Source organism: Streptomyces sp. WI03-4A (genome assembly GCF_033792105.1).
GTDB classification, from domain to species: Bacteria; Actinomycetota; Actinomycetes; order Streptomycetales; family Streptomycetaceae; genus Streptomyces; species Streptomyces collinus_A.
This window is the reverse complement of sequence record NZ_JARAUO010000054.1, coordinates 1-49094: the sequence shown is the minus strand read 5'-3', so window position 1 is coordinate 49094 and position 49094 is coordinate 1. Positions and strand designations below refer to the sequence as shown.

35 protein-coding genes and 1 pseudogene are annotated in these 49094 nt (G+C 73.1%); 17 read left to right on the top strand and 19 right to left on the bottom strand.

Annotated features, from left to right (window positions below; all coding sequences use genetic code 11):
• On the bottom strand, positions 1-2487 hold a 2487-nt coding region (locus PV343_RS36070), incomplete at its 3' end, for a SpoIIE family protein phosphatase (RefSeq protein ID WP_319151260.1).
• Between the two features lie 509 nt (positions 2488-2996).
• Between PV343_RS36070 and PV343_RS36065 the strand changes: the two genes are divergently transcribed.
• Complete coding sequence (locus PV343_RS36065; RefSeq protein ID WP_319151259.1) at positions 2997-4157, top strand: hypothetical protein; 1161 nt, start codon at positions 2997-2999, stop codon at positions 4155-4157.
• 78 nt (positions 4158-4235) lie between these two features.
• Here the strand turns inward: PV343_RS36065 and PV343_RS36060 are convergent, their stop codons facing one another.
• From PV343_RS36060 to PV343_RS36050, 3 genes are all read right to left on the bottom strand, one after another.
• The gene (locus tag PV343_RS36060; protein ID WP_319151258.1) at positions 4236-4562 is read right to left on the bottom strand and encodes a YkvA family protein; all 327 of its coding nucleotides are present in this window, start codon (positions 4560-4562) and stop codon (positions 4236-4238) included.
• 88 nt (positions 4563-4650) lie between these two features.
• Complete coding sequence (locus PV343_RS36055; protein WP_319151257.1) at positions 4651-5844, bottom strand: hypothetical protein; 1194 nt, start codon at positions 5842-5844, stop codon at positions 4651-4653.
• Between the two features lie 372 nt (positions 5845-6216).
• On the bottom strand, positions 6217-7581 hold the full coding sequence (locus tag PV343_RS36050; RefSeq protein ID WP_319151256.1) for an FAD-dependent oxidoreductase: 1365 nt from the start codon (positions 7579-7581) through the stop codon (positions 6217-6219).
• 277 nt (positions 7582-7858) lie between these two features.
• Between PV343_RS36050 and PV343_RS36045 the strand changes: the two genes are divergently transcribed.
• The 3 genes from PV343_RS36045 to PV343_RS36035 all read left to right on the top strand — a co-directional run bounded on the left by PV343_RS36045 (position 7859) and on the right by PV343_RS36035 (position 10100).
• Positions 7859-8431, top strand: a complete 573-nt coding sequence (locus PV343_RS36045; protein ID WP_319151262.1) for a hypothetical protein — start codon at positions 7859-7861, stop codon at positions 8429-8431.
• A 163-nt stretch (positions 8432-8594) separates the two neighbouring features.
• Positions 8595-8948, top strand: a complete 354-nt coding sequence (locus tag PV343_RS36040) for a hypothetical protein (RefSeq protein ID WP_319151255.1) — start codon at positions 8595-8597, stop codon at positions 8946-8948.
• Positions 8949-9038: 90 nt separating this feature from the next.
• Complete coding sequence (locus tag PV343_RS36035) at positions 9039-10100, top strand: NAD-dependent epimerase/dehydratase family protein (RefSeq protein WP_319151254.1); 1062 nt, start codon at positions 9039-9041, stop codon at positions 10098-10100.
• Between the two features lie 24 nt (positions 10101-10124).
• Here PV343_RS36035 and PV343_RS40505 read toward each other — a convergent pair whose 3' ends face one another.
• On the bottom strand, positions 10125-11018 hold the full coding sequence (locus PV343_RS40505) for a C40 family peptidase (RefSeq protein WP_415923537.1): 894 nt from the start codon (positions 11016-11018) through the stop codon (positions 10125-10127).
• A gap of 1596 nt (positions 11019-12614) precedes the next feature.
• Here PV343_RS40505 and PV343_RS36025 point away from each other — a divergent pair.
• Both PV343_RS36025 and PV343_RS36020 read left to right on the top strand, forming a co-directional pair.
• Entirely contained in the window at positions 12615-14669 is a 2055-nt protein-coding gene (locus tag PV343_RS36025; protein WP_319151261.1) for a DUF1996 domain-containing protein, read from the top strand.
• Positions 14670-14785: 116 nt separating this feature from the next.
• Complete coding sequence (locus PV343_RS36020; RefSeq protein ID WP_319151253.1) at positions 14786-15421, top strand: GNAT family N-acetyltransferase; 636 nt, start codon at positions 14786-14788, stop codon at positions 15419-15421.
• 26 nt (positions 15422-15447) lie between these two features.
• On the opposite strand, the gene PV343_RS36015 is transcribed toward PV343_RS36020, so the two are convergent.
• A complete protein-coding gene (locus PV343_RS36015) occupies positions 15448-16140 on the bottom strand; it encodes a lipoprotein (RefSeq protein WP_319151252.1) in 693 nt (230 codons plus the stop codon).
• A gap of 163 nt (positions 16141-16303) precedes the next feature.
• The gene (locus PV343_RS36010) at positions 16304-16981 is read right to left on the bottom strand and encodes a class I SAM-dependent methyltransferase (protein ID WP_401700364.1); all 678 of its coding nucleotides are present in this window, start codon (positions 16979-16981) and stop codon (positions 16304-16306) included.
• Between the two features lie 92 nt (positions 16982-17073).
• Between PV343_RS36010 and PV343_RS36005 the strand changes: the two genes are divergently transcribed.
• A complete protein-coding gene (locus PV343_RS36005; RefSeq protein ID WP_319151250.1) occupies positions 17074-17532 on the top strand; it encodes a flavodoxin family protein in 459 nt (152 codons plus the stop codon).
• Positions 17533-17602: 70 nt separating this feature from the next.
• Here PV343_RS36005 and helR read toward each other — a convergent pair whose 3' ends face one another.
• Positions 17603-19777, bottom strand: a complete 2175-nt coding sequence (gene helR / locus PV343_RS36000) for an RNA polymerase recycling motor ATPase HelR (protein WP_319151249.1) — start codon at positions 19775-19777, stop codon at positions 17603-17605.
• A 356-nt stretch (positions 19778-20133) separates the two neighbouring features.
• Complete coding sequence (locus PV343_RS35995; protein ID WP_319151248.1) at positions 20134-21369, bottom strand: glycosyltransferase; 1236 nt, start codon at positions 21367-21369, stop codon at positions 20134-20136.
• A 277-nt stretch (positions 21370-21646) separates the two neighbouring features.
• Between PV343_RS35995 and PV343_RS35990 the strand changes: the two genes are divergently transcribed.
• The 3 genes from PV343_RS35990 to PV343_RS35980 are packed head-to-tail and all read left to right on the top strand — an operon-like array spanning position 21647 to position 24954.
• The gene (locus PV343_RS35990) at positions 21647-24337 is read left to right on the top strand and encodes an acetoacetate decarboxylase family protein (RefSeq protein WP_319151247.1); all 2691 of its coding nucleotides are present in this window, start codon (positions 21647-21649) and stop codon (positions 24335-24337) included.
• 34 nt (positions 24338-24371) lie between these two features.
• The gene (locus PV343_RS35985) at positions 24372-24632 is read left to right on the top strand and encodes a hypothetical protein (RefSeq protein ID WP_319151246.1); all 261 of its coding nucleotides are present in this window, start codon (positions 24372-24374) and stop codon (positions 24630-24632) included.
• 28 nt (positions 24633-24660) lie between these two features.
• Positions 24661-24954 (top strand): acylphosphatase, encoded by a 294-nt coding sequence (locus PV343_RS35980; protein WP_319151245.1) that lies wholly within the window; start codon positions 24661-24663, stop codon positions 24952-24954.
• A gap of 538 nt (positions 24955-25492) precedes the next feature.
• On the opposite strand, the gene PV343_RS35975 is transcribed toward PV343_RS35980, so the two are convergent.
• Positions 25493-26485, bottom strand: coding sequence for an ATP-binding protein (locus PV343_RS35975; RefSeq protein WP_319151244.1), 993 nt, complete (start codon positions 26483-26485; stop codon positions 25493-25495).
• Positions 26486-27045: 560 nt separating this feature from the next.
• Positions 27046-28218, bottom strand: a complete 1173-nt coding sequence (locus PV343_RS35970) for a PP2C family protein-serine/threonine phosphatase (RefSeq protein ID WP_319151243.1) — start codon at positions 28216-28218, stop codon at positions 27046-27048.
• A gap of 162 nt (positions 28219-28380) precedes the next feature.
• On the opposite strand from PV343_RS35970, the gene PV343_RS35965 reads away from it, so the two are divergent.
• From PV343_RS35965 to PV343_RS35955, 3 genes are read left to right on the top strand one after another with little or no spacing between them, the layout of a single operon-like run.
• On the top strand, positions 28381-29067 hold the full coding sequence (locus PV343_RS35965) for a nucleotidyltransferase family protein (protein WP_319151242.1): 687 nt from the start codon (positions 28381-28383) through the stop codon (positions 29065-29067).
• Positions 29064-29348: a hypothetical protein gene (locus PV343_RS35960; RefSeq protein ID WP_319151241.1), complete on the top strand. Its 285-nt coding sequence runs from the start codon at positions 29064-29066 to the stop codon at positions 29346-29348. The genes PV343_RS35965 and PV343_RS35960 overlap by 4 nt, the downstream gene beginning before the upstream one ends.
• Positions 29345-30106 (top strand): metallophosphoesterase family protein, encoded by a 762-nt coding sequence (locus PV343_RS35955; RefSeq protein WP_319151240.1) that lies wholly within the window; start codon positions 29345-29347, stop codon positions 30104-30106. Before PV343_RS35960 ends, PV343_RS35955 begins: the two co-directional genes overlap by 4 nt.
• Positions 30107-30495: 389 nt before the next feature.
• Here PV343_RS35955 and PV343_RS35950 read toward each other — a convergent pair whose 3' ends face one another.
• Both PV343_RS35950 and PV343_RS35945 read right to left on the bottom strand, forming a co-directional pair.
• Complete coding sequence (locus tag PV343_RS35950) at positions 30496-31743, bottom strand: MFS transporter (RefSeq protein WP_387953258.1); 1248 nt, start codon at positions 31741-31743, stop codon at positions 30496-30498.
• A 340-nt stretch (positions 31744-32083) separates the two neighbouring features.
• Entirely contained in the window at positions 32084-33073 is a 990-nt protein-coding gene (locus tag PV343_RS35945) for an aldo/keto reductase (protein ID WP_319151238.1), read from the bottom strand.
• Positions 33074-33424: 351 nt separating this feature from the next.
• Between PV343_RS35945 and PV343_RS35940 the strand changes: the two genes are divergently transcribed.
• The gene (locus tag PV343_RS35940) at positions 33425-36799 is read left to right on the top strand and encodes a pyruvate carboxylase (protein ID WP_319151237.1); all 3375 of its coding nucleotides are present in this window, start codon (positions 33425-33427) and stop codon (positions 36797-36799) included.
• A gap of 54 nt (positions 36800-36853) precedes the next feature.
• Here PV343_RS35940 and PV343_RS35935 read toward each other — a convergent pair whose 3' ends face one another.
• The 5 genes and pseudogenes from PV343_RS35935 to PV343_RS35915 form a co-directional block, all read right to left on the bottom strand.
• Entirely contained in the window at positions 36854-37306 is a 453-nt protein-coding gene (locus tag PV343_RS35935) for a hypothetical protein (protein WP_319151236.1), read from the bottom strand.
• A gap of 102 nt (positions 37307-37408) precedes the next feature.
• Positions 37409-38185 carry a polysaccharide lyase family 7 protein gene (locus tag PV343_RS35930; RefSeq protein WP_319151235.1) on the bottom strand — a complete coding sequence of 259 codons (777 nt, stop codon included), beginning with the start codon at positions 38183-38185 and terminating at the stop codon, positions 37409-37411.
• A 120-nt stretch (positions 38186-38305) separates the two neighbouring features.
• Positions 38306-39526, bottom strand: coding sequence for a carbohydrate-binding protein (locus PV343_RS35925; RefSeq protein ID WP_319151234.1), 1221 nt, complete (start codon positions 39524-39526; stop codon positions 38306-38308).
• A 146-nt stretch (positions 39527-39672) separates the two neighbouring features.
• Positions 39673-41829, bottom strand: a pseudogene (locus tag PV343_RS35920) (TIM-barrel domain-containing protein); the annotation flags it as partial.
• A gap of 664 nt (positions 41830-42493) precedes the next feature.
• On the bottom strand, positions 42494-42940 hold the full coding sequence (locus PV343_RS35915) for a PaaI family thioesterase (protein WP_319151233.1): 447 nt from the start codon (positions 42938-42940) through the stop codon (positions 42494-42496).
• A gap of 330 nt (positions 42941-43270) precedes the next feature.
• On the opposite strand from PV343_RS35915, the gene PV343_RS35910 reads away from it, so the two are divergent.
• From PV343_RS35910 to PV343_RS35900, 3 genes are all read left to right on the top strand, one after another.
• Entirely contained in the window at positions 43271-44485 is a 1215-nt protein-coding gene (locus tag PV343_RS35910) for a hypothetical protein (RefSeq protein ID WP_319151232.1), read from the top strand.
• Between the two features lie 292 nt (positions 44486-44777).
• Positions 44778-45878 carry a GNAT family N-acetyltransferase gene (locus PV343_RS35905; protein WP_319151231.1) on the top strand — a complete coding sequence of 367 codons (1101 nt, stop codon included), beginning with the start codon at positions 44778-44780 and terminating at the stop codon, positions 45876-45878.
• Between the two features lie 182 nt (positions 45879-46060).
• On the top strand, positions 46061-48712 hold the full coding sequence (locus PV343_RS35900; protein WP_319151230.1) for a glycosyl hydrolase: 2652 nt from the start codon (positions 46061-46063) through the stop codon (positions 48710-48712).
• Positions 48713-48756: 44 nt separating this feature from the next.
• On the opposite strand, the gene PV343_RS35895 is transcribed toward PV343_RS35900, so the two are convergent.
• Positions 48757-49094 (bottom strand): hypothetical protein (locus PV343_RS35895; RefSeq protein ID WP_319151229.1); only part of this gene is annotated, 338 nt, incomplete at its 5' end.

Sequence of the window (49094 nt, the reverse complement as noted above, 5' to 3'; positions counted from 1 at the left end):
GGCCAGAGGGCGAGTACGCCGCCGGGGCGGAGTACGCGGAGGGCTTCCGGGACCGAGCGGGAGGGGTCGGTGCGACCGCCCGCCGCGCCGCCCGGCGGCCGCGCCGGCCTTGGCCAGCGCCTGCCCGAGCGCGGTGATGCCCTCGTCGATGTCGGCGCCGGGCCGCTCCACCAGGCCGTCGGTGTAGAGGGCGAGGATCGCGTCCGGTTCCAGCGAGAGCTCCGTCACCGGGTACTGGGCGCGCGGGTCCACCCCGAGGACGACACCGCCCGGTATGTCCAGCACCCGGGTGCGCCCGTCGGGGCAGCGCAGCAGCGGCGGCAGATGACCGGCCCGGGCGACCAGCGCCCGCCCGGTGGCCGGGTCGAGGCGCAGGTAGCAGCAGCTCGCGAACTGCCCCGGGTCCAGGTCGATGAGCAGCCGGTTGGTGCCGCTCAGCACCTCGTCGGGCGGCCGGTCGCCGAGCGCGAAGGCCCGCACGGCGCTGCGCAGCTGGCCCATGGTGGCCGCCGCCTGCACCCCGTGCCCCTGCACGTCGCCGATGACCAGGGCCAGCCCGTCGCCCGCCTCGACGACGTCGTACCAGTCACCGCCCACGTCCAGGCCCTGGGTGCCCGGCAGGTAACGGCCCGCCGTCTCCACCCCCGGGTGCGCCGACAGCCGCCGGGGCAGCAGGGCCTGCTGGAGGCCGCGGGCGAGCGCCGCCTCGGTGTCGTAACGCTGCGCCCGCTCCATGGCGTGCGCGATCAGCCCGGCGAGCGCGGTGAGGACCGTGCGCTCCTCCGTGCTGAAGCCGCGCGACCGGTCGAAGCCGAGGATGCAGGAGCCCACCGGCCGCCCTGAGGCGATCAGCGGCAGGAAGGCGCGGGCGCCCTCCTCGGCGTCCAGCGGAATGCCCGGGTAGGTCGCCGCGAGCTGCCGCATCGACTCGAAGAACAGCGGCCGCCCGCTGGTCAGGGTCTCCACCCCGGGCAGGCGCGCGTGCAGGCCGACGCCCTCGAAGGGGGAGAGGAAGTCCCGCGGGAAGCCGGTCTCCCAGGCCAGGTAGAGGTGCCGCTCCTGGAGCAGGTAGATGGCCAGGCGGCGGCCCCCGAACGCGGGCAGCAGCTCCTGCGTGACGACCGCCGACACCTGACGGGCGGTCACCGCGTCCGTCAGTGCGATGGCGAGCGCGATCGGCCGGTACAGCGGCGTCAGCGGCGGGTCCCCGGCGTCCACGCCCTCGGGCAGGTGCAGCGCGGCCACGGCCGGACTGTCGGGTGCGGCCTCCTCCCCGGGCGCGTCCATCCGGCCGGCCGGGACGAGCGTGCAGGCCAGGATGTCCGCGCCGGGGTGCACGGACACCGCGAGCCAGTCGCCCTCGCCGGGCCCCGCCCCGTCCGTGTGCGGCCGCCGGACGTGCACGTGCACCGGCTCGTGGGACAGCAGCACACCGCGCAGATGGTCGTCGTACGGCGGTCCGGTCAGCCACGGCATCCCCTCCCACAGCGGCCGGCCCAGCAGCCGGGCCCGCTCCACGCCCGCCATACGTGCCGCGGCCTCGTTGACGTACACGATCGTGCCGAGCCGGTCCAGGCAGAACACCCCCTGCGGCAGCAGGTCGGCCGCGCCGTCGGCGGAGGCGGCCGGACCAGGGTCGAAGACGATTCCGGAGACCGGGGCCGCCGCGTCGCCCGCCGGGCCCGGGCACACGTCCAACAGCAGGGGAGCGCCGTCCCCGGACCGCAGGTGCAGCGGTGTCGCCGGTGGCTTCCCGTCGGCGGTCTCGCGCAGCACGGCCAGGATCCGGTGGGCGTCGGCCGGGGACACGGCGTCCGCGAACGCCGGGACGGTGCCCGCGAACTCGCCGGGCCGCAGCCCCAGCAGCGCGTGCAGCCGGTCGTCCGCGCGCACCGCGGAGGTCGCCGGGTCCCAGGTGAACCGGCCCACACGGGTCTCTGCGGGACGCACGGCGGGCGGCCGCACGCACAGCGGGTCCCCGTCCCAGGCGACCGCGGTCTCGTCGCCGTCGGCGAGCCCCAGCAGCTCGGCGCCCAGCCCCTCGGCCAGCCGCGCGAGGAGTTCCCGGTCGAGCAGTTCGTCCACGGTGTCGGAGGTGGCGGCGCGCAGCACCGTCAGGACACCCAGGGGTTCGGGGCCGCCCGGCACGGGCACGTGCACCGAGCCGAACGGGAAGGGCAGCCCCGCCGCGAACTGCGGGTAGCGGCGCACCGTCTCCGTGGCGTTCGGCAGCACCACCTGGACCCCGAGCCGGTAGGCGTCGGCCACCGGGAAGGGGCGGTCCACGTGCAGCCGCCACCAGGGCCGGAACAGCGGGCCCGGGAGCCCGACGAGCACCGCGAGGCGCAGCAGCCCCGGGGTGCCGGAGCGCAGGTACACACCCGCGACGCGTCCCCCGGCCGCGCCGAGCGCGCCGGTCGAGGCGTCGACCAGCAGCGCGGCAAGGCGGGCCCGAGTCCGGCCCCTCGGCTCTCCGCTCCCAGCCATGGGCCCTACCTCGTCCCGCAACGCCGGGTGGCTGACACAGCAAGAATGCGCCACCAGAGTGGCAGAACGCACCTGGGCGGGTGAAGACCCCGGACACGGACTTCCGCACCGGCGAGCCGGCCCGTACGGGCCGCACCCGCGGGTACGAGGCCGCACCCGCGGGTTTCCCGCCTCCGGCGGTCACGCCCCGGGGCCTCACACCTTCGCCGCAGCCGGGTGGCGGGAGCCCCCGCGCACTTCTAGTAATGAAGTCCGTACTGCCGCGCGCCGCATCCGGGGGCGCTGGTGCGGCCGCATCCCCTCCTGGAGCCGAGATGACCACGCCCACTCCGCCCTCCCGACCCGACGACCACGGCGTCATAGCGCCCGCACCGCCTGTGCCGCCCGCACCGTCTGTGCCGTTCGTGGCCGAAACCGGCCCCTCGTCACCCGGTCCCGGGACCCGGCCCGAGCCGCCTCCGCCGTCCACGAGTGGCGGGGTCCCAGACACCGATCTTCTGAGCGCCGGGATGGTGGGCGCCGAGGCCGCGGGCGCCCAGGTGGTGAGCGCCGAAAGGGTGGGCGCCGGGGCACCGGACCCGGACGGCCGCCACGGCGATCCGCTGCACGGCCTGGTCCACACGGCGGTGGCCGACCGCCCCCTGGAGGACGTCGCCCGGCTGATCACCCTGCTGGAACGCTCGCCCGAACACGCCCGGACCACGGCCGACGCGCTGCGCGCGGCCGGGGTGGACCGCCCCGTCGAGGACGTCTCGCGGCTGGTCGACCTCCTCACCCGGCCGCCCCGGGACTCCCGCAGCGCTGACGTCGTGATCCGCGCCGCCGCGGAGTGCCGCCCGCTGGACGAGGTCACCCGGCTGATGGAACTGCTGCACCGTACCCGTGTGGAGCCGCACTGCGTGCGCGCCGCGGTCGAGGCGGTGGCCGTCAACCGTCCCGTCGAGGAGCTCGCCGAGCTGATCGCCCGCCTGGCCGCCGACGGCGCGCCACCGGCGCACGCGCCGCTGCCCGCGCCGCCCGAGGAGGCGGCCGCGCATGCCGTCGAACCGCCGCCCGCCCCGGGCCCCGCCGCCGTCGTGGAACCGGACGACACCCCGCGGCCGAGGCGCCGGCACGGTGCCGAGCGGGTCAAGCAGGCGAAGTCGGCGAAGGACCCCAGGACGGCCACGGACTCCCGGGACCCCAAGACCGGCAAGGGCAAAGCCGACAAGACCGAGAGGAGCGGCAGGAGCGGCAGGAGCGACAAGGCCGCGGGGGCCGCCAAGACGTCCAAGGCTCCGTTGCTGCTCGCCCGTGGAGCCGGCCTGCTGGCCTTCGTCTGCGGGGTGGCGCACGCGCCGCGCTACGGGGTCGCTCTGCCGCAGAACGTCCTGCAGACCACGCTGCTCGTCTCGGGGCTCTGCGTCGTACTCGCCCTCGCCATGCCGTCGCGGACCGTGCGCGGGCGGCTGGCCGCGGCGACCGCGACCCTGGTGGTCACGGCGGCGTTCGCCCTGGGCCCGGTCATCGGCGGCCGGTTCGGCCTGCCGGACCCGGCCCAGCTCCAGGCCGCGATGGTCGCCCCGCCGTGGATCGCCGGCACGGCGGCGGCGGCGGCCGCGCTCGCCGCCCTGGCGCTGCTGCTCGCCAGCCTGTGGGCGGTCGGCGCACGCCGCGAAAGCGAGCGTTGAGCCGTCGGGGTGTCGGGCTGTTCAGCTGTGGGGCTGTTCAGCTGTGGGGCTACGGCGCGGTCGGAGTGAAGGCCCTCCTCACCGGGACGACCAGGGCGACTTGAGCCGTTCCGCGCCGGCGGGTTCGCCCGGCCCGGGCGGCAGCGCCCGGCCGGCGCGCATGCTGCGCAGGGCCAGGAGCAGTACGGCGATGTCGTCCAGGTAGACAGGATCGGGCAGCAGGTCGGTCGGCAGCACCAGGTACGCGACCGCGCCCCAGAACACCCACCGGGGCCCCGTGGGCAGCCCGGCCCGCCGCAGGGTCCGCCGGGTGCGCACCAGCCGCACCAGCAGCACGACGGCGACGGCGAGCAGTACCACCGCGACGACGGCGGCGATCACCAGCAGGGTCGCGGTGGAATCCATGCGGGCTCCTGTCCCTCGTGGCTCGGGGCGGGGCCGGGACGGCTTCCCGGGCTTCCCCTTCCTTCTCCCTTTCCCTCTCCGGACGGGTCTACGGCCTTGCGTCCGCCCGGCCCGCGGAGTCCGTGGCGTCGCCCTCCGGGGCGGGGAGCGGCTGCGCGGCTCTGGAGGCGAACTTCAGCCGCTCGAAGGTACGCGTGAGCTGCTGGAGCGGAGAGGGCGTCCGGCCGCCGGCCCGCTGCCGGGGATGCGGCAGCTCGGGACCGGCCGGGGCGGGCGTGTCGCGGTAGGCGGCCAGGGCCTGGTGGGCCTGCTCGGCCGCGTCCCGCCACAGGTCCCGGGACTTCGTCATGGCCTCCAGCGCGTCCGCGTACATGGTGACCAGCCCCCGTGCGCGCTCCAGCTGCTCCTGGAGCGTCATCAGGGTCCAGTTCTCGCGCAGGTCCGTCAGCGCCTCCTCGGCACCCTGCGGGAAGGGTCGCGAGAGGGCGGCGAAGTCCCGTAGCAGGGTGAGGAGTTCGACCGGCTCGGAGCCGTCGAGGAAGACCGACCGCACGCGGTACCGCGCGGCGTCGTAGCCGTCCGGCGCCGGGTCCGGGGGCAGCAGCACGGCGCCGCCGCGCGGCACCTCCACGCCGAGATCCTTCAGCGCCCAGTTCACCGCGCGCAGTTGCTGCGGCGCGGCCCGGTGCTCGATCACGCGGTGCCGCAGTCCCGGCGGCAGCAGCCGGGCCAGCGGCAGCCGGCCCTGCTCGTCCGGGGTCATGGCCTCGTGCACGACCAGGTTGACGCACCAGGAGTCCCGGGCCGCGTCCCGCAGCCGGCGCCGCATCTCCCTGTCGTCCTCGGGCAGCGCGTTGACCTGCCGGAAGCGCAGGCCCGCGACGGTGGGGTGATGGTCCCAGGCGCCGTCGGCGGCGTCGGTCGCCCCGGCCTCGGGCCAGAAGAGCGTCGCGGGCGAGGGCCACGCGTGCTCCCACGGGGCCTCCGCCTCCGCGACCAGCGTCCACTCGTGCGCGTCCGGCCGGTCCCCGCACGGTACGAGGGTGAGCCGGGCGCGCACGGTCACCGCGCCGTGGGGCCGCCAGCGCGCCTCGAAGACGTGATCGGGATCGGGTGGGTCGTCGGGTGCCGGGGGCTCGGTGAAGTCGTCGAGGTCACCGCTCTCCTTGTGCCTGCGCAGGGTGCGGCGGACGACGTCGGGGGCGTCGGGACCGGTGTGGCGGCCGCGGGCCGCCCAGAGGGTCTGCGGGACGGGGGCGAGGTCGGTGGCGGAGTTCGACATGAGCCAATCTGCCGATGGGGGCGGGGGGTGTCCCCCAGTATCACCACACGTGGCCCCGGCGGGCCGAGCGGGGGCCGGGCGGCGGGTCGTGTCGGGCACTGCGCGTACGGGACGCGCGCCGTGCGCGCGGGGTGTGCGCCGCGCACTTCGGACGACCGCGGTTCACACGTCCCCGCGCCGTCACGCGGTGCCCACAATGGTCGATCGAACGGGGCCGGCTCACCCATCCGCTTAGGGGCAGGCCCCGTTCACCACGCCCGCGCGCCCCTCGAAAGCACGGCAGGGCCTGGCGAGACCCGTCTTCCGAGGTCCCACGAGGCCCTGCAACGGCGGCGGCCCCCACCTGGAGGACCGCCCCGCGGCACTGACGACTTACGCCCCGCTCTCGCGCAGCATGTCCTCGCGCTCGACGATCTTCACGCGCTCGCGGCCCTGGGGCTCGCCCAGCGCGCGCTCGGCGGCGTCCAGCTCGTACCAGCCCTGCCAGGTGGTGAAGCGGACGTCGCGCTCGGCGAGGTAGGCGTCGACGGCCTCCGGCTCGGGCGAGGCGGGGGTGTGCAGGCGGCCGTTGGCGTGGTCGTCCAGGAGGTTGGCCACGGTCTCGTTGGCGTCGCCCTTGGTGTGCCCGATGAGGCCGACGGGGCCGCGCCGGATCCAGCCGGTGACGTACGTCGACTGCAGGTGGGCGCCGCTCTCCTCGACGACGCGGCCTCCCTCGTCCGGAACCGTGCCGGACTCCAGGTCCCAGGGCAGCTTCGGGAGCTTGTCCGAGAGGTAGCCGACGGCGCGGTAGACCGCGGTGACGTCCCAGTCCTTGAACTCGCCGGTGCCCTTGACGTTTCCGGTGCCGTCCAGGGCGGTGCGCTCGGTGCGCAGGCCGACGACCTTCCCGTCCTCGCCGAGGATCTCGGTGGGCGACTCGAAGAAGTGCAGGAACAGCTTGTGCGGCCGGTTGCCGACGTCCCGGATCGCCCAGTTCTCCAGGGTCTTGGCGACCATGTCGGCCTGCTTGTTGCCGCGCCGGGTCTCGATCGAGCCGGCGTCGTAGTCGATGTCCTCGGGGTCGACGATGACCTCGATGTTCGGCGAGTGGTCGAGCTCGCGCAGCTCCATCGGGCTGAACTTGGCCTGCGCGGGACCGCGGCGGCCGAAGACGTGGATCTCCTTGGCCCGGTTCGCCTTCAGACCGTCGTGGACGTTCGGGGGTATCTCGGTCGGCAGCAGCTCGTCCGCCGTCTTGGCGAGGATGCGGGCGACGTCGAGCGCGACGTTGCCCACGCCGAGCACCGCCACCTTCTCCGCCTCCAGCGGCCAGGTGCGCGGCACGTCCGGGTGGCCGTCGTACCAGAGGACGAAGTCGGCGGCGCCGTAGGAGCCGTCCAGGTCGATGCCGGGGATGGACAGCTCACGGTCGGCCGTCGCGCCCGTGGAGAAGATCACCGCGTCGTAGAAGGCGCGCAGGTCGTCCAGGCTGATGTCGGTCGGGTAGTCGACGTTGCCGAACAGCCGGATCTGGGGCTTGTCGAGCACCTGGTGCAGGGCGGTGATGATGCCCTTGATGCGCGGGTGGTCGGGCGCCACGCCGTACCGGATCAGGCCGAACGGGGCGGGCATCCGCTCGAAGAGATCGATGGACACGCCGGGTTCGGCGGCCACCCCGGACTTGAGCAGGGCGTCGGCGGCGTAGATCCCGGCGGGACCGGCTCCGACGATGGCTACCCGCAGGGGGCGCGGCATGATCAGTTCCCTTCGAGCGTGAACAGGCGACTCGATCGGGAAGCCTAGACTAAGGCAGACCTAAGTTAGTACGCGGGTCGGGCCTATGACGTCATAAGCCGATCTTATGACTCATCCAGGTGATGCTTATCGGAGCGTGCTCCGTCGCTTGCCTGCGCGGGGGCCGAGGGTTGGGCGGAACCTCCGGAGTGTGGATCATGGCTGCGTGACGAAGCTGACCAAGAACGCACGTCCGGTCGAGCGGCGAGCCCCTGAGCTTTCCCCTTACCAGCGTGAGATGCGGCGACGGCTCATCGCGGCCCCGGAGGTTCCGGCGCCCGAGCCCTGGCAGCGCATCGCCTACGCCCCGGTCGGCGGACTGCTCGGGATCGGCTTCGTCTCGCACCCCGGCACCGGTCACGACCTGGTGATGGTCGTCTCGAACGACGGACACGGTCTCTTCGACGGCGTCACAGGAGAGAAGATCGCGCGGGTCCGTGACCCCGACCTCGACTCCGAGGACGGCGGCCGGGAGGCGGATCCCGCTCTGTGGTGTCTCGGGTTGGGACCGGCCGCCGGAAGCAGGGTGCGCATCGCAGGACTCTTCGGAGGAGACCTTCACGCCACCAGCGCAGACGGCTGGAAGCTGGAGGTCGTCACCCCGGTCTGGCCGAACGAGCGTGTCCTGCTCTCCCGAGACGGTGGACTGCCGCACTCCGGCCCGCACGGGGAGCACTGGTGGCACATCTTCCACTCCCACTGCTCCGAGCTTCGCGCCGCTGGATTCTCGCCCTCCGGGCAGACCCTCGCCGTGGCGACGAGCAGCGACCTGTCCCTGTGGACTCGCGAGCGCCGGCCGCAGCCGCAGTAGTCGCGGCCGGTGATCAGACGAAGGCCAGGGCAGGACATCGCACTCCCCGTCGAAATCCCTCCCACGCGGAAATGGCGTGGCTGCCGAGGTCGTGGTGTCGGTATCGTCCGGTACTCCGCACCGCCGTACCGTACCGGCGGGCCACGTCCGGAAAGCGATGCAGATGACCAGCCGCCAGGTGACGACGACCCTGTGGCGCCCCACCGGTCCCAAGGAGCTGGACCTGGTCCGGGAGCTGAACTGGCGTGCCTGGCCGCCCCGGTTGGCCGAGCAGCCGATCTTCTACCCGGTCCTCGACGAGGACTACGCGGTCAGGATCGCGCGGGACTGGAACGTGAAGCACGACGGCGCCGGCTTCGTCACCCGTTTCGAGGTCGAGTCGGAGTTCCTGAGCCGGTATCCCGTCCAGCAGGCCGGCGGGCAGACGATCCTCGAGCTCTGGGTCCCGGCCGAGGAGCTGGACGACTTCAACGCCCACATCGTCGGCGAGATCCAGGTGGTCCACGAGTTCCGCTGAGACGCGGGATGCCGGGGGACGAGTGGTTCCGGGCCGGCGCTGTCGGGCAGGTTCACCCCGTCGGTGACGGGCAGCCGGGGGTGAGGGTGCGTGGGTGGACGTGAGGAGACCGTCGTCGCGGTGACCGGGGGCGGCGGGTTCGTCGGCGGGCATCTCGTGCGGCGGCTGCTTCAGCGGGGTTACCGGGTGCGCGCCACCGTGCGCCGACTCGCGAACGCGGACAAGGTGCGGCCGCTCTGGGAGATGCAGGAGGCGTTCCCCGGGCGGCTTGCGCTGTTCGAGGCGGACCTGCTCGACGAAGGGTCCTTCGACGAGGCCTTCCGCGGCTGCTCGACCGTCTTCCATGTCGCCTCGCCGTTCCTCGTGCCCGAGCAGATCACCGACGGCCGACGCGACGTCGTCGAACCGGCTCTGCTCGGCACCCGCAACGTCCTGGCGGGCATCGAGCGGACCCCCGAGGTCCGCACCCTGGTGTTCACCTCGACCGTCGGCGCCGTCTTCGGTGACTACGCGGACGTGCGCCACATGGACGGCGGGGTGCTCTCCGAGCGGTACTTCAACACCACCAGCACCCTGGAGAACAACCCCTACCACTACGCCAAGACTCTCGCGGAGCGCGCCGCCTGGGACGCCGAGGCGGCACAGGACCGGTGGCGCATGGTGTCCGTCAACCCCGGCCTGATCCTCGGCCCTTCACTCACCCCGGCGTCCGAGTCCGGCAGCCTCTTCCTCCTCGACGAGCTGTTCAAGGGCTGCTTCTGCTACGGCGCCCCCGACTTCAGCTTCACCACGGCAGACGTACGGGACGTGGCCGACGCGCACATCGCCGCCGCCGAGAACCCCGGCGCGCACGGCCGGTACATCGTGGCGGCCGAGACCATGACGTCGTTCCACGAGATGTCCCGCATCGTCCGCGCCCGCCGCCCCTACGACCCACGCCTGCCCCGCACCGCGCTCCCGCACTGGCCCGTCCGGATCCTGGGCCCTGCCTTCGGCCTCACCCAGGACTACATCCGCAAACACCTCGGCATCCGCTTCCGCGTCGACAACAGTCGCGGCATCCGCGAACTCGGGCTCACCTACCGGCCGGTGGAACAGACCCTGCTCGACCACTACGAGAGCAGACGCGCCCGGCGTGCGGTCAGGCGCTGAGGGGGCCCGGCGTCCTTGCGGGTGTCACGCCGGCCGGATCACCCGGTGGATCGCCGCCTCCCCGGCGCCGTAGATCGACTCCTCCCGTATGGACGCCCCCGGGCCCGGCGCGTGCACCATCACACCGTCCCCGATGTGCAGGCCCACGTGCCGGTCGTCGTCGAAGAAGAGGACGAGGTCGCCCGGTTCGAGACCGGCGAGCGTGACCGGGGTCCCGGCCAGCGCCTGCTCGTGCGCGGCCCGGGGCAGCGTGACCCCGGCCGCCCGCCATGCCGCCTGGGTGAGGCTGGAGCAGTCGTACGAGCCCGGCCCCATGGCACCCCACACGCACGGCTTGCCGACCTGCGCCCGCGCGAACGCGATGGCCTTGGCGACGCGCACGGCGTCCGTGGTCTGCGGGACGGTGCCGAGCGGCGCTGGGGTCGGGGCCCAGGCCGGTGCAGGTGCAGGTGTCGGCGTGGGTGCGACTGCGGCTGCCCCGGCAGCGTAGGAGCCCGTGTCGGCCACGGCGTTGGCGGTGGCTGCGGGGGGAGTGGTCAGGTTGGCGAAGGATCCCGTCCCGGGCCAAGGGCTGTTGGTGACCGGTGCGTAGGAGCCGGTGTCCGTCACGGGATCGATGACGACCGGCGCGTACGAGCCCGTGGACGTCAACGGGTCAGGCATGACAGCCGCGTAGGAGCCAGTGTCCGTGACCGGGCCTACGGTGACCTGGGGGTAGGAGCCTGTGTCCGTGACCGGGCCTACGGTGACCTGGGGGTAGGAGCCCGTGTCCGTGAGCGGGCCCGCGGCGACCCGGGGGTACGAGCCCGTGTCCGTGACCGGCGCGAACCGGCCGGTCTGAGGGACGGAGGCGAACGCACCCGTGTCGGTCCCGGGAGTCGCCGTGGGGAGAGACGCGGCCGGGTCCTGGGGCGTCATCGCGGTGGACGCGCCCCACTGCGGCTGCGTCCACTGCCCGGTGGCCGACCGGGCCGGCTGCTGCCACTGGCCCGACTGCTCCACCGCGGACGGCAGCGCCTGCCGCGCCCCCGTGTTCCACGCCTCCTGGGCCCCGGTGTCCCAGAGGTCCTGCACCCCTGTGCCCCAGGCGTCCGGCGCCGCCGGCACGGCCGTAGGAGCCGCACCGAGCGTGGCGATGTGGCGGGACAGCACATCCCGGGCCAGGGCCAGCTTGCGCCGGTTGGTCGCCTTGAAGTCTCCGGGGGAGGGGCGCCCGGGCGCGCCGGATGGAACGGGGAGTTGCCTGGGCTCGCGTACCGGAGTGGGGGGCAGCGGGCCGGCGGGCAGTACAGCCGTCTCGCCCAGGGCCCCGCCCGAGCCCGGCCTCGGCCCCGCCCCAGGCGGCGAGAACTCGGCGGCGATCAGCCCGGGTTCGGCAAGGCGGGCCGGCCCGCCGAGCTCCGGAGAGACGGTCGTACCGAGCGCACCGAGGGCGAGCGGTGCCACCACGCCAGGGCCGGTGAGCTGGGGCAGGCCGGGCCCGGTGACCGTCCCCAGGTCGGCCACGGGTGCGCCTCGGTCTGCGGCGGGCGCTGCCGTCCATCCGGACGGTCCGGGCAACTCCAGCGCGTGGCCCGGACGTTCGGTGGACCGGCCGGCGGGCAGGGCCGCGGTTCCCGCTTCCAGTGCGGGGCGCGGGCGCCCGGCCGGGGCCGCCGAGGGGCCGGGCGGCAGCTCGGCCAAAGGGCGGTCGGCCGAGCGGGCCGACGGCAGTTCGGGCAGGCCGAGACTGGCGGCGAGGGATTCCCTGGCGTCACTGTCCGCCCAGTCCCGGGAGCGGGCGGGGGCCGCCGGGCGGGCGGGCTGCCGGTCGGCGGGGAGCGCGGCGGGCACGGTCGGCCCGAGCTTGGCGCGCGCACCGTCGAACCACTGCCGGGACACCGCGTCGAGCTCGGGATCCGTGCGTCTGCCGGAGCGCTTGGCCAGCGGGACGCCTCTGGAACGGGTCGCCGCCGCCATGGCCCGGGTCGCGTTGTAGTTCCCGGTCGCGTTCTCCGCCCGCGAGTAGAGGGAGTCGATCCGCTGCCGTACTTCGTCGGGGCTCTCCGGCGCCATGGAAGACGTACTCCTTCCTCGCCCCGCAGGGCAGTTGGGCCGATCCCGGAGTCGGACGAGCCCCGGCCCCGGGCGCCACGGCGGATTCGCAGGGGGCAGCCGGGCGGCCTGGCGTCAACCTAGCCAACTTGTGTCCCTCGTGTGAAGGTTGAAGGGCGGTATGTCCGATACATATTCGTGATGTTCGCCGCGCTGTTCGACTGGGCAGGCTTTTCGGCCTTCCCCGGGACCGCTTCGGCCGCCGATCCGCCGTACCCGCCCGGTGGCGGTGTGGTTGCGCTTTTCTGTGAGGTCCCTGTTAATTTCCGATCCGGTTGAACACCAGGGCGCCCCCGGCCGTATGGGGGCTGGGGAACTCATGCCCGACCGACCGTTTCACACAAGGGGACGACCTTGGTACGCAACAGGCGCAGACGCCAGACCGGCGCACGACGCGCGACCTTCGCAGCGGTCGCCCTGATGCTGGGCGGAGGCGGTCTCGTCGCCGTCAACGTCTACGCCTCCGCGAGCGAGGGCGCCTGGGGCGGCCAGGACGGCACCGAGGCGACCGGCCAGGTCAAGTCGGCGGGCATGGCCACGATCGACTGCCCGGACGTCGGCACCCGGCTGACCGACGTGCCGGACGGGGCGCGTGAGGAGGTCGACCGTCAACTCGCCGAACTGGACCAGCAGACGACCGCCGCCTACCAGCAGCTCCAGGCCTCGGCGGAGGCCGTCAGGCGGGACCCCGGCTCGGCGGACTCCTCGATCATGAACCCGCTGAAGGAGAAGCGGGCCGCGACCATCGAGCGCATATCCGTCGCCATCGACCAGGTGGGGGACCGGCCGGAAGGTCTCGAGTCCCTGGCCGCCTGCACCCTGCGGCCCGGTCAGGAGAGCACGGGTGGCGAGACGGCCGGCGCGGGCCAGAGCACCGCGTCCCCGAGCGGCGGCTCCCAGCAGGGCGGCGGCGGTCAGGGCCAGAACGGCGGCGGGCAGGCGGGGGCCGGGCAGGGCGGCAACGGGCCCGTCGTCTCCGACTACACGGACATCACCTCCGTCCAGCCCAACGTGCCCAACCCGCCCCAGCAGGCCGACGCCTCGCGCGGCAGCTTCACCTCCGACTGCGGTGTCAACGCGGGCGGCCTGTTCAACTCCGACAACGTGATCGTCGCCCCCGGCGTCTCCAACGGTGCCCACCACTTCCACGACTACGTGGGCAACCAGTCCAACAACGCCTTCGCCAGTGACGACGACCTGGCCAAGGCCGACACCAGTTGCGTGGACCGGGGCGACAAGTCGACGTACTACTGGCCGGTGCTGCGTCTGCAGAACGGCAAGCAGGAACGGGACGCCGGTTCCCCCGGCGGCGGCACCGAGGGCAACGCGGGCCAGATCGTCACCCCCAAGCAGGTCACGCTGACCTTCGTGGGCAGCCCGCGGGGCAAGGTCACCGAGATGCCGCGCCTGCTGCGCATCATCACCGGCGACGCCAAGGCCTTCGTCAACGGCCCCGCCAACGCCAACGCCTCCTGGAGCTGCACCGGTTACGAGAACCGCCAGCTCAAGGACAAGTACCCGCTGTGCCCGCCCGGCAGCGACGTGGTGCGCACCTTCCACTTCCAGAGCTGCTGGGACGGCCGCAACATCGACAGCGCCAACCACCGTACGCACGTGGCCTTCGCCACCCCCGACGGTGCCTGCCCCGACGGCTTCGAGGCGATTCCCCAGCTGGTGCAGCGCATCGTCTACGACGTCGCCGCGCCGAGCCTGAACGACGGCGGGCGCACGGTCCCGCTCTTCGCGGTGGACTCCTTCCCCGAGCAGCTGCACAAGCCGGTCACCGACCACGGCGACTTCATCAACGTCTTCGACGAGGGCCTGATGCGTCAGATGGTCGACTGCATCAACTCCGGCCGGACCTGTGGAGCGCGCGGCGGCGACGACTCCGGCGCCACGGCCGACCCGAGCCCGAGCCAGGGCGACGGCGCCACGGCGGCGCCCGGCGACGGTGCCACGGCCGACCCGGGTGCGACCGCCACGACGGCGCCGCCGGCCCCGGCCACCTCCGCACCGGCCCAGGAGCCGGGGACCGGGGCGGCGACGACCGCACCGGCGAACACCACCAAGCACGACCGGCCGGCCAAGCACCACCAGCCCTCGCGTCACGACCAGTCCACCACGCACGACAAGCCGGCCGGCCAGGACGAGTCCACGGACCGGAGCAACTCCGGTGACGCGGGCAAGCCGACCGGGTCCACGACGGACCAGAGCGACAAGGTCGACAAGGCAGACAAGGCCGGCGATGCCGGTGCTTCGGCCACGCCCGCCGGGTCCGGCGCCGGCGAGGTCGGCCAGGCCACCCAGACCCCCGCCGGCGCTCAGCCCCAGGCGCCGGCCGCCCAGCAGGAAGCCCAGGGGAACCAGGGCAGCCTCGCCGAGACCGGCACGCACCTGTGGCCCGCGGCGATCGGTGTGCTGCTGGCCATCTCCGGACTCGTCATGCTGCTGAGGGCCCGCAGGCTGAGCTACTGACGGAGCCCGCGGCCGAGTCGGACGGCGGCCCCACCGCACCGCGGTGGGGCCGCCGTCGTTGTCCATCGGCTCGCGACCCCTTGTGGGAGCGCTCCCAAGCGTATGAGGATGAGCCCATGTCACCCTCGTCCACGGACCTGAGCCCCGCCGTCCGCCCCTACCGCCCGGGCGACCGTGAGGCGGTCGCCGACATCTGCGTCCGCACCGCGCACAACGGCGGTGACTCCCGGGCCCTCTACCCGGACCCGCGGCTGATGCCGGCGCTCTTCGCCGAGCCGTACTGCCACTTCGACCCGGACCTCGCCTTCGTGCTGGACGACGGAACGGGCCGGGCGGTCGGCTACGTCGTCGCCACCGCGGACACCGAGCGGTTCGTGTCGCAGTTCCGACGGCGGTGGATCCCCCGGCTGGCCGGCCGGTACCCGGCCCCCACGGCGCCGCCACGCACGCCCACCGAGGAGATGATCGCGCTCCTGCACCACCCGGAGCGCATGATCCTGCCCGAACTCATCGCCTACCCGGCCCACTTGCACATCGACCTGCTGCCGCCCTGGCAAGGGCGCGGCCACGGCCGCCGGTTGATGCGCACGCTGCTCGACGCCCTGCACGGACAGGGCGTTCCGGCCGTCCACCTGGGCATGGTCACCGCCAACACGGGCGCCCGCGGGTTCTACGACCGGCTCGGCTTCCATGTGATCCCGGTCGCGGACCCCGGCCCGCTCACATATCTGGGCCGGGCCACGACGCCTTGAGCGAGCGGACGTGTCACGGTCGTCCGTCAGGCGGCCCGCAGGGTCCGCTTGGCGAGTTCGTACGCGGGCAGCATCGCCTCGTGTTCCTCGGTGTCCATCCCGCCGAGGTGCAGGACGACCGGACCGTCGGGAGTGTCGACGGCGAGGGCGCGCTCCTTCTTGGTCTCGTCCAGGAGCTTGCTCGTGTAGAGGTACTCCACCTCGACGCCGTGGAGGCCGCCGCCCGTGCTGACGCTGCGGTACTTCTCCTTGCTCACGTTGTCCTCCGCGGCGACGAACCGCCGCAGCACCGACCGCGCGTCGGCGTCCTGCGCCCTGCCGGTCCACACCCGCAGGAAGCCGATGTGTCCGGCGGGCTTGGCGTCGATCTCGCAGGCGGCGGTGACCGGGCCCTGGCGCAGCAGGCTGTCGGCGAGCGCTCCGGACAGATCGCCGTCCGAGCCCTTCGACGCCTTCGACAGCTCCTTCTCGGCCGCGATGCCCTTGGCCTTCCAGTGCTTGGCGATGTCGAAGCTGACCGGCAGTTCGCAGGCCGACCCGGCCGTGCCGATCGTCCCACCGCTCGCCGCGGCGGCGCTCTCCGCTCCCGCCCCCTTGGCCGACGCGCTCCCCGACGGCTTCGCCGCGCCGTCGTCGTGCCGGCCGCAACCGCCCAGCACGGCCGCCAGCACCAACGCCTGGACCACGCGCGCCCGCACCGACCCCACCCTGACCTGCACCGCTGTCTCCCCTCCCGCTAGGAGGGGCCACTGTAACCGAGCACGCCGACAGAGCCGTACGGGTATTGGCGTACAGGTATCGGCGTACAGGTGTCGGAGTACGGATAGGGGCGTACGGCTGTGCGGGCGGCGGGCGGCGGGCGGCGGGCGGCGGGCGGCGGGCTCAGTCCGCGTCGCGCCGGCAGTGCAGGAACAGGTGCGGCTCGGGCACGGCGTCGGGGTGGGCGGGGGAGAAGGTGGCGTGCTCGGCGGCCAGGACCGTCAGACCCGCCTCGGTGGCCACCGCCGTGAAGTCCTCGGCGGAGTAGCTCGTCAGCCGCACCGGCTGCCCCATGAAGACCCCGTCGACGGCCTCCACGTCCAGCGGGACGGTGGCCAGCACCGCGAATCCGCCGGGCCGGAGGGCACGCGCCAGCGCGCTCACGAGTGACGACTGCTCGGCACGGGACATCTGCAACAGCGAGAAGTAGACGCACACGGCGTCGAAGTCGGCGTCCTTCAAGGCCAGTTCGCGGATGTCGGCGAGGCGGAACTCGGCCTCCGGCACCTGGCGGGAGGCGAGCTCGACCATGACGGGGGAGACGTCGACGCCGAGCACCCGGTGCCCGGACTCCGTGAGCGTCCGCGCGGTCGGCCGTCCCGTCCCGCTGCCCACGTCCAGCACCCGGCTGCCCGGTTCGAGCCGGTCCAGCAGCCACCGGAGCGAGGCCCGGTGCCCCTCGGAGGAGACGAACGCCTTCTCGTAGTCGAGACCCAGCGCGTCGAACACCACGGCGGCCGGGGCCCGGCGGTCTCCCTCGGTCACGTCCACTCCTCCCGTCGCCCTGCAGGTGCCGGGCATCGTCGCACCCCGGCCCCGGGGCCCACAACGCCGCGCGCCGGGCACCCGGCGCGTTTGCGGGCGGCGGCACCGGCAGGGCAGGGTTCCGGGCTGTGCCTACTCTGCTGATCGTGCATCACACGCCCTCGCCGAACTGCCAGGCCCTGTTCGAGGCCGTCGTCGCCGGGGCGACCACCCCGGAGATCGAAGGCGTCCGGGTCGTACGCCGCGCGGCGCTGTCCGCCACCGCCTCCGACGTCCTGGAGGCCGACGGCTACCTCCTCGGCACCCCCGCGAACCTCGGCTACATGTCCGGTGCCCTCAAGCACTTCTTCGACCAGGTCTACTACCCGTGCCTGGACGAGACCCGGGGCCGGCCCTTCGGCTACTACGTCCACGGCGGCAACGACGTCACGGGCGCCGTCCGCGCCGTCGAGGCCGTCACCACCGGGCTCGGCTGGCGCCGGGCGGCCGAGCCGGTCACCGTCACCGGCGAACCGGGCAAGGCGGATGTGCAGGCGTGCTGGGAACTGGGTGCGACGGTCGCCGCGGGGCTCATGGCCGACGCCTGAGCGACGAGGCCGCCCGCCGGGCCGGCGGCCTCGTGCCAGGCCGGCGGTCGGCGGCCTCGCGCGCCCGGTGTCAGGCGCTCGTGAGGACGACGAGTCGCTGGGTCGCCCGGGTCATCGCCACATAGCGGTCGACCGCGCCCTCGACACCCTGGCCGAAGCGCTCCGGGTCGACGAGGACGACCAGGTCGAACTCGAGCCCCTTCGCCAGCTCCGGGGTGAGCGAGCGCACGCGGGCCGTCGGGCGGAACGTCGGATCGCCGATGACGCACGCGGTCCCCTCGGCATGCGTGCCGAGCCAGGTGCCGATGACGGAGTCCCGCTCCGCGGCGGACCCGTGCGTGACGGGGACGCCGCCCGCGCGGATGGATGTCGGCACGTTGGCGTCCGGGAGCACGGCCCGGATGACCGGCTCCGCCTCCGTCATGATCTCCTGCGGGGTGCGGTAGTTGACGCTCAGCGAGGCCAACTCGATCCGGTCCAGGCCGATCCGCTCCAGCCGTTCCCGCCACGACTCGGTGAACCCGTGCCTGGCCTGCGCCCGGTCCCCGACGACGGTGAAGCTCCGGGAAGGACAGCGCAGCAGCAGCATCTGCCATTCGGCGTCGGTCAGTTCCTGGGCCTCGTCGACGACGATGTGCGCGAACGGGCCCGCGAGTTCGTCCGGGTCGACCGGGTGCAGCTCCGCCTCGTCGACCAGGCTGACCTTCGCGTCCTCGCCGCGCAGCATCGTCACCAGGCCCTCGCCCTCGTCGCCGTCGGCGCCCGAGTCCGCCACGGCCTGGACCAGGTTGTCGACCACCCGTTCCATGCGCTCGCGCTGGGCGGCGAGCACCGCCTCGTCGCGCCGCTTGCGCCGGGCCGTCTCCGGGTCGCCGAGCCGCTGCCGCGCCGCGTCCAGCAGGGGCAGGTCGGACACCGTCCAGGCCTGGGGGTCCGCGCGTTGCAGCCGGCGTACGTCCTCGCGGCCGAGCCAGGGCGCGCACAGGCGCAGGTAGGCGGGCACCGTCCAGAGGTCTCCGACCAGGTCCGCCGCTTCGAGCAGCGGCCACGCGCGCTCGAACGCCCCGCGCAGCTCCCTGACCCGCGTCAGCGCCCTGCGCAGCTGGTCCTCCGGGGCGTCGCCGTCGTGCTTGGCCACCAGGATGTCGAGCAGTTCGCCCCAGACCTGCTCGCGTGCCTCGTTGTGCGGGGTGCCGGACTCCGCCGCCTCGAACGCCAGCGCCCAGTCGGCGGCGCCGAGCCGGATGTCGGACCAGGGGGTCGTGATGGTCATGTCCTCCGTGGGCGGTTCCTCGTAGAACCTGACGGCGGTCTCGACGGCGCCCACCAGCTCGGCCGACGACTTCAGCCGGGCCACCTCCGGGTCGGTCTCGTCCGTGGCCGCGGCACCCTCGGGGACCAGGTCCCGCAGGACGCACGTCCGTACGCCGTCCTCACCCAGGCTGGGCAGCACGTCGGCGACGTACGCCAGATAGGGCCGGTGCGGACCGACGAACAGGACACCGCCCCTGCGCCGGCCGAGGCGCGGGTCGGAGTGCAGGAGGTAGGCCGAGCGGTGCAGGGCCACGACGGTCTTGCCGGTACCCGGACCGCCGTCGACGACGAGCGCGCCGCGCGACCCGGCGCGGATGATGGCGTCCTGGTCCGCCTGGATGGTGCCGAGCACGTCGCGCATCCGGGGCGAACGGTCGCTGCCGAGGCTGGCGATGAAGGCGGACTGGTCGTCGAGCGCGGCGTGCCGGTCGATCCCGTCGACGGTGAACACCTCGTCCCAGTAGTCGCCGATCCGGCCGTTCGTCCAGCGGTAGCGGCGGCGGCTCGTCAGCCCCATCGGGTTGGCGTGGGTGGCCCCGAAGAACGGCTCGGCCGCCGGCGAGCGCCAGTCGAGCAGCAGTCGGCGGCCTGTGCTGTCGGTGAGGCCGAGCCGTCCGACGTAGACCGGCTCGGCGTCGTCGGCGACGACCATGTGCCCGAGGCACAGGTCGAGGCCGAAGCGGCGCAGGGTGCGCAGTCGCGCGGTCAGCCGGTGGATCTCCGTGTCCCGGTCCATCGCGTGCCGGCCCAGGCCGCCGGGAGCGCGGCGCGCGGTGTCGAGGTGGTCGGTGAGCTCGGCGATCGACTGTTCGAGGCACTCCGCGACGGCCGCGAAATGCCGTTCGTCGCGGGCGATCAGCGCGGGGTCGGCCTTGGCGGCGAGGCGGTCGGGGAGGTCGAAGGCACTGGCACTGGTGGTCAGGGGGTTCAAGACAATCAACTCCGGTGGTGCGGGGTGAGGCCGCCGGTGATCGGCGCGGTGCGGCGGCGGCGTGGTGACGCGATGGCGTGGTGACGCGACGGCGCGATGGCGTGGTGAACGGTGGGGCGATCCGTGGCCGATGGGTGGGGCGTCGGTGGGGCGTCTGGGAGGCGTCGGGGAGGCCATGTCCGTGGTGCCTCCGCGGGGTCCCGTGGGTCGGGCGGGGGAGGGACCGGGGGTCGGCTTCCGCCGGGCAGTCGGGTCACACCGGTCGGCGCGGGCGGCTGGGTCCGGGCGGGACGGGCGAGCGCGGTGAGGCGAGCAGTGGGCCGAGGCCACCGGCGGGCCACACGGCCACCGGGGGCTCACGCGGGGGCGTCAGGTGCGCTCCGGCCCGTCTCGGTGAGCAGGAGTCGTGCGGCTTCCGCCGCCCCGTCGGTGCGGACCGTCGTGGCCACGGACTTCGCCCGCGCGCCGGTCGCGGGGGACAGGGCCACTCCGAGCGCGGCCGAAAGGGAGACGACAGTCGGGGTCGGACCGTCGTGCGCGGCGCCGATGCCCAGACCGGCCACCCGGCCGGCCCAGTACGGCTGGTCCGCCGCCTGGGGCACCACCACCTGCGGTGCGCCGGCCCGGGTGGCCGTCGTGGTGGTGCCCGCGCCGCCGTGGTGCACGACGGCGGCCACCCGGCCGAACAGCGCCTGATGGTTGACCTCGCCGACGAGGAGGCAGTCGTCCTGGCCGTCGAGCAGGTCCAGGTCCGCCCAGCCGCGGCCGAGGAGCACCCGCCGGCCGTGCGCGCGTACAGCGTCCACGGCCACCCGGGCGACGTCCGCCGACTCGCGCATGGGCATGCTGCCGAAGCCTACGTACACCGGTGGTTCGCCGGCCTCCAGGAACGCCACCAGTTCGGCCGGCAGCGGGCGTTCGTCCGGCAGGAGCCACGCGCCGGCCTGCACGACGTCGAGGCCCGGCGCCCCGCGCCACGGGTCGAGCACCGGGTCGGTCGCCAGCCACGGCCGGCCGCCGGTGACGTAACCGCGCACGTCGTCGACCGGGGCCAGCCCGAGCGAAGCCCTGCCGGTGGCGAGCGCCTCGCCGAACAACGCGTTGGCGTTCTCGGCGTCCAGGTCCCACAGCACCTCGTTGTCGGTCACTCCCGGCGGCAGCGGCCGGCCCGGGTACGCCAGTGGCGGGCGTTCCGGCGACGGCAGGGTGAGCTGCTGGAAGGTGACCGACACCGAGCGGACGCCCAGCCTCTCCGCCACGGACAGCGCGCCGGCCGCGGCCGGCAGCACGCCGGTCGCCACCACCACGTCACAGCCCCGGGCCGCCTCGGTGACCGCCTCCACCTGGCCGGCGATCAACCGGGCGGCACGCTCGGGCAGGGACGACGCCGGCGGCGCCGCCTTCGTCAGCGCGCGCGCCGACGGCCCGACGCTCACCAGCGGCACGCCGAAGCCGGCCAGCCGCTGCGCGAAGTCCTCGTCCGGCGGGGCGCACACCCGCACCTCCGCGCCGCGCTCCCGCAACCGCACGGCCAGTGCCACCAGCGGTTCCACGTCGCCCCGCGACCCATAGGTGGACAACACAAAACGCACTACGCAAATCCCCCGTTTCACCTGGTTCCGGCTTCGGTCGGTGATTCTGCGCCACGGAGGGGGCCTTGCCGCAAGCCCCCCGGTGCGCTATACGTTGAGAGTGGAAAGGAGCGGTTCGCCTCCTTTCCCTTTTTCTTTTTCGCGCCCCCTTCCGCGTCCTCTGCCTGGACGGATGAAGGTGCGGGCGCGCCGGCCCTGGCTGACGATGGGTGCGGGACCGCGCCCCTCGGGACGCGGTCGCACCCCGTCCTACGTCGTCGAGCCGAGGGAGCGTCGGATGCGAGCGAACGACCACGCACCCGGACGGACGACGGACGAGGAGCAGGAGGCCGAGGAACTGCTGCGCCGCTGCGCACGGGACCTGATGGACGTCGCCGACGGCCTCCGCGAGGTGTCAGCGCGCACCGGCGCCGCCCTGTCCGCACCGTCCCTGGCCGCGTCCGTGCGTGAACGGCCGCGCACCGGGCTCGCCGCGCGCTGGGCGCTGCTGCGGGCCCTGACCGGTGGACAGGGGCTGGGCGGCCCGGTCGGCGCGACGCCGCACGGCACGGGCCGGATGCTCGGTGCGGCCCGGACGGTGCTGGGCCGGGAGAGCCTGGCCGCGCTGGTCGCCGTCGGCGCGCTGCGTCTGCGGATGGCCGCCGTGCTGACCGGCCACCCCGGGTACGAACGCGATCCGGGCATGCGGCGGCTGACCGACGCCGTCGGCGCGAAACGGGATCCGGAGGCCGCACGGGCCCTGCGCGCCCTGTTCCGGGACCCCGGCGCCCAGCGCGCCCTGTCGGGACTCGCACCCCTGATGACCGAACTCCTCTCCGTCCGCGCGCTGTTGGACGAGGAGCCCCGACACGACCGTCCCCGCCGGAAGCCGGCCGGGAGCCGCGCACCGGCGACTCACGCCCGACGGGCGACCGGAACCGCCCAGGCGGCGGACGCGGCACCGCCCACCGACGCGGACCCGGCGGCCGACGGAGTACCGTCCACCGGCGCCGTACGGGAGGCGGACGCCGTGTCGCTCACCGGCGCCGTACGGGCGGCCGATGCCGTGCCGCCCAGCGACGCCATCACGGTGGCCGACCCAGGACGGCCCACCGGTGCCGTCCCGGCGACCGGCGCCGCACCGTCCGCCGGCGCCGGACCGCCCACAACCGTTCCGCCGGGCGCCGACCGAGGGCGGCCCACCGCAGTCCCGGCGGCCGATGGCGCCGCACCGTCGACCGGTCCTGCACCGTCGACCATTCCCGCACCGTCGGCCGGTGCCGTACCGTCGGCCGGCGCCACACCGAGTACCGCGGCCCTCCACCCCGGTCGGCGGGACCCGGGCGACGGCGCCGCCGAGGCCGTGGGCCTGACCGTCCAGGAACGGCAGATCGTCGCCACCGAGGGCTCCTTCCTCGGCTACTTGCGCAACATCGAGGTGCTGTCCGGCGACGGGCGGATCCTCGTGCAGAACGTGCGCGGCCCGGACGGTGTCGTCCGGTACGTCGTCCAGGTGCCCGGCACCGCACCCGGCCGCCCCCGCCACGCCTTGCCGCAGGACTTCGCCGAAGCCTGGCGGGCTCTCTTCCGGACCGACTCGCCGCACACCCGGTCGATCCTGCTCGCCCTGCGGGACCACGGCATCCCGCGCGGCGCCGAACTCGCCCTCATCGGGCACGGCGAGGGGGGCGTCGCACTGCTGAACCTCGCCCGGGACCCGGAGTTCTGCCGCGACCACCGGGTCACCCACGTGATCGCCGTCGGCTCCCCGCCGGGGGACCGCGGGGTCGCCGACCCGCGCACCCGGATCGTCCGCGTCACCAACCGGCACGACCTGGTGGCCGTGCCCGACGGTCGCGGAGCGGCACCGCAGCCACCACCCGCCGCGGCCCCGAAGCCACCGGCCGCCGCGGCTCCGCAGCCACCGGCCACCACCGCCCCGCACCCGAACCCGGAATCGCGCCCGCGCCCGCACCCGCGGCGACGTCCGGCCCCGCAGCCGTACGTACACCCGCGTCCCGACCAGGACGCGAACCCGTACGAGGCCGAATACGAGGGCCCCACTCGCGAGTTCCCGCTCTGCCACTTGGTCCGCGAGTACATCGAACACCTGCGGACGGTGGTGCCCGGGGTCCGCGAGGACGTCGACGAAGCGCTCGGCGCCTACCGCGGACCCGTCGTACGCACCCAGGCGTACCGGCTCGGGAACCGCGCGCACCCGCCCGAGGGCCACCCTTTCCTCACCGTGCCCACCGCCTCCGTGCCCACGACGACCGGGCCCGTCGACGTCCCGGTGCGCTACTACGACTCCTCCGCCGCCCACCTGTGCTTCCCCGTCGACGCCGGGGCGGCGCACGCCCTGCTGCCCGACGGCACCTGGATGCGGCCGAGCCGGCTGGGCCGACGGGCGCTGGCGGTGCTGTCCCTGTACGAGCACCGCTGCTCCACGATCGGACCCCACGCCGAGATCGCCCTGTCGGTCCTCGTGGACGACCTGTGGCGGCCGCGGCCCTACGACATCGCCGCCGACCTGCTGCGCCGGGCCGACCTGCGCCGCACCGGCCGTTGCGTGCTCTCCCTCGCGGTGAGCAGCGAGGAGGCCCGTGTCGTCGCCCGCGAGGTCTGGGGCCGCCCGGCGGTCCGCACAGCCGCCGACGCCGAGCTGATGACCCGCCACTTACGTTTCACGGCACCCGAGATGGGCCTCGCCGTCGAAGGCCGCCTCGGCCCCGGCGTCCGCTGCCCGGAGCCCGACTGGGTCCTGTACGGCCGGCGCGGCGAGAGCACCGTACGCAGTGTGGCCCGGGCCCACGGCCGCTCGCGTCTGCACCTGGCGACGCGGGTGCGGCTGCGGCTGAACACGGCCGCCGCCGAACCCCTGGCCGGACAGCTTCGCCGGCTCCACATCGACACGGCCCGGCCGCTGTTCGTGCTGGCCTGCTCGCAGTTCATGGTCCACCGCAGCGCGGGCGTGGTCCTGCCGCGCTGAGACCCGCCCGTACGAGACCCCGCTGGAGCCTTCTGTGGTCACCGAGTTCCTCCGCACGACGTCACCGGTCAGCGAACTCCTCGACCGGATCAGCCGGTTGCGCACCGACGCCGACCTGGTCGACGGCTACGCCCGACGGCTGAGCGAGATCGCGTCCGCGCTGGCCGGCTGCGCGGCGGCACCCGAGGGGACCAGTGACACGCTGGAACGGCGGGCGGCCGCGTGCGGCACCGCCGCGACGCAACTGCGCACGGCGGCGGACGCGTTGCTGGAACACGTCAGGGCGGTCGGATGAACGGCGAAGCGTACGAGGGGCCACGGAGATGAGCGTTCGGCAGCATGTGCGCGTCGGCGGCCGCGTCCAGGGTGTCTTCTACCGCGACACCTGCCGTCGCCTCGCCGAGGAACGAGCCGTCGCGGGATGGGTGCGCAACCTCCACGACGGCGACGTGGAAGCCGTGTTCGAGGGCGCCCCGGACGACGTCGAACACATGGTGCGCTGGGCAGCCGAGGGCCCGCCGTCGGCCCAGGTGAGCCGCTGCACGACCACACCCGAGCAGCCCGAGGGCCTGTCCGGCTTCCGCGTGCTGCCCGACGCGGGACCCGAACCTGACTAGGCGGCGCTTGTGATCATTGGGCTTGCTCGGGGGAAGGCGATCCGGGTGGGTGAGCGGGGTCGTGGGAGCGAGGGCGGGAGACAGCGAGTGAGCGAGCGGCGCGGACGCGACTGGACACGGATGACTCCCTCGGACTTCGACCGCGACGCGCCGCCCTGCTGGGGCACGGACGCGATTCCAGCCGTGCCCGACGCATGCGGTACGACGCCCCTCTTCGGCGAGAAGCTCCGGGCCACGGACGACAACGGGCCTGACTCTCCGGATGGTGGCGGAGGCGACCAAGGAACCTTGTTCTGACGCGCTTCAACCGGTGAGGGCCGGCTCAGTCCGGCGGGCGGGCCGTCGGAAGTAGCGGGCGCCCGACCACGTGCCGGGCCGTACCAAGAAGGCGTGCGCACGGCCGTCGCGCCACGGCGGCCGTGCGCACGCCGTGTGTGGGCCGGGCTCCGAGCAGAGCGGTCACGGCCTGCTCGGGCCGGCTGGTTCGTCCGGACCCGGTACCGGGCGGGTCCGGGTCCAGGACGGGTCGGCGGGCAGCTCAGGAGTGGGGGCCGGGCCGGGGTGGGGGACGGTCGGCAGGCTCATGGGCGGTGGCTCCTTCGGACGAGGTGGGGGACGGTCCGTGGAGGGGTGTGGTCGGTGCGGCGAGCGTGGTCGCCGCACCGCGGGCCGGGGCGCGGTCGTGGGGTGCGGGGGTCAGGTTAGTGGTGCTGAGCCGGGCAGGGGAATCACTCGGGAGCGGGATGTCCGCCTCCGTGTCCGGGGCCGGAGGCGCCGTCGGCAGTTCCGCCCAGACGATGCGCGCCGGCCGGCCGGGCGCGAGTGTCACGCCCCAGTCGTCGCTCAGCGCGGCGACCAGGAAGAGGCCGCGCCCGTTCTGGTCGTCCGGGCCCGGCTTCCGGGGGAAGGGGAGGGCGCGGCCCCGGTTCTGGTCCTCTATCTCCAGGCGCACCCGGTCCGCCCCGCGGCGCACCCGGCACACGACACGTTCGCCGGCCGCGTGCACCAGCGCGTTGGTGACCAGCTCCGAGAGCACGACGGCGGCGTCGTCCCGGACGGTCTCGGCGACGCCCCAGACCGTCAGCAGGTCGCGCACCACGCGGCGGGCCGTGCCGACCGCGGGCGGCAGCGCGGGCAGGTCGAAGGCGGCGGTGGGGCCGGGCGGCGAGTCCCCGGTGACGTGCGGGTCGGGCAGCGTGTCCCCGGTGACATGTGGTTCGGGTGGTGCGTCTCCGCAGACGAGCGGGCCGGGGCCGGCGGGCCCGGGGAGTCGGCCCGGGTGCTCGCCTGCGGATGGTCTCGGACCGGGGGGCGGCTCCGCCGGCGGCTCGGCGGACGCCGACGCGGCTGGGGCGTCCGGGACGCCGACCTGGGGTTCGGAGACGGGGACCGTCGAAAGCGGCGACGGCGACAAGGGCGAGAGCTGCGGCAGCGACGGAGGCTGCGGCGCCGGCGCGATCACCGCCGGTCCGCCGGAGGCCCGGTCCGCGGGCGGTCTGTGCACGGGGCGGGGGAGGGAGGGCGGAGCCATCGCCGTACGCCTTTCGTCCGGCCGCTCGTCTCAGGGACGGCCGGTGTCGGAGGGCCGGCCGTCCGGAAGCGGACGACACCCGGCCTCCCGCGAGGCCGTGGTGGCAGCCCTGTCTCCCCCGACCGGACCGCTTCGCCCGCTCCTACGACGAGCCGGAGCAGTGGATCCACTCTGGCACCCGTCAACAACGCGCCGCAACCAGCAAGTTGAAAATCGCAAGCAGTCGCGAGTGTACGGCTCGTGTCGCGAAGGCCCGGGACGGCGTGGCCGAAAAGGAAGCGAAAGGGACCGGAATTCGCCACAAGCTTGGCTGTTGTGCCGCGTGGCGGGAATTGCGGGGAAAGAAATGGAGTGGCAAGCGGAACCGGGCGGAGGGGAATGCGGTCTTAAGGTCCGTCGAGGGCCTGGATGAGAGCGGTCGCGAAGAAAACAATGGAATGCGAGAAATGACCTGAAGCCGGTCCTCCCACCGGCCGGCACAGGCGCCCGGCCCCGCCCCGCCCCACTCGGGGCGGGGCCGCGCTGTAGGGGGGCAGCCCGCCTCACCCGTCCGGGAGGGCTCACCCCGTCCGGGTGCCCGACCCCCGCACACGGGCCTCGGCGACCGCCGCCGGCCGGTGCGGGTGGCGGACGCCGGCGGCCGTGCGGTGCACGGCGATGAGCGCGGCGTCGTCGTCGAGCCGGCCGCCCACGTGGGCGAGCAGATCGCGCCGCAGATGGTGCATCAGCGCCTCTGGGCTGTCGTCCGTCCAGCGGGCGGCCCGCTCCGCCAGCGGATAGAACCGCCCGCGCGCGTCCCGGGCCTCGATCACCCCGTCGGTGTACAGCAGCAGCGTGTCGCCGGGTTCGAGGGAGACCACGTCCAGCGTGTGCTCCGCACCTGCGTGCACTCCCAGCGGCGGCGCCGGGTGCAGGCTCGGCACCGTGACCGCGTGACCGGGGCTGAGCAGCAGCGGCGGCGGATGGCCGCAACTGGTCATCCTGGTGACCGGGTCCTCGTCCGGGATCTCCATCAGCAGAGCCGTGGCGAAACGCTCGCCTGCCTCCTCCGCGGTGTCCAGCTCGGCCGTGTACCGGGTGATGCTCTGGTCGAGCGCCTTCGCCAGGTCCCGCAGCGCCACATGGCGGTGCGCGCTCTCCCGGAAGGCGCCCAGCAGCAGAGCCGCCTCCCCGATGGCGGCCAGGCCCTTGCCGCGCACGTCGCCGATGAGGACCCGTACCGAGCCGTCGCAGCGGGTCGCCGCGTACAGGTCGCCGCCGATCTGCGCCTCCTCCTCGGCGGCCAGGGACAGGGACGCGATCCGCAGCGGACCGATGTGCTCGGGCAGCGGCCACATCAGCACGTGCTGGGCCGCCTCGGCGACGTTGCGGACCTGGGCCAACTGTGTCTGGCGCCGTTCCCGCAACGCGCTGTAGACGACGACCGCCACCGAGAGGATCGCCAGCGTGACGATCTGCACGATGTGGTTCGTCGTCGTCAGACCGCCGTGGTAGACGCCGATCAGGCCTTGGGCGAGCACCGCCAGCGCGCCCACCAGGCCCGTGGTGCGGGGGCCGGCGAACGACGGGGTGAGGGCGGGCGCGATGACCAGCGCCGGGCCCAGGTGGATGCTCTCGGGGGAGCGCAGGTCGACCACCGTGATCACCACGATGAGCACGATCGGGAGCAGCAGCAGGGCCCGGGGCGAGCGCCACAGCATGCGCGCGTCCCGACCTGCGAGCCCGGCCCTCATGCCTACCAGGGTGCGCCCGCGCACGCGCCGCGGCACTCGGAAGGCACCGCCCGACGGCCACGACTGACCGTGCGGGGCCCCGGGTACCCGGAGGGCTCCGGGGCCGCCCCCGGCCGTCCGCGGGGGCGCCGGGTGTGGTCGACGGACGCGAATGGAGAGGCCATGACGCAGAACGGGGAGGACACCACCCCCGCCCGACGGCCGGAGGTCACCGGACTCCGGCTCGCCGCCGACGGCCCGGTGCGGCCCGCCGCGGCGCCGCCCGGCAGCCAGGACCTGCCGCAGGACCGCAGCCAGGCGATCCTGGAGGCCGCCAAACAGATCGGAGCCCTGCTCAAACGCAAGGGCCACCCGTTCGCCCTCGCGGGCAGCGTGGCCGTCTACGCCCACGGCGGCAGCCGCCACCTCCAGCACGACGCCGACTTCGCGGTGCTGCCGGAGGACGCCGACGCGGTGGCCGCCACCCTGCGCGAGGCGGGTCTGACCGTGCGCACCCCGCCGGAGGACTGGCTGCTCAAGACCGACTGCCACGGGCAGGACATCGACATCATCTTCGAGCTGGCGCACCAGCCCGTCAGCAAGGACATGCTGGCGCGGGCCCAGTGCCTCCCCGTCGACTCGGTGCTGATGCCCGTGCTGGCGCCCACCGACCTGATCCACAGCCTGATCAGCGCTTTCTCGGAGCACTACTGCGACTTCGGGGCGGTCCTGCCGGTGGCCCGCGCCGTGCGCGAGAAGGTCGACTGGGACGCGGTGCGCCAAGCCTGCGGGGACGCGCCCATGCCGGCCGCCTTCCTGTTCCTGCTCGAACGGCTGAACGTGATCGAACCCCGGGAGGGGACATCATGACCGATCCCGACGTACGGCCGCCGGGCCCGCCCGCGGCCGAGAACCTGGACTACCGCGTCGCCCACCTGGCCGACCGCCTCGCCGCCGGCCACCTCGGTGAACTGGGTGTACGGCTCGTCCCGCACGGCGACTCCGTCCTGCTGACCGGGACCGTGCCGTCCACACAGTGCCGGGACGAGATCCTCGGCCTGGCCCGCGAAGAACTGGCGGGGCACCCCGTCCACTGCGACCTGCTGATCGCCGGGACCTCCTCGCCCGACCACGGGGAGGACCTCACATGATCCGCGTAGCGGCGGTGGGAGACATCCACATGGCCCCCGAGAGCGAGGGCACGCTCCGCCCCGCCTTCGAGACGCTGCCCGGCTGCGCCGACGTCCTGCTGCTCGCCGGCGACCTCACCCGGCACGGCACCCCGGAGGAGGCGCGGGTCGTCGCCCGGGAGATCAAGGACCTCCCGGTGCCGGTCGTCGCCGTCCTCGGCAACCACGACCACCACGACGAACGGCCCGACGAGGTCACCGGGATCCTCCAGGAGGCCGGCGCCCGGGTTCTGGAGGGTCAGTCCGCCGTCGTCACCACCGCCGGCGGCGCGCGCATCGGGGTGGCCGGGACCAAGGGCTTCGGCGGCGGGTTCGTCGGACGCTGCGCCGGGGAGTTCGGCGAGCCGCTCATGAAGGAGTTCGTCCGCTACAGCCGCCGGTGCGCCGACGGCCTGCTGGCCGCCCTGAAGGAGCTGGACGAGCAGGACTGCGGCGTGCGGATCGCCCTGACCCACTTCTCGCCGGTGCCGGACACCCTGGCCGGGGAGCCGCCGGAGATCTACCCGTTCCTCGGCAGCTACCTGCTCGCCGAGGCGATCGACACCGCGGGCGCCGACCTCGCCGTGCACGGGCACGCCCACGCGGGCACCGAGCACGGCATGACCAGCGGCGGTGTGCGGGTGCGCAACGTGGCCCAGCCGGTGATCGGCCAGGCGTTCCACGTCTACCACCTGCCGGTCGCGCAGCGAGCGGAAAGGGCGGATCGCCAGCCCGCCTGACACCGCGAGCCCTGCCCCGGGACCAGCCCCGGCCGGGATCAGCCCCGGCCCGGGGCCTGCGCTTCCCCGAGGCTCAGGCGCCCGTGCCCAGGCGCGCCCCGCCCCGGCCCTGCCCCGGGACCAGCCCCGGGCCGGGACCAGCCCCGGGCCGGGACCAGCCCCGGGCCGGGGACCTGCCCCGGCCCGGGGCCTGCGCTTCGCCGAGGCTCAGGCGCCCGTACCCAGGGGCGCCCCGCCCCGCGATCGCAGCAGCCGGCCTGACACAGCGGGGGCCGACCCGGAATCAGCCCCGACCCGGAATCAGCCCCGCCCGGGATGAGCCCCGCCCCAGCCGGGGACCTGCCCCGACCGGGGACCAGCCCCGAGCCAGGCCCTGACCGGAGCCGGGCTCAGGCCGCCGTGCCCAGGGCCGCCCGGCCGGTCATGTCGCCGTCCTTCGCGGTCAGCGTCACCGGCGCCGGGGCGGTGCGCCGTCGGGCGAGCAGGCCGGCGGCGATCGCCCCGGAGATCAGCAGCCCGCCGGCGACCAGCGCGCCCCGGGTCCCCGCCCACTCCATGAGGAGGCCGAGCGCCGGGGGACCGCCGAGGCCCCACACCGTGCCGACGCTGCTCCACACGCCGAGCACGCGGCCCCGCAGGTGCGGGGGCGGATCGGTCTGCAGCACGGCCGTGCCCGCGGTGTCGGAGACCGACTCCACCACCGCCATCGGCAGCACCAGCACCAGCAGCACCGCGAGGGAGGGCGAGAGGCCGGCCGCCACCTGAAGCAGCCCGCCCGCCGCGGCGAGCAGGCCCACGGCGCGCACCGAGGGCCGGCGCAGCCGGGCGCCGAGCACCGCGCCGAGGATGCCGCCGACGGCCAGCACCGTGGAGACGGTGCCGAAGGCCCCGGCACCGCCCGCGAGCGGACCGGTGACGAGGACGGCGAGGGTCAGGCCGTAGTTGCGGCCGAAGACGGAGCTGAGCCCGGTGACGGCGGCGAGTGCCACCAGCCGGGGCCGGCGCGCGAAGTAGGCCAGGCCCTGCCGTACGCCCATCTCCTCACGGTCCGGTACGGCGCGCTCGGCGCTCACCGGGTCCTGGACCGCGCCGGGTGCGGGCCGCAGGAACGGCACGACCGCCGCCACGAACAGGAACGACAGCCCGTTGGCTGCGTACGCGGCGGACGTGCCGAGGAAACCGACGGTCACCCCCGCCAGCGCCGTACCGGTGAGCCGGCCGGCGCTGTGCACGAGGGCGCCGACGCCGATCGCGGACGGCACGTCCTCCACCGGGACGAGGTCGTTGCCGAGGAGGGCGCACGCGGGTCCGTCGACGGTGGCGATCACACCGGTGACCGCCGCCAGCACCATCAGCGCCGGCATGTCGATCCGGTCGAGCGCCACGAGCAGGGCGGTGGTGAAGGCGACCGCGCCGAGCAGCGCCTGGCTGACGGCGACGGTCAGCTTCCGCGGCCAGCGGTCCACGGCCGCGCCGCCCAGCAGGCTCACGAACAGCGCGGGCGCCGCCTGCACGGACATCGACAGGCCGGTCGCCGCGGCGGAACCGGTGATCTGGAGCACCAGCAGGTTCTGCACCGTGAGCTGCATCCAGGTGCCGGCGTTGGAGACGAGGTTGGCGACCGACCACCAGCGCATGCTGGGGTGCCGCAGGGACCGCCACGGCGAACGCGACGCACGCTTGGCGGCGGTTCCGGGCACGGGCTCGGGCAGGGCAGGGGAAAGGGGCACGGAGGGTACTCGACAGCCAGGGGTGGGGACAGACCGGCGGTACCCGTCGGGCCGGCTGCGCTGCGCGGCCGGGCCGCCCGGTCAGGGCGCCGACCATCGTGGCAGAAGGGACCGGCGCCCCGCCTCCGGCACCCGTGCGCGAGGCCCCGTACGGCCCTCAAATCCCTGCCCCTGGCTGGCACTTGACCCCCGCGTGGGGTTGCTCACAGAGGTGGTGCCGAGAGAGGGATGAACGGGGTGAAACCGGTCACCGGTTCACCGTGCGCATGCCCGCCTCGTCGTAGCGCTCTCCGGCCGCCTCGGGCAGTTCGGCGTCGATGCGGGCCAGGTCGTCCTTGGTCAGCTCGATGTCGACCGCGCCCGCGTTCTGCTCCAGGTAGGTGCGGCGCTTGGTGCCCGGGATCGGGACCAGGTGCTCGCCCTGGGCCAGCACCCAGGCGATGGCGAGCTGCGCCGGGGTCACGTCCTTCTCCGCGGCGATCTCCTTCACCTTGGCGGCCAGCCGCTGGTTGGCGTCGATGTTGGCGTCGGTGAAGCGGGGGTTGTTGCGGCGGAAGTCGTTCTGGTCCAGCTCCTCGGGGGAGGAGAACCGCCCGGCGAGGAAGCCGCGGCCGAGCGGCGAGTACGGCACGAAGCCGATGCCCAGCTCACGGCAGGCGGGCAGCACCTCGGCCTCGACGTCCCGCGACCACAGCGAGTACTCGCTCTGCACCGCCGTGACCGGGTGGACGGCGTGCGCGCGCCGGATGGTCTCCGCGCTCGCCTCGCTCAGCCCGATGTGCCGCACCTTGCCCTCGGCGACCAGCTCACCCAGGGCACCCACCGTCTCCTCGATGGGCACGGCGGGGTCGACGCGGTGCTGGTAGTACAGGTCGATGTGGTCGGTGCCCAGGCGCTGGAGCGAGCCGTGGACCGAGCTGCGCACGTGCTCGGCCGAGCCGTCCTGCCGGCCGATCGTGCTCATGTCGCCGGGCACCGCGTCGTCCATGCGGTAGTTGAACTTCGTGGCGATCACGTACTCGTCGCGGTGCCCCCGGATCGCCTCGCCGACCAGGGACTCGTTGGTCAGCGGTCCGTAGAGCTGCGCGGTGTCGAGGAAGGTGATGCCCAGCTCCAGGGCCCGCCGGACGGTCGCGATGCCCTCGTCCTGGTCGGCGGTGCCGTAGAAGGCGGACATGCCCATGCAGCCGAGGCCGATGGCCGATACCTCAAGATCCCGCAGACTGCGCTGTCGCATGTGGTGTTCCAGCCTTTCGGTTCGATCGTCGTTCCCCACGGCACGAAGGCCCTTCTCCATGGAGCGACGGATTCCGTCTCCTGGCATCCCGTGCGGGAACACCGGACGGGCGCGGCCCTCGTGCGCCGGGGTGTCTTCGACGCTATGACCTGGAGCGCGCTCGAAGTCAACCCGGCCGGTGACACCCCCGGCTCGAACGACCACCCGCTCCGCGTGCGGCCAGGGCCCGTCGGTGTGATGCTTTTCGCACTTCGACACCTACGGGCACCCCCTAATGTTGCCGCGACGTACGGCAGGGCATGGCTGACACCATGGTGTTCGTCGCCGCCAGGCAGCTGAAGGGAATCCAGGATGTTCCGCAAGGTGCTGGTCGCCAACCGTGGAGAGATCGCGATTCGCGCGTTCCGGGCCGGTTATGAACTCGGTGCGCGCACGGTCGCCGTCTTTCCGCACGAGGACCGCAATTCACTGCACCGGCTGAAGGCCGACGAGGCGTACGAGATCGGAGAGCCCGGGCATCCCGTGCGGGCCTACCTCTCCGTCCCGGAGATCGTGGCCGCCGCCCGCCGGGCGGGCGCCGACGCCGTCTACCCCGGTTACGGGTTCCTCTCCGAGAACCCCGAACTCGCCCGCGCCTGCGAGGAGGCGGGCATCACCTTCGTCGGCCCGAACGCGCAGACGCTGGAGCTGACGGGCAACAAGGCGCGCGCGGTCGCCGCGGCCAGGGCCGCCGGAGTGCCGGTGCTCGGCTCCTCCGCGCCCTCCAACGACGTCGACGAACTGATCAGGGCCGCCGACGACATCGGCTTCCCCGTCTTCGTCAAGGCGGTCGCGGGCGGCGGCGGGCGCGGCATGCGCCGCGTGGAGGACCCCGCTCAGCTGCGCGAGTCCATCGAGGCCGCCTCGCGCGAGGCGGCGTCCGCCTTCGGCGACCCGACGGTCTTCCTGGAGAAGGCCGTTGTGGACCCGCGCCACATCGAGGTGCAGATCCTCGCCGACGGCGAGGGCAACGTCATTCACCTCTTCGAGCGCGACTGCTCGCTCCAGCGCCGCCACCAGAAGGTCATCGAGATGGCGCCGGCGCCCAACCTCGACCCGGAACTGCGGGAGCGGATCTGCGGCGACGCCGTGCGCTTCGCCCGCGAGATCGGCTACCGCAACGCGGGCACCGTGGAGTTCCTCCTCGACCCCGCGGGCAACCACGTCTTCATCGAGATGAACCCGCGCATCCAGGTCGAGCACACGGTCACCGAGGAGGTCACCGACGTCGACCTGGTCCAGGCCCAGTTGCGCATCGCCTCCGGCGAGACCCTCGCCGACCTCGGCCTGTCCCAGGACACGGTCACCCTGCGGGGCGCCGCCCTCCAGTGCCGCATCACCACCGAGGACCCGGCCAACGGCTTCCGCCCGGACACCGGCCGGATCAGCGCCTACCGCTCGCCCGGCGGCTCCGGCATCCGCCTCGACGGCGGTACCACCCACGCGGGTACGGAGATCAGCGCGCACTTCGACTCGATGCTGGTGAAGCTCACCTGCCGGGGACGGGACTTCCGGGCCGCCATCGGGCGGGCCCGGCGTGCCGTGGCCGAGTTCCGCATCCGCGGTGTGGCCACCAACATCCCCTTCCTCCAGGCCGTCCTGGACGACCCCGACTTCCAGGCCGGCCGGGTCACCACCGCGTTCATCGAGCAGCGGCCGCACCTGCTGACCGCCCGGCACTCCGCCGACCGCGGCACCAAGCTGCTCACCTTCCTCGCCGACGTCACCGTCAACAAGCCGCACGGCGCGCGCCCCGACCTGCTCGACCCGGTCGCCAAGCTGCCCGCCCCGCCGGCCGGGGAGCCGGCCGCCGGTTCCAGGCAACGGCTGGTCGAACTCGGCCCCGAGGGCTTCGCCCGGCACCTGCGCGAGTCCCCGACGATCGGCGTCACCGACACCACCTTCCGCGACGCCCACCAGTCGCTGCTGGCCACCCGGGTGCGTACCAAGGACCTGCTCGCCGTGGCCCCGGTCGTGGCCCGCACCCTGCCGGAGCTGCTGTCCCTGGAGTGCTGGGGCGGCGCGACGTACGACGTGGCGCTGCGTTTCCTGGCCGAGGACCCGTGGGAGCGGCTGGCCGCGCTGCGCGAGGCCGTGCCGAACATCTGTCTGCAGATGCTGCTGCGCGGCCGCAACACCGTCGGCTACACCCCTTACCCGACCGAGGTCACCGACGCCTTCGTCCAGGAGGCCGCCGCCACCGGCATCGACATCTTCCGCATCTTCGACGCGCTCAACGACGTGGGCCAGATGCGGCCCGCCATCGACGCCGTGCGCGAGACCGGCACCGCGATCGCCGAGGTCGCCCTCTGCTACACCGGCGACCTCAACGACCCGGCCGAGCGGCTCTACACCCTCGACTACTACCTGCGTCTGGCCGAGCAGATCGTCGGGGCGGGCGCGCACGTCCTCGCCATCAAGGACATGGCCGGACTGCTGCGCGCCCCGGCCGCTGCCAAGCTGGTGACGGCGCTGCGCCGCGAGTTCGACCTGCCCGTGCATCTGCACACGCACGACACGGCCGGCGGCCAGCTCGCCACCTACCTCGCCGCGATCCAGGCGGGCGCGGACGCCGTGGACGGCGCGGTGGCCTCCATGGCCGGCACCACCTCGCAGCCGTCGCTGTCGGCGCTGGTCGCCGCCACCGACCACTCCGAGCGGCCCACCGGCCTCGACCTCCAGGCCGTCGGCGACCTGGAGCCGTACTGGGAGAGCGTCCGCAGGATCTACGCCCCGTTCGAGGCGGGCCTCGCCTCCCCGACCGGGCGTGTCTACCACCACGAGATCCCCGGCGGGCAGCTGTCCAACCTGCGCACCCAGGCTGTGGCCCTCGGCCTCGGCGACCGCTTCGAGGACATCGAGGCGATGTACGCCGCCGCCGACCGCATCCTCGGTCACCTGGTCAAGGTCACCCCGTCCTCGAAGGTGGTCGGCGACCTCGCCCTGCACCTGGTGGGCGCCGGGGTCTCGCCGGCCGACTTCGAGGCGACGCCCGACCGGTTCGACATCCCGGACTCGGTGATCGGCTTCCTGCGCGGTGAGCTGGGCACCCCGCCCGGCGGCTGGCCGGAGCCCTTCCGCACCAAGGCCCTCCAGGGCCGCGGCGAGCCCAAGCCGGTCCCGGAGCTGTCCGCCGAGGACCGCGAGGGGCTCGCGAAGGACCGCAGGGCGACCCTGAACCGGCTGCTGTTCCCCGGCCCGACGCGCGAGTTCGACACGCACCGCCAGAGCTTCGGCGACACCAGCGTGCTGGACAGCAAGGCGTTCTTCTACGGGCTGCGCCCGGGCAAGGAGTACGCCGTCGACCTGGAGCCGGGCGTCCGGCTGCTGATCGAGCTTCAGGCGATCGGCGAGGCCGACGAGCGGGGTCTGCGCACCGTCATGTCCTCGCTCAACGGCCAGCTCCGGCCGATCCAGGTGCGCGACCGGGCGGCGGCGTCCGACGTGCCGGTGACGGAGAAGGCCGACCGCACCGATCCGGGCCATGTGGCGGCGCCGTTCGCCGGTGTGGTGACGCTCACCGTGACCGAGGGCGACGAGGTGGCGGCCGGTGCGACCGTGGCCACCATCGAGGCGATGAAGATGGAGGCGACCATCACCGCGCAGAAGGCGGGCCGGGTGTCCCGGCTGGCCATCAACCGGATCCAGCAGGTAGAGGGCGGCGACCTGCTGGTCGAGATCGCCTGAACGCACGTCCGCCGCGGCCGGGGGAGCCGGCCGCGGCGGACGGTGCGATGGCGCTCAGTCCCAGAGCGGGTAGGTCACGACCTTGGGGAAGCCGTCCGGGCGCGCGTTGTCGTAGGTGAGGGTCATCCGCGTGAAGTGCTGGACGTCCGGGTGCTTCTTCCACGGCTCCGGGCGGTCCAGGCGCACCACCACCGGGTACGGGTGGAAGCGGCCCGCGGCGCAGTACGGCTTGCAGTCGTTGACCCAGTTCACGCCCACGGCCTTGGCTCGCTGGGTGCCCCAGCGGGTCCAGTCGAGCCCGGCGAGGCGGCTGTTGCCGTCACCGCAGGCCAGGATGAAGTCGGTCGGTCGCACGTCGCGGTTCCACTGGCAGTCGACCAGTACCGGCTGCCGGGGCCGGGCCTTGGGGGCCGTGTCCGGCGGGCCGGCCGAGGCCGTGGACATCGACGCCGCGAGCAGGGCTCCCGCCGCGAGCGTGACCGCCGTTCCCATCACTGATCCGCGCATGGCCGCTCCCAGCCGTCGTGCCGTGTCCGAGCGCGTGCATCTCGACGCTACGACCGTACCGCCAAATGCACCAATCGCGCAGGTCGTGATGTATGTCGGGAGTCAGCCGTGGGAGACGGTCAGCCCGTAGAAGGCGACCCGGGCGCCGTTCGTGGTGCTGTCCGAGGAGGACTGGTTGTAGGAGCCCGCCTTGAAGTACTGCCGGTACGGGCTGAAGGAGGACGGGATCGCGTAGCGGGTGGTAGTGCCGTTGACGGTCAGCACGATGGTGTTGCCGCCGCTGACGGCGATGGTGTAGCTCCAGGTCTTGCCGACGGACACGTGCCCGACGGTGTGCGGGGTCTGCCCGCCGGAGGGCGAGTTCTCGGTGCCGAGCACGATGTCGCCGTTCGCGTGGTAGTACAGCTCCAGCAGCGGCTTGGTGGAGGAGCCGCCGGAGCCGAGGTGGATCTGGCCGACGCACACGTTCTTGGTCACCGAGACGACGCGCAGGGTCGCGCTCATCCGGTGGGAGCCGCCGAGCGACCAGTCGGCGGCGCTGCCGTCACGGTTCATCTCCCGCAGTTCCGAACGGGCGTAGTTCGAGTGGGGCGTGGTCACGCCCTTCTCGGGGGCCCAGAAGGTCATCGCGCCGTCGCGGGTGTCGGTGTAGAAGTACGCGTCCTGGTAGCCGTTCGCGCCCTGGAGCCGGGACGAGGGGATGGTGGTGGGGGAGCCGGGGGAGCCGACGGGCTCCTGGAGCTGCCACGTCGACAGGTCGAAGTTGCCGCCCGGCGCGACGTGCGGGTCGGCCGCGTCCGCGGTGCCGCCCACGAGGGCGGTCAGGGCGAGGGCGAGGCCCGCGGCGGTGGCGGTGGTGAGGAGCCGGTGCTGGGTCATGTGGGGGGTCCTTTCGCCGAGCCGGGACGCGTCCACCGTTCAGCGGGCTGAACGGTGGACGCATCCTTGGTCGTTGATGACCCGTGAAACTAAAGGTCCGAACCAGTCACGTCAAGGGGGTCAGCAGGCACCCTCGTCCTGCCAGGGGCCCCACTCCGAGGCGCCGGGCACCTCGTTCTGGGTCCACCACTTGGCCTTCCAGTTGTGCTTGTTGTACGACACCTCGTTCCCGGCCGTGTACACCGAGCTGGAACTCCACGCGGTTTTGCAGGAGTTCGGGGTCGGCGTGGGGGTCGGGGTCGGGGTGGGCGTGGGCGTCGTGCTCGGCGGGGTGGCCCCGGCGAACTTCACCGAGTACTTGGCGAAGTCCCAGGAGTTCTGCGCGACGCTGGAGCAGGTGCCCGACGTGCGGCCGCCGTTGTCGGCAGGGCTGCACTGGCGGTCGCGGTTCAGCGACCAGAACGTGAAGCGGTCCATGTTGTGGCTCGTCGCGTAGTCGAGCACGGTCTGGAAGTCGGCCTGCGAGAAGTACTCGCCGGTGTCACTGCGGCCGTTCATGCCGGAGAAGCCCTCATGGGCGTAGGCGGTGGCCTCGTCCCAGCCGAACGTGGACCGCAGGATGGCGTTGAAGTTGGTCAGCGCGCTGGTCTGGCTCGCCGCTCCGTTGAACCCGCCGTCGAACGGCATGATGGAGAAGTTGTTCGGGGTGAACCCCTGGGACTTGGCCTCCAGCAGCATCTGCTTGCCGAACCAGCCGGTCCCGTCCGCCGTGCCGGCGGTGGTCACGGACACGTACAGACCCGGGTTGTTCTGCTGGAGGATCTTCGCCGCGCCGATCTCGTTCCGGACGGCCGCGGTGTTCTCGTACTCCGGCTCCTCCAGGTCGAAGTCGATGGCGTGCAGGCCGTACTTGGTGATGACCTGCTGGTACGCCGCGGCCGTGGAGGCGGCGTCCGCGCAGGCCTGGCCGAGCTTGGTGCCGCCGTACCCGCCGATGGACACGGAGACGTCCCCGCCCTTGGCGCGGATGGTGCTGATGACGTTCTGCACGGCGGTGTCGCCGGAGACGGGCGCGGTGCCGCCCCAGGTGGGGGAGCAGCCGCCGCCGTTGGGCGCGAGGATGAAGGCCAGCTGGAAGGCCTTCAGGCCGGAGGCGTCCATGATGGCGGCCGCGTCCGGCGGGTCGTTGTCCAGCGGCATCAGGTACGGGGCGGCGGCGTACCAGCGGTTGCCGAGCGCGCTGGTCGCGCCCGAGGCGTTGCTCGCGACCAGCGTGGTCGTGCCCGCGGCGGCGAGCGTGACGGCCGCCGCCGCGCCCAGACATGCCCGAAGTCGTCTCACTGCGTGCCTCCAGGAGGTGGGGTGGGGAGGGAACCCTGAGCAGGGGAGCCCCACCTTCCGGGAGGTGTTGCGCTCACGTCAATGAGTTGGACTAGACCAACTTTCTCTTTGGACTAGACCATACGAATTCTTTACCCCTTGTCGACCAGCCGTAGGGTGAACGCCCGGTCCAGGGGCCGGCCCGGCGCGCTGACGGTCGTGACCCGGGTGGCCGCGTCGTACGACCAGGCTGAGCGCGGGAGTTGGCGTCCGTCGAGGAGCACCCGTGCGGGCGCGGCGGCGCCGTGCACCGTGAACCGGTACGTCCGCGCGTCCACCTTGCCCGTGTAGCCGCCCCGGCTCGCGCCGACCGTCACCGTCGCCCCGGCGGCGCCGGCCCGTACCGTCACACGCTGGGTGGCCGCGGACCCCTTCGCGAAGTCACGGGTCACGCCGTCGTCCTCGTACAGCGTGTAGTGGCTGGTGCCGTGGGCCGCCGGGTACAGGTCCCAGTCCAGCTCGTGCCGGTCACGGGTCTGCCAACTGGTCGTCCCCTCGGGCCACATGGGCACCACGGCGCCCTCGCGCACGAACAGCGGGAGCGTGTCCAGCGGTGCGTGGTAGCCGTTCAGGGTGGTCGGGCCCTGGTAGGTGCGGCCCGTCCAGTAGTCGGTCCAGGTGCCCTTGGGCAAATAGATGCCGTCGCGGGTGTCGGAGTCCTGGTAGACCGGCGCGACCAGGAAGTCGGGCCCGGACAGGAACTCGTACTTCGCCTGTTCGCCCAGGGTGTCCGGGTCGCCCGGGTACTCCAGCCAGAGCGGACGCACCGCGCCCACGCCCGTCTTCGCCGCCTGCGCCGACAGGGTGTACATGTACGGCAGCAGCCGCTCCTTGAGCTGGAGGTACTTGCGGTTCACCGAGGTGTACGGCTCCCCGTCCACCCACGGCTGCTGGTCGGCCGGCTTGCCCGTGGTGATGTCGCTCGCCCAGCCGTCCATCGTCATGATCGCCGGCAAAAACGCCTTCCACTGGAGGTCGCGGGCGTACATCTTGGCGTCGTGGCGGTAGATGCTGCCCACGTCGCCGGTGTCGTAGGCGATGCCGGACATGGTCGCGCCGGCGTAGGTCGGGATCTGCCAGCGGATGTAGTCCCAGGACAGCTTCTGGTCGCCGGACCACAGCACCCCGCAGCGCTGGGCGCCCGCCCAGGACACCGGCAGCCAAACGAAACCGCGGGCGTCGCTGTTGTCCTCGATGCCCTTCTTGGCGGCGTCGCAGGCGTCCAGCGCGAACTTGTAGCCGTTGCCGACCCAGGCCACGTCGAGCTTGGCCACCCGCTGTCCGGCCTTGACCTGGTCGGCCAGCTTGTCGATGCCGTCCTGGGTCCACAGGCCGAGCTGGGCGTGGTGGTCCGTGAGACCCTTGGCGGTCTGCTCCAGGTTCTCGTACCCGCAGCCGTAGCCGTCGTTCACGAGCATCCAGCCGAGCGGCATGCCGTGCTCGGCGTAGCCGTCCGCGACCTTCAGCGCGTCCAGGGTGTGCCGCTCGCCCCGGTTGGCGTTGTGCAGATAGCAGTCGGAGTCACCGGGTTCGAGGCCGTACACCGGCGGCATGAAGGGCCTGCCCGTCAACGCCGTGTACTTGCCGATCACTTCCTTGGCGTCACCGAGGAAGTAGTAGGCGTCCAGGCGCCGTTCCTGCTGACCGGTGGTGACCGGTGAGCCGAAGGTGTACACGCCCGGCGCGAAGGTGTTGCGGAAGACGCCGTAACCGGCGCTGGAGACGTAGAACGGCTGGGAGTTGTTGTAACCGCCCTCGTTCCAGTCGAAGCTGTTCGCCACGTACACGGTCCGCCCGCGGTGCGAGAAGCCGCCGTTCTGCTCACCGCCGCCGAAGAACTGCTCGTCGGCGCCTCGCGTCAGGCTCTGCCGCATGCCGCCGGTGGACCAGCGCAGCGGCTTGTCCTCCTGCCAGATCCGGGTGCGGTCGTCGGGTTCGTACAGCCCGAACCGCAGCGGCTTCTTGTACACGCGCAGGACCGCGTCGGGGGAGCGGATGCCGTAGTAGTCGCCCGCGTCGAAGGACGAGGTGTGCCGCTCGGGCGCGGGCCGCCCGCGCACGATGGCGGTCCCGGCCGGATCGCTCAGCGAGCCCGACGGGTCGGCCTGGAGGCGCAGCCGGCCGCCCGTCAGGAAGTCGGCGCGGGCCGTGAGCCGCCCGGCGCCGATGGTGTAGCTGCCGTCGCGCCCGGAGAAAGACGTGAGGTCGCCGGCGTCCGTGGTCGCGGGCAGGTACGCCGTGCCGGTGAAGGAGTCGTCGTGCACGTCGTACGGCACGACCACCACGTGGTAGGTCCCCGAGGCGCGCGGGATCACCGTGGCCTCGGGGTCGGCGGTGCCGGCGCTGGAGGCGACCTGCTTGCCGTGGTCGTCGTAGACGTACAGGTCGAAGTCGTCGGCGGGCTTCTCCCACTTCACCGACAGCGGGACACCGCCCTCGGGGTTGTCGTCCCAGTAGCCGTCCGGCACCGAGACCGTCAGGTCGAAACGGTCGCAGACCTTGTCGTCGGGGTCGTCGGCCGGGCAGCTCTCGGTGCCGCCGCCGGTGCCCTTGGCGTACACGGGGCTCTGCCAACTCACGCTGTTGTGGGTGGAGTCGAGGACGGCGCCGGCGGTCGCGGCGGCCTCGGCCGGGGCCGGGGCGACCAGCAGGGCACCAGCCAGGGCGGTCGCGAGACCGGCCGGGATCCAGGCCGGTCGCGGCACACGGTGTCGGAGTCTTCGCACGGAGGAACAGCTCCCATCGCACCATCGCGGACTGACTGTTCGTACGGCTTGTGCTCGGATGCGCTCGAAACGAGCTTCAATCGAGCAACTTCACGCACGAAGACTCGCGGTGGGCGCAGGTTCATGTCAATACCGGGGGGTGGACGCGGCCGGACACGACGAAGGCCGGCCCCCTCCGCGAGGGGGCCGGCCTTCGTCGCGCTCAGGCACGGCCGGTGGTGGTCCTCCGGAGCACGATCTGCGTCTGCGTGGTCTGCCCGACGAGCCGGTCCTCGTCGTCGCGCAGGTCGGTCTGCACCACGAGGAGAGTGCCGCCGACGTGCAGCGGGCGGGCCGTCGCGCGGACACCGCCGGTGGTCACCGCCCGCAGGAAGTTGGTCTTGGACTCCACCGTCGAGGTGCCGGAGGCCCCTTCGGGCAGATTGAGGTAGGCGCACACGGCGCCGACGCTGTCCGCCAGCGCCATCAGCGCCCCGCCGTGCAGGGCGCCGCCCGCCGTACAGAGGTCCGGGGACCAGGCCAGGCCGCCGACGGTGCGTTCGGGGGTGGCCTCGTGCAGCTCGACGCCGAGGCCGGCCGCGAACGGCATCGTGGCCAGCAGGTCTGCGGGCTTCGGCGCGGCCGGTTCGGCCGATTCGGAGGGGAGCATGGCGTACCGCCTTTCGTGACTGCCGTGATCACTGCGAAGGTCGACCAGGCAGTGTGCCAGGGCCGACGGCCCCGGTCCGGTTCGGTGGTCCCGAACACGCCACGGCGCCGACCGACACCCGGCCGTTCCTCCGTGCAGGGCCGCCAGGATCGTCTGACCTGCCCGGCATTCGGGTGGCATATGCCAATGGCCGGGGTGTTTCGAACGGTCATGCAGTGGATCACTGCGAACCATGGTGCTCGACCCGCCTCAGGAGGTGATCGTGTGAGAATTCTCCCCGGACGGTCGGCCGTCGGCTGCTGGTGGGAGACGGTGCGGACACGGGCGATCGTGGCATCGATCGTGCTCGTCCTCATGGTGACGACGTTTTACCTGGTCTGGTTCGGCCTCGGGGATTTCATGGAATCCCTGGCCTTCTCCGGCCGTATCACCGGTGCCGTCCTGGTCGCGGTCGGCGTCGGCACCTTTCTGGGCGCCCTCGCGGTCTTCGATTTCCAGTTCACCCGCTGTTTCCCGAACTCGGGACTGGTCGCGCTGATCGGCACGGTCGCGGCGTTCGTGACGAACCTCATGCTCGCTCTCGCGGTGATCCAGGACGGCGATTCCACGCTGTACAAGGTTTTGTGGAGCCTGCTCACCGCAGGCTCCGCGTGGGCGGCCGTCATGGTGTGGCGGACGAGGGTCGAGATCCCCGCTCCGAAGCGCGTGGCGGCGGCAGTGGTCGTCCCCTCGGTCCTCGCGCTGGCCAATTTCGGCTATCAGCACCTTTACCAGCCCTTTCAGCACGGAGCCCGACCACTCATCACGATCACCACGGGGAAGGCGATGGTGAGCCAGGACCGCAAGAGGTTCGCGGTGCCCGTCGAGATCAAGCTGGAGAACCACAGCGACGTGGGCTTCTACGTGCTGGGCGCCGAGTTCCACGCCATGGGGGAGAAGGTGCCGGTGAGCTCGAAGGACAGGCTTCGCGACAAGTGGCGCTCGGATTCCGAGCAGCACCGTGCGTTCCGGGAGAGAAGCGCACTCTCCCGTCGGGAGATTCACGATGCGGGCCAGTTGGTGATGGCCGAACCGTGGCTGGACCCCGGGGACTGGATCGAGGCGAACGACGGTTTCTCCATGCGAACGGTCGTGCAACTCCCCATGAACACCTCTTACGACCATCTGGCCTTCTACGCCACCGCCAGTTTCGGCCGCAAAGACCGACTCGCCCTCGAACATTTCGGCGGCGCGGCGTACTCCTGGAAAAACGGAAAGGCGCCCTCATGGGCGACGTCCGACGATTCCGACACCGTCATCTTCCGCGCGAGGGTGCACGAGAACAACGCGATCGACAAGCATACGAGGGATCACCGGTACATGACCGTCTATTGGCGGTTCGGCAAGCACGGAGCGGGCGTGCTGCCGACCGTGACCCGGAAAGGCGAAGAAGGTCGCACCGGTTCCGCTGAGGAGTCGAGCGAAGTGGTGAGCCGGTACGGAATCGTCGACGCCGACGCCGGACCCATCGAACAGACACTCTGGGAGATCAAGAGCAGGCGTTGACCGGCGGGAAAATCCCGCCATCCGTCCTGACTCGTCACCGATGTCCGCAGACCCATGGCGAACCGACCGTCGCCTGGGGCACCCTTGACGGTGTGCGTACTGTTTCGCGAGGTTTGGGCATCGGCGCACGGCGGGGAACCGAGTCGGCAGCAGGAACGGCAGGACGCGCCAGGCGCGTCATGGGGGGAGCGGTCGCCCATGCGATCCATGAGTCAGGACGCACACGCCTCACCGGTCGGTGCCGCGCCGGGCGCGGCGGTCGTGCCCGCGGCGGAAGGGCGGTCGATCTGAGGTGGAGATCACCATCCACAGACCCGGTGACCTGACCGCCGCCCTGCGCGGAGCCTGGCACCGGGCGATGGACGAGTCGCCCGAGTACGCGAACCCCTTCCTGGCACCGGAGTTCACGCTCGGTGTCGGCCGGCACCGCGGCGGGGCACGGGTGGCGGTCCTGCGGGAGGGCGGTGAGGCGGTCGGATTCCTGCCCTACGAGCGGGGACCGCTCGGCACCGGACGGGCCATCGGGCTCGGACTGTCCGACTGCCAGGCCCTGGTGCACCGGCCCGGAGTCGTCTGGGATCCGGGGGAGTTGCTGTCCGCCTGTGGGCTCAGCATCTTCGAGTTCGACCATCTCGTCCAGGAGCAGACACCGTTCGCCCCACATGTCACCGGCACCTTCGCCTCGCCGGTCATCGACGTGAAACCCGGCGACGGCGGCTACCCGGAGTGGCTGCGCGGCGCCTACCCCGGCCTGGCCAAGACGACGCTGAAGAAGGAGCGCCGGCTCGGCCGCGACCTCGGCGACGTGCGGTTCGAGTTCGACGAACGGGACCCGCGGGTCCTCGGCACCCTCATGGCGTGGAAGTCCGCCCAGTACCGCCGGACGGGACGGATGGACCGGTTCTCGCGGCCCTGGATCGTCGACCTCGTGAACCACCTGTTCCATGTGCGCGAGGAGCACTTCACCGGTGTGCTCTCCGTGCTCTACGCGGGGGACCGCCCGGTCGCCGCCCACTTCGGTCCGCGCTCCAGCACGGTCCTGGCCGCCTGGTTCACCGCCTACGACCCCGAACTCCACTACTACTCGCCGGGTCTGATGATGCACCTGAGGACGACCGAGGCCGCTGCCCGGCACGGCGTGACCCTGGTCGACCTGGGGCGAGGCGACAAGGAGTACAAGGACTGGCTCAAGACCAGGGAGCTGCGGGTCGGGGAGGGCTTCGCCGCCCGCGCCCACCCCGTGGCCGTGGCCCGGCGGATGTGGCGCGGGCCGGTACGCGGCCTGCGGAACACGGTGCTGGCCCATCCCCGGCTGCGCGAGCCCGCCGACCGGCTGCTGAGGACCGCGGGCCGGCTGCGCACGCGGGACGGGGCGACCGGCGGCAGGGCGTGACCGGCGGCACGGGACGGACCGCTCGCGAAGTCCGACCGCCGCCGCGCCGCAAATTCGGGGCCGGGAAACGGGGATTACTGGCAGGTTCTCGTCAAAATTGCGCCAAGTGACGGACATTCGGCCGTCCGGATGATCGGGTCTCCTGCGTCGGCAGTGTCGATGCCCCCTATGGGAGGTCCCTGGTGTCCGTGCCAACCCGCGGAAGACGGTGGATCGCCGTCTGCGCGCTCACCGCGTCCGCCGCGCTCGTGGCGATACCCCCGTCCGCCGCGTCAGGACGCGGCGGCGCCGATCCCCTCGGAGTCCGTACCCTCCACCAACTCGCCAAGGAGCGCGAGCAGTCGGTGGGCGCCCGGGCCTCGTCGTCCCCCCGGCTCCAGGCCGATGACGACGACGGCAACGAGGCGGACGAGATCGCCGAGGGAGCGGACCAGTACGCCGAGGCCCGCACCTCGCCCGGTGTCATCACCCCGGGCGCGTACGGTGCCGCCTGGCGCGATCTGCGCAAGCTGCCCGCCACCAAGGGCGCCTGGCGAAACCTCACCGATCTGCCGTACAACTCGGACGACGCGCGCTACCGCGACATCGACTCCAACTCCAGCGGCGGCTCGGGCAACGTGACCGGCCGCATGGCCGCGCTCGCGGCCGACGACGACGGCTACGTCTACGCGGGCAGCGCCGGCGGCGGGGTCTGGCGCTCGCGCCACGGCGGCGGCCACTGGCAGCCCATCAGCGACGCGCTTCCCGCGCAGTCCACCGGTGCCCTCGCCCTCGACGGGGCCGGCCGGCTGTGGCTGGGCACCGGCGAGGCCACCACCAACGCAGACGCCTACCTCGGCAGCGGGGTCTACGTCCTGGCCCACCCGCACCACGGCAGGTTCTCCGCGCGCCTGCGGGTCGGCGGGGACGAGCTGGACAGCACCACCATCCACGAACTGCGCTTCGGCGGCGGCAAGGTGTGGGCGGCCACCAGCGAGGGAGTGTGGAGCCACTCCACGAAGAAGCTGAGCGGCTCGTGGAAGCTGGAGTACGCGCCCAACCCCGAGTTCCTGCCCGGCGGTTCCAAGGCCGACGACCCGGACGCCCCGTACAAGAACATCGCCAACGACATCGCCATCGACCCCAAGGACCCGTCCAAGGTGGTCCTCGCCGTCGGCTGGCGCAGCGGTGACGACTACAACGGCTTCTACGCCAAGAGCCACGGCACCTGGACGCGGATCACCGCCGGCCTCGGCGACCTGCCCGCCGACTCCGACGGCATCGGCAACGTCACCTTCGCCCGCTCCGCCGACGGCTCCCGCTACTACGCCATCGACCAGTCCCCGGAGCAGCTCAACACCAACCCGGACAGCGGTCTCGAGGGCATCTTCGTCTCCAAGTCCGGCTCGCCCACCGGCCCCTGGACGAAGATCGCCGACTACAAGGGCCTGGCCGCCGACAACTCGGCTCTCACCTCGCCCGGCTACATGCCCGGTGTCCAGGCCTGGTACAACCAGTTCCTCACCGTCGACCCCAGCGACCCGAAGCACGTGTACGCGGGCCTGGAGGAGGTCTACGAGACCAGGGACGGCGGCGGCACCTGGTCCACCGTCGGCCCGTACTGGAACTTCGGCTTCTCCTGCTGGAGCATCGACCCGGCCAAGCAGTCCGGTGACTGCAACCAGACCACCCACTCCGACCAGCACGGCGTCGCGATCGGCCGCGTGCACGGCAAGAGCGTCGTCTACGTCGGCAACGACGGCGGCGTCTACCGGCGCCCGGTGAACGGCAACCAGGACGCCTCGGGCCACGCCACCGACTGGACGTCCCTCAACGACGGCACCATCGACACCCTCCAGTACTACTCGGTGGGCATCGGCAAGGACCTCGACCACGGCGGAGTGTCGGTCACCGGCGGCCTCCAGGACAACGGCCAGTCCATCCTGCGCAGCAACGACAAGGTGATGGGCTCCAACTTCGGCGGTGACGGCGGCGACACCCTCACCGACCCCGCCAACGGCTGCAACATCGCCCAGGAGTACGTCTACCTCGCGATCCAGGTCACCGACAACTGCGCCGTCAACGACGGCAGCTGGACCACCGACGCGAGCAAGGCCACCTCCTACGGCGTCGCCCCGCCCGACAACGCCACCAGCGAGGCCCGCTTCATCGCCCCGCTCGCCACGGACCTGAAGAACGGCTCCACCTGGATCGCCGGCGGCCGCCACGTATGGGTGCAGACCCACGGCTACGCCATCCGCAGCGGCTCGGAGTGGACCGGCGTCCACGACTTCGGCGCCGGACGCGTCGCCACCGCGGTCGCGGCCTCCGGCGGGAAGATCTACGCCGCCTGGTGCGGGCCGTGCAACAACCAGGGCTTCGCCCGGGGCATCGCCGTGGGCAACGCGGACGGCACCGGCTGGCACGACATAGCCCTGCCGGTGAACGGCACCGTGCCCAACCGGTACCTCAGCGGCTTCGCCGTCGACCCGAAGAACGCCGACCACGTCTTCCTCGCGGTCAACGGCTTCTCCCGGCACTGGACCGAGGGTCCGGGCGCGGGCGTCGGGCACGTCTTCGAGTCCAGGGACGGCGGCACCACCTGGAAGGACATCTCGGCGAACCTTCCCGACGTGCCGGCCGACTCCGCGCTGGTGACGGCGGACGGCGGCCTCGCCGTCGCCACCGACCTCGGCGTCGTCTACCGGGCGCCGGGCCGTACCAAGTGGCAGCGCGTCGGCAGCCTCCCGGCCGTCGCCGTGCTCCAGCTCAAGACCGGTCCCGACGGCGGCACTCTGTACGCGGCCACCCACGGCCGGGGCATCTACGCGGTCAAGCTGCGCTCGCTGCGCTGACCCGGTCCCGCACGAAGCACGAAGGAGGGGTGACCCCCGCGGGGTCACCCCTCCCGTGCGTGCGGCACCACGTCCAGGCGCAGGGTGAAGGCGGGGCGCGCGGCGCCCGCCACGTCCGGCGCCCGGGCCGCCGCGGTCACCTCGGCGCCGCCGCCCCGGGTGCCCGCGCAGCGCAGGACGGCGTGGGCGGTGCCGTCGGCGTCCACGCGCCAGCCGGCCGGGACGACCAGGGCCGGAGCCGAGCTCCGCACGGCCGTCCACCGTCTGTCGTCCAGGCGCGGGCGCAGCACCAGGGTCACCACGGTCCCGGGCCGTACGCACAACCCGACCTGCCCGCCACCGGCGGGCGGGTGCTGCTCGGCAGCGGTCTGGACGAGCGGGG

Excerpts from the sequence above, each read along its gene's own strand:
- PV343_RS35940 (WP_319151237.1), top strand. The coding sequence starts at position 33,425 with ATGTTCCGCAAGGTGCTGGTCGCCAACCGTGGAGAGATCGCGATTCGC.
- PV343_RS35955 (WP_319151240.1), top strand. The coding sequence starts at position 29,345 with ATGATCCGCGTAGCGGCGGTGGGAGACATCCACATGGCCCCCGAGAGC.
- PV343_RS35930 (WP_319151235.1), bottom strand. The coding sequence starts at position 38,185 with ATGACCCAGCACCGGCTCCTCACCACCGCCACCGCCGCGGGCCTCGCC.
- PV343_RS36065 (WP_319151259.1), top strand. The coding sequence starts at position 2,997 with ATGGTGGGCGCCGAGGCCGCGGGCGCCCAGGTGGTGAGCGCCGAAAGG.
- PV343_RS36050 (WP_319151256.1), bottom strand. The coding sequence starts at position 7,581 with ATGCCGCGCCCCCTGCGGGTAGCCATCGTCGGAGCCGGTCCCGCCGGG.
- PV343_RS40505 (WP_415923537.1), bottom strand. The coding sequence starts at position 11,018 with ATGACGCCCCAGGACCCGGCCGCGTCTCTCCCCACGGCGACTCCCGGG.
- PV343_RS35960 (WP_319151241.1), top strand. The coding sequence starts at position 29,064 with ATGACCGATCCCGACGTACGGCCGCCGGGCCCGCCCGCGGCCGAGAAC.
- PV343_RS35935 (WP_319151236.1), bottom strand. The coding sequence starts at position 37,306 with ATGCGCGGATCAGTGATGGGAACGGCGGTCACGCTCGCGGCGGGAGCC.
- PV343_RS36045 (WP_319151262.1), top strand. The coding sequence starts at position 7,859 with ATGCGGCGACGGCTCATCGCGGCCCCGGAGGTTCCGGCGCCCGAGCCC.
- PV343_RS35915 (WP_319151233.1), bottom strand. The coding sequence starts at position 42,940 with ATGCTCCCCTCCGAATCGGCCGAACCGGCCGCGCCGAAGCCCGCAGAC.
- PV343_RS35980 (WP_319151245.1), top strand. The coding sequence starts at position 24,661 with ATGAGCGTTCGGCAGCATGTGCGCGTCGGCGGCCGCGTCCAGGGTGTC.
- PV343_RS36020 (WP_319151253.1), top strand. The coding sequence starts at position 14,786 with ATGTCACCCTCGTCCACGGACCTGAGCCCCGCCGTCCGCCCCTACCGC.
- PV343_RS36010 (WP_401700364.1), bottom strand. The coding sequence starts at position 16,981 with ATGCCCGGCACCTGCAGGGCGACGGGAGGAGTGGACGTGACCGAGGGA.
- PV343_RS35950 (WP_387953258.1), bottom strand. The coding sequence starts at position 31,743 with ATGCGCTGGTGGTCGGTCGCCAACCTCGTCTCCAACGCCGGCACCTGG.
- PV343_RS35945 (WP_319151238.1), bottom strand. The coding sequence starts at position 33,073 with ATGCGACAGCGCAGTCTGCGGGATCTTGAGGTATCGGCCATCGGCCTC.
- PV343_RS35990 (WP_319151247.1), top strand. The coding sequence starts at position 21,647 with ATGCGAGCGAACGACCACGCACCCGGACGGACGACGGACGAGGAGCAG.
- PV343_RS35965 (WP_319151242.1), top strand. The coding sequence starts at position 28,381 with ATGACGCAGAACGGGGAGGACACCACCCCCGCCCGACGGCCGGAGGTC.
- PV343_RS35975 (WP_319151244.1), bottom strand. The coding sequence starts at position 26,485 with ATGGCTCCGCCCTCCCTCCCCCGCCCCGTGCACAGACCGCCCGCGGAC.
- PV343_RS36025 (WP_319151261.1), top strand. The coding sequence starts at position 12,615 with ATGCTGGGCGGAGGCGGTCTCGTCGCCGTCAACGTCTACGCCTCCGCG.
- PV343_RS36055 (WP_319151257.1), bottom strand. The coding sequence starts at position 5,844 with ATGTCGAACTCCGCCACCGACCTCGCCCCCGTCCCGCAGACCCTCTGG.
- PV343_RS36060 (WP_319151258.1), bottom strand. The coding sequence starts at position 4,562 with ATGGATTCCACCGCGACCCTGCTGGTGATCGCCGCCGTCGTCGCGGTG.
- PV343_RS36040 (WP_319151255.1), top strand. The coding sequence starts at position 8,595 with ATGACCAGCCGCCAGGTGACGACGACCCTGTGGCGCCCCACCGGTCCC.
- PV343_RS35970 (WP_319151243.1), bottom strand. The coding sequence starts at position 28,218 with ATGAGGGCCGGGCTCGCAGGTCGGGACGCGCGCATGCTGTGGCGCTCG.